Raw genomic sequence first — 53366 nt, 5'->3', positions numbered from 1 at the left:
TCCTGTTTTTTTATCAAGACAATAAAGTTTTAAGAACATTAATGTACCTGCATAACCAAATTCAGCATCACAATAACGTGTCACTAATAACTGTCTGGAATTCCAGACATAAAGAATTTGCCGTTTTCTATCTACTTTTAATACCACCCAAGGCATATAAAAAATAATTAGCCCCATTAATATCATTCCAATTAATGGCATAGAAAATAACGCAAACTCTTGATAAATAGCATTTTTTGTTCCTTGATAAAAATCACCAGAATAATATGCTTTTAGGTAATCCCAATAAGTGACTTTTTGGTTAAAATATGGCTTGTATGCATCATATATTTCTTTCCAACTATTGCTAACTACAGAATATTCTTTATCATAATCTTTCTCATATATTTTCACACTTTCTTCAAATCTTATTGTTCCATAATAAATTCGTTCACATTTATCATGTAATAAGTAAATAAAACTAAAAAAAAGTACAATAAAAATGGGAATAGCCATATTCTTGATAATATTTCTATTAGGAGAATCAATTTCACATTCATCTTCATTCAATTCATTTAAAAAATCAAAGTCTTTTAACTTAATATTGGAATTATAATTATCATTATCTCTCTTAAAAAAATTCATTTCTATTTTATGAGGATTATTTGTACCACTAAATAAACTTGCCATTATCTTTCCATAAAAATGATTAATTACTCAATAGCTACTAATACACAACCCTTTAAACAACTGCATTGCACTTTATGTCCTTCTAACGCGACAGGGATATTGTTTATTTTCATCATAGTATCCCCTTCTATTATTTTGCCTTTTTGCTGACAAGCAGGGCAATAGACTTCATCACCTAAACAGGCAATTTCATGTGTTTGCTTTGCTAATAAAGAACCGCTTAATACGGTTCCTTTTGTATTGTTGGTATCATTTTTTAATATAATTTTTCGTCCTTGAATTATGCTACATATTTTTTCTATTTTTAATTTTAAAAATTATTCTTTAATTAAGGAAAGTAATTTTTTATAATCTGGCTTTCCATCTCTATTTGATTTTTTTGTGCCATCTGGATAAGAATATATTGTACTTATGCCTTCAGTTCTACGCTCTGCTGGGTATTCAGAGTAAACGACTATATCGCTATGAATGATGGGTTTCCAGGTGATTTTCTGAGCATCGCGAGATTTATAATAAAGATAAAGCTCTTCGCCATATAACCATAAGCTAATGTTCTTATCATTTTTAAAAGGTGTATCAATCCAAGGAAAATAATCAGATATAATATCAAAATCACCTTTTTTATTAACAGGTTTCTTTCCTATTCGTTGAGGTTGATTATTATCAAAAATGATAATAACACCACTTCCTACTATCTTGTTAATATCTTTATAAAAATTATCATTATGTTTTAATGCCATTCTTAACGTGACATTACTTAATTGCCAATCACATTTCCCACCTCCTCTATAAGGGATTTCTGCACTATATAATGAGCTATTACCTTCTTTTCCTAACAAAACTATCTCACTATTAAAACCAGAAACAGTATATGTAGGCACTTCATTATTATTATATGTTTTTCGGCAAAGATTTGAACGGTACATAACCTTCATCGGTGAAAGTTCCGCAACATCGGGTACGTCGACGGTAATTTTTACTGTTCTACCATTTTCAGGAGGGGAGAATGTCCTGTCTATTTGGGGTGTTAATATATTACAACTAGTTAAAAATAGTACTGCAACGCCAAAGATAAAAATAGGATATTTATTGATTAAATATTTCATGTGTTTGTTCCTTAAATTGCATTAGCATATCCATTTCTTTAGGATTTGATTGCATTGGAATAAGAGAATTATTCATACTTTGTTGTAAATCTAAAAAATATAAATTACGCTGCCTATCTATTTCTAAAGTTCGCTTTTTATAAGGGTTAGGATTGATAATATCAACCTTTTTATCTAAAGCAATTTTAAATAATTCTCGTGATTGTAAACGTTGTGGTGTTTTAGCACTATCTACTAATTCTAAAAGTTGATCATGCAAGAAAGGTAAATAACCTCTTCCCATATAATGATCTGTTACACTGGTTCCACCATTACTTTCTGGATTTTTTTGTTCAGGGAAAAGATTATTTTTATCATTTTCATTTAAGTTACTCATAAATTCTTGTTGTAGATTCATTGAGTCATTCAGTGCCAATTTATCTATCTCAGGAACAATATAAAGCTTGGTACTATTATTTTTAGAATAACTGAATCGCCATGTATTTGTAGCAGTAGGTACCTTTTCTTCATAATTTTCAATTAAGTTATATGCTTCATAAAAAAGAATGGGATTACCATGATGTAAATAATATTCTCCATATTGAGTGATAGCTTTCTGTCCCAATAAATCAATAATTGATGTAATACCACCTATGATATTGCCCAAATACCCATAGATATTAAATAACCAATTATCTAGACTTGCCTCTGGTGGTACCCTAGGCACAATATCGTTATTATTAATATGGCGATAATGAGTAAACTTAGGTAACTGCTCAAGCGCAGAAATCGTAAATAATCTAGGAGCACCATAAGTATAAAGTAACGGTGTATTTTTATGTAATTCAGTGGCATGAGCTAAAGCTAATGCTCCCCCTAAACTGTGACCACAGATAAATAATCTTTTTCCTTTTGATTTTTTCTTCATTTCATCAAAATCACTAGGAAAGAAATTTTTCCCTAATTGATAAGCGTCTAAAAAACCTTTATGCATTTTGCCATTTAGATTAAATTCTGGAGCGTGGGTTTTAATATCTTTCGCTCGATAGGTAAAATCATCAACCCAATCAGTTCCCTCCTGAGATCCTCTCCAAGCAACAATGAATTGTTCTTTATTTTGAACATAAAACAGTTGGGTACTTCCTTCGGCTTTAGAACCATGCTTTATTTTATCTTCAGTATCTAAAAAAACCACTTTGTCATAACGTTCTTCAAAAGGCACATCGATAACAATAGCGGGGTATTGAGCATTAATTTCTTTCTCCCTGACGACAGGATAACGACTTAAATCCAAGCATTGTCGTTCAAAAAAACAACTTATTGAGTTAGCATTACCAATATTATTATCTTTATAGGAAAGTTGGCTTAAAATTCCTAAATTATAAGCATTAATCATAGAATATTGTTCAGTATGATGAAGAATCAAAGACCAAGCCCTAAATGGGCAAATTTCAATTACTGTTGTGGTATTAAACTTAGAAATCGGGATCCCTTGAAAAGCTTCATCTTTAGGAAAATGATAAAAAGGATATTCATCCTGATACCCTTTATTATCAATATCAATTTGATCTCTGCATAAAGCACCAATTGTTGTATAGCGGTAAGTATATTTTTTTGCCTCTGCTTCCGCTTTAATAATGGAATTATTTTCTCCTCTAAGTAGCCTTAATTTTCGTGTGCTCATTTCCTTTATTAAAGCTTGAGTATCTAACTTTAAGATAATAGGGAAACCAGCCAATCCCTCTTCCCTAATGATCCCATTCGCTTTTACTATTCCTTTTCTTGGTTTTTTCATCGGACCAAAAGCCTGATATAATTCATATTCGATATTCAATATGGGGTTATTAAGCTCATCCACAAGATGAATTTCAATCCATTTTTCCCCACAGGCAATACAATCCGTTTTATCCGTCATTTATAGTTCTTCCTTGTTAATTAATTTTATATTTAATAAATGATTTAATAAATTTTTATCAGTCAAATAAGCGATGTCTGTATTTTTTATACTTCTCATTAGAAACCCATTTGTAGATAATGTCCCTTATATTATTCTCTCTCGAAAAAAGTGAATAAGCGAGATCACCATTTTCCTCCCAAAAATCAAGAATAAGGTTCTCAACAACTAAATTAGTTGCATATAGTGAATTACGCCAAGCCTCTAGTAAATAGAAAGGAAGTATGTATTTTAATGGGAAATCGTGTTTTTTGCTTTTTAATATATCGTTAGGACATTCAAAAAATAAGCTCTCTTTATTAACTGGAATAAAGATATCATTAATGGGATACATTAATGATAGCCAATCTTCTTTTTTTAGGTTAGGTAAGAATATTTCAGCAATACGAGGATCAAAGATCCTTAAATGCACCAACTCATTATCTACTGTAACCATTTGATAATATTGCCAATGCTTAATTTGTTCTTTCCAATTTAAGTGACTGTGATATGCCCATCCCCAGTATTTATCTTCTAATGGGCATTCATCTAACTCTTTTGCTAAATGATAAAGGGATATTGATTTAATTTTAATTAACCAAGGACTTATTTCCGTTAAATGATCAAGTCCAGTACCTCGATATAAAGGAATAGCTTCATCTACCCAATTATGACTATAAAACCGTTTAATAGAATCAGATGTAGGTGATGTATTAATAAAGAAATATATATCTCCCTTTGAAATATTACTCACCCACTGTGTCCATGTTAAGGATGTCATTATTCTTCTTCCTTTGGTGGTTTTATGAATAAACTACCTGCTTCGTTCGCAGTTAAAGCACAATACTTCTTAATTGCATAAGGGGGTTGTTCAAAAGGTATAACGCCATCTGGAAGCTGAATAATTGGAGATTGTCCCGTACCTGGGCCACTAGAGCCGATATCTAAATTACCAGAAGTAAAAATTGCATTTGGTGTAAGACGAATAAAACTACTTCCTACTTTTAGGGTAATTTCTGTTCCGGCTTCAAGAATAATTTTTCCACCACTTTTAAAACTGGTTTCCATACCACTTTCGACAATTAATTCATCATCAATTTTGCTATGTTTTGCGCCTTTAATTCGTAATGAAACATCACCTTCAATTAAGGATTTTTGTGTTCCTTTCATAATAAGGTGATCGTCACCGGCAATTTCAGTAAAACGTTGGTTATCGATACGGTGCTTGAAATTATGCTGTGTATGCCAATGACTATCATGTTGCACATGAATATTTAAATCCCTCTGCGCATGTAAATACACTTCTTCGCGTCCGCCTGCATCCTCAAATCGCAGTTCATTAAATCCAGTGCCTTTATGCGTCTTGGTACGAAAGGTGGTTCGGGTTTTTTCTTTGGGTAAATCAAGTGGGGGAGCATTACGACCGTTATAGGTGCAACCGGTGATAATTGGTCTATCAATATCACCATTTAAATAAGAGACAATCACTTCTTGCCCAATACGGGGGATCGCCATAAAGCCAAAGCCATCACCATTCCAACCCTGTGCCACTCGCAACCAACACGAACCACTATGATCAGGCTTTCCGCGTCTATCCCAATGAAAATAAACTTTTACCGCGCCCTGTTCATTGGTGTAAATTTCCTCACCCTCTGGACCAACGACTGTCGCCAACTCATCACCATCTGCCAGCGGTTTATAATGAAAAGGCGGTCGCCATTCCTGCGTGCCGGGAATAAAAGTGACATTATTTGAAAGTTGAGTTCCCTCACCACCACCGTTATCCGCAGAGGGCTGTACGCCATGATGCGAAACACTGATCACCTGCCAACGCGAATTCATACGCACACTTGGGTGATTGGTTAAGGTAAACACTTTGCCCGGCATTAACGCAAAACAGTTAGTGCTTGCTGAGCCTGTTTGACGATAATTTTGAGATTGCTCATAGCGCAATTGATTTAGCGGCTGAGCTTCTGCCTCTTCTTGAAAACGGCCATAGCTTTCAAAAACAGGGTGTTGTTGATGGACGTCACCCGTTGTGTTTTGCGATAACGGGTAAGAAGGACGTATTGGGTTATAATCTTTGTCAATACGCACATCACTGCATAAACGTTCGGTATAGCGCCATGTGGTGGCAGTGGTATCCGTAATATCGGTTTCTGCTTGTGGGTTATACGTCAGCGTGATCCCCGCGGTCATCCCTAAATGATTGTCGCTATAAAACAGTTTTGGCCCTTCTTCAAACCAAAAATTGATCCCTTCTTCAAACGCTAAACGACACCAGAAGGCATAAGCGGATTCGCGCTTTTGCGTGATATAGCGGCGAGTTTGATGCAGTTCGGGTTGATAGAGCTGGTTGTCATATTTGATATGGGCTTCATCTAGCAATTGCTGAAGAATTTGAGGTACCGTTTTATGTTGGAAAATACGGCTATCTTGATTAAGCGTCATCACCCACATTTCAGGGCGAATAACAAATTGATACCACGTTTTAACGCCGTCGGTGTTGCCTTGTTCAGCACTCGCCAGTAAGCCTTGAACCGTGCGGATTGTTTTACCGTCACGACTGACAGTTAATGATGAAGCCACACCTAATTGGTTGGCAAAATCAATATCACGTTGCTCACTCACCGCGTGTATCGAAAGCGTGAAAAGCTCTGATAATCCTTCGTTTAAATCAAACTGAGTGACTTGAAAAGTGCTTTTAGGTAAATCGCCAATTTGGCAAGTAAACACTAACCCTGTATGAAGTAATCCCTTTCCTAGGGTGTCGAGTAATTCGCTGTATTTTTTAATGCGAGCTTGTTGTTCAGAGAATGTCATCCCTATTTCAAAAGGGCGAGATGATGCCGGATCATCTAATACCAAACGAGGTTTAGGGGTATTGTTAGCGTCATTCGTTGACATAAAAGCTCCCATTTAAATGTGACAAACACGCAATAAAAAAGACAAAAAATGCAGAGAACAATGAGCCCATGACAGAGCCCATAAATAAAGTGTGAAGAATTAACCTTCGAGTGGCGCACGCCAGTCGTCAGAGCCTGATGTCCCTGCAACGGTGTGTTCCCAATCAATTTTGCGATAAGAAAGAGACACTTCGATCAGTTGAGTGAAGTCAGACTTAGTCGGATCTTGGCAGTGTGGCATTTGGCAATCGATATTCACGATGGTGGCATCAGTTAATGTGGTGGTGAAGAAATGCTCTTGCTTCCCTTCAACCGAGGTGCGATACCATTTTAATGTGATTTTTGGCAACATTTCGCCCGAGGCTAATGCGTTATACAGCAGAGGAACCGCTTTGTTTAACGCCACCGTAAAACGGAAAGGTTTATGCGCACGTTGACCTGAAGGCTGACCTGATTGTGGATCAGTGGGCACAGTCACTACATGAGAGAATGCTTGCACCAGCATTTCATCTTCGTGGCCTTGAACATAAATATTTCCTACTGATTCAGCCGTAAATGCACCCGCAGTAATATTGCCTTGGGTTTTTCCTTCAATGGAGATATAGCATGGAGTTGGCATGGCAAGTCCTTAATTAACTATCAGTTATTGTTTCTCAACAAAACTATTATTGTTGATGTCCTTTTCAAAAAATCAGCCAGTGCGCACCGCGATTTGATTAGAGTAGCTTAAGTAATTTTAAGGGGAAGTAAAGGGGGTGACGGAAAAGAAGGACGTTGTATCCTCGTAGGATAAGTGACTTAGCGTAAAATAATTGTTCACACGTTATTTACTGCTTTCGTTTCTTAAAATAAGTGTATTTACTTATACAATTACCTTTCGTAAATGTCCGAAATCTCGCTAAAGCCAGTCAGTTCTAATGTACATGGATTTTTAATATGTAACAAAATGTGTATTTTGTTTCAGATTGTAACAATGTTGATTTATAAGGAAAAAATAGCCCTATTTTCAAAATAATAAGCAAACTACGATTTTTATTCTCAAAGGTCAAAAAATCCGCACCTAAAATTTAGCGTATCGCAGAAGATCTATTTAAATAGAGGAAAAAATATCACCCACAGAGTGATTTTATGAAATAAGCTCAGAAAGAATAAATAACGAAAAGAAGAGAAGAGAAGAGAAGATAAGAAAAGAGTAACCAATAAACTCTCACAAACAAAAGTCGTGAGCGAGCAAACAGTGCAACAAGGCAGACAGCGCACAGTAAGCGGAGCATACATTAGTATGTGAGCATTACGAGCACTGCTCTAACGCCGTGGCACTACTGCACAGCCACGACGCCAAAGAAGGATCAGATACTGAAAGAGGAACCGCAACCACACGTACTCTTAGCATTAGGATTCGTCACAATAAAACGCGACCCCTCCAATCCCTCAGTATAATCCACACAGCCGCCCACTAAATACTGCAAACTCATCGGATCAACCACTAAGGCAACGCCTTGTTTTTCTATGGTCATATCACCTTCATTCATTGCATCATCAAAGGTAAAACCATACTGGAATCCGCTACAACCGCCACCCGTGATATAAACACGTAAACGCAGATTTGGATTTTCTTCATCCGCAATCAAATCTTTTACTTTATTTGCAGCCGCGTCAGTAAATTGTAACGGCAGAGCCATATCATCACTCATTGTTCACTCCAGACTGGGTATTCCAGCAAAAAAACAGCCAGCAAAAATTTATATTTCTTGCTGATATAATGTGATGATTATCTAATACCTGCTCATAACCTTCAAGTTTGTTGTGGACAAAATACACTTTTTGCTACCTATCGCTTTTTACGATAAATCACGCACCCACAATAACAGTGATAAATCAAAATGTTGTTGTCGTGTATTTGGCTTCATCTGCGTGGTGCTTTAGAATACGCCTTAATCTTACGCTCACCCATCATTAGGAGTCTGACATGAGCAAGTCTGAAACGCTTTATAATCTCGCACAACAAGTGATCCCCGGCGGTGTCAACTCACCTGTTAGAGCATTTAACGGTGTAGGTGGAACCCCTCTTTTTATTGAACGTGCTAATGGTGCGTATATTTATGATGTTGATGGACGAGCTTACCTTGACTATGTCGGCTCATGGGGACCGATGGTTTTAGGTCACAACCACCCTTCCATTCGCCATGCTGTTACTGACGCGGTACAAAAAGGTCTAAGCTTTGGCGCACCAACGGCTGCTGAAGTTGAAATGGCAAACCTAGTCACTGAACTGGTACCTTCTATGGACATGGTTCGCATGGTGAACTCAGGTACAGAAGCGACAATGAGCGCTATTCGCCTTGCTCGTGGTTACACGGGTCGTGACAAAATCATTAAATTTGAAGGTTGCTACCATGGTCATGCAGATTGCCTATTAGTTAAAGCGGGCTCTGGCGCGCTAACGATGGGACAACCAAATTCACCAGGTGTACCCGCTGATTTTGTAAAACACACCTTAACCTGTACTTACAACGATTTAAATTCAGTACGCCAAGCATTTGAAAACTACCCAGAAGAAGTCGCTTGTATCATTGTTGAGCCTGTTGCGGGCAATATGAACTGCGTACCACCAAAAGCAGACTTCTTACCGGGCTTACGTGCATTATGTGATGAGTTTGGTGCATTGCTGATTATTGATGAAGTTATGACTGGCTTTCGCGTGGCATTAGGTGGCGCACAAGCTTATTACGATGTTGATCCTGATTTAACATGCTTAGGTAAAATCATTGGTGGCGGTATGCCAGTGGGTGCATTTGGTGGACATATGGAAGTGATGTCTAAACTCGCACCAATTGGTCCTGTTTATCAAGCAGGTACTTTATCAGGCAACCCAATTGCGATGGCGGCAGGTCTCGCGTGTTTACACGAAGTATCACAACCGGGTGTTCATCAAACATTAAATGAACTAACAACGATGCTGGCTGATGGTTTACTTGAGAAAGCACAACAAGCGGGCATCCCAATGGTTATCAATCATGTGGGCGGTATGTTTGGTCTGTTCTTTACAGATGCAAAAGAAGTCACTTGCTATCAAGATGTGATGAACTGCGATGTTGAACGCTTTAAACAATTCTTCCATTTAATGCTAGAAAAACGCATCTACCTTGCACCTTCTGCATTTGAAGCTGGCTTTATGTCTATTGCTCATACCAAAGAAGATATTCAACGCACTATTGAGGCAGCGGAATATGCTTTTGCTCAGATGAAGGGCTAATATTCGATTCATTTTTTAATAAAAATAAGATGCGAATAAACAAAAAACGGCACTTATGTGCCGTTTTTTATTTTAGCTAATCTATGTGATTACTTACTCAGAAAATAGATCTTGTAACCATTTTGGTGCGCCACTTTCATCAGTATCTTGCTGAATAGGTGTACACAATCCATCTGGATTTGCTGTCCATACAGGTAGTGTACGAACACCACCACCATAACAAGCAAAGTTACCTTGAGCATCAACAGACATCTCTGCGATATCTTCTGGCACTGGTGGATTTAATTTCAGCGGTGCTTGATTCTCTAAATAATTACGATACAGCAACAATGCCCCTGTTGAACCCGTTAAGTTTGTTGGGCCATTATTATCACGCCCCATCCATGCGATGGTGACTTCTTTGCCATCAATTCCCGCAAACCAGCTATCACGCAAATCGTTAGTGGTACCGGTTTTACCTGCAAGGTTGTAATTACCAAATTTTGGTTTTAATACGCGCCATGCTGTCCCTGAATTAACCACTTGTTGCATACCAAATAACGTCATATAAGCCGCTTGAGGCGAAACCGTCGTTTCAGCTTGAGGATAACTTTGGTAAAGCACAGTACCATCTTGAGTAATAACCGAACGTAATGACGATATTTTTGCTCTGTTACCTAAACTACCAATTGTTTGGAAAGTTTGAGCGACTTCCATTGGTGTTAAGTTTAACGCCCCAAGAAGCATCGCTGGTACTTTTTCCAGATTCTCCGCAGGTGCTCCCAAGTTAATCCATGTTTTGATCACATGGTCTAATCCCACTTCTAAACCAAGATTTACTGTAGGTATATTACGTGAGGTTGCTAACGCATCCACCAGCATTAATTTGCCTTTATAACCACGATCGTAGTTACGAGGTTGCCAAGGTTTGCCTCCTGGAATAGGCACAGAAATAGGTTCATCCGCAAGCCATGTATTTAAGCGAAAACGTTCTGGCTCACTTAATGCCGTTAAGTAGGTAGCAGGTTTAGCTAAAGAACCAATTGAACGACGAGCTGATAATGCACGGTTAAAGCCTGCATATTGTGGTTGAGATCCCCCCACTAAAGCTCGAACTTCACCACTTAAGCGATCCACAACAACCATCGCCCCTTCAAGATCGTCAATTTTACGAACTTTACGGATATCCGCGACACCCACTTCAACCGCTTTTTCAGCCGCATCTTGTGAGACTGGATCTAATGTGGTGAAAATTTTTGTACCTGATAAATCTTTTACTTTATCGCCTAAAGTTGTTTGTAACTCTTGGCGAACCAGTTGCATAAATGCAGGTTGAGGTGTTAACGCTTCACTGCGAGGTTTTACACCTAAAGGACGTGCACTTAATACGTTATAAAGCTCTTGGTCGATTATTTCTTGGGTTTGCAGTAGTTTTAATACCACATTACGACGCTCTAATGCTGCCTTTGGATTACGCCATGGATTATAAGCAGATGCACCTTTTACCATACCCACTAAAAGTGCTTGCTGATCAAGGCTTAATTCATCAACGGGGCGACCAAAATAGTAGAGGCTAGCTAAAGGAAAACCTCTAATTTGTTCATCACCACTTTGTCCTAAAAAGACTTCATTAAGATACAGCTCAAGAATGCGATCTTTGCTATAACTCGCATCCATAATAATTGCCATATAGGCTTCATTTAGCTTTCTTTTTAACGTTCTTTCGTTAGTCAAAAACAGGTTTTTCACTAGCTGTTGCGTTAAAGTACTACCGCCTTGAACCGCTTTACCTGCCGTAAAGTTTGCTAATACCGCACGGCCAATAGAATAAAAGCTGATACCGTCATGCTCATAGAAACGACGATCTTCTGTTGCAATTAATGTATCCACTAATAATTGTGGGAATTTATCTCTTGCTAAGAATAAACGTTGTTCACCATTGGCAGATTGCATCATGGTAATTAATTTAGGATCGAGACGGAAAAAACCAAACTGACGCTGATTTCCCATATTTGTAATGCTAACGAGAGAATTTTGCTCAAAAGTCAACTTAGCCAAAATTTGCTCTTCACGGCCATCAGGGAAATCAAAAGGTCGGCGCAACATCTCAATCGTGTTGCCTCTTACTACAAATTCGCCGGGACGTGTGATTTTGTTGACATTACGATATTGCATGCCTTCAAGTAAGCTCACCATCTCTTTTTGGCTATAATTCATGCCCGGTTCTAAGTTAACGGTACGTCCGTAAACAGCCGCTGGCAATTCCCAAACATTGCCATCAAGGCGCTCTTTGATTTGAGAATGTAAATAAACACCATAAATGCCCATTAAAACCGCAACTACAACCGCAATTTTGACAAATAACCAAAACCAAAAACGACCTCTTTTGGCTTGTTTTGCTGGTCTTTTCTTTCTACTCATGAACTGTATCTCTCATTAAAACCCCTTTATCACGGGATAAAGAAGCCTAACATTGTCGCTATTTTTCTGTGTGATCACACAAGAAAGCTCTCAAATATAAATAACACTAGGGTAAAACTTACATTTATTTATTGGCTATATTTTTTTACTCGCCGTGTAGGTGCAGTATTCGCGGGTGAATCAGGCCACAAATGTTTTGGATAACGCCCTTTCATCTCTTTTTGCACCTCTTTATAACTTCCAACCCAAAACGTTGCTAAGTCTTGTGTTTTTTGAATAGGTCGATGAGCTGGCGATAATAACTCCATTACAACGGGTAACTGGCCATTCGCTACAATAGGGCTTTGTTTCTCACCATAAACTTCTTGAATGCGGATAGCGATCACCGGTGGTAACTCTAAATCATATTGGATCGCCACTTTTGTACCAGTTGGCGCTAAATAATGCGTTGGAAATAAACTTTGTAGCAACTGATTTTCATGCCACGTTAATTGGTTTTTAATAATTGTATTAATATCAATTTGTTGTAATGCTTTTAATGTCTGAATTTCACCCAACTCGGGCAATAGCCATGTATCTAAAGTTTCAAGTAATACAGATCCATCTAAATCAGGTAATAAGGCTTCTGGACACCATTTTTTCGCTAAAGAAAGCCGTATAAAAAGCTGTTGAGTCTCTTCATTAAGTGCCAAAGCATTTAAACCATTATCTCTCAGCCAATTCAATAATGCTTGTTGCATTTGTTGTTTATTGGGTTTGTCTAATTGACGCTGGCTTAAGATTAGTCGCCCTAATTGACGTTGTTGCCAAGTGATTAACGTACCGCGTTTTTCATCCCATTCAACCGTGGTATTCTCTTCAATAAGTTCAGAAAAGGTCGTTGATATTTCATCGATATCAATCGGTAGTGCTAATAAAATACGCACATCGGCATAATGCGCATTTTGTAGTAATAATGGTGCTAAGATCCACGGTGTATCACTCATTGAGTGCGAATGTTCCATCATGGCACCTTGCCCATTTGCTAAACGAAAACGACCTTTATTATCACGATTTTTAGCAATCCTATCAGGAAATCCAACCGCTAATAATAAACCTAACAATTCAGGGCAAAACGTCCCTTTCCGGTGTTGAGAAAGCTGTTTTTCACGTCGTGTCCAGAAGGTGTTTTTTTGTTGAGCAATCCACTCCAGATTAATTTCTTGTCCTCGGGGCGGCTCTTCTAAGATTGCACATAAGCGTGCTGCCGTCGCAAGATGATTGTCACTTTGCTCACTTGCATAATCTAAGATCGCAGCGAGTCGAGGCTCTATGCCCCATTGAGCCATGCGCAAACCACGCGGTGTTAATCCATCATACTTATCAATGGCGCCTAAACGATACAATAAATCTTTAGCTGCATTCAATGCTTGTGACGAAGGTGTATCTAGCCAGTTCAACTGGTTAATATCGCGACATCCCCATTGCAATACGGAAAGCCATAATGAGGATAAATCGCTACTTAAAATTTCGGGTACTTGATGAGAGGCAATTCGTTGTGATTGTTCTTGGCTCATTAAATGCCAGCAAATTCCAGTTTCAAGGCGACCCGCACGCCCTGCTCTTTGTGTTTGTGATGATTGACTAATTCGCTGGCGTAGCAAGCTGGTGACACCACTTTTTAAATCAAACTGAGCGCGTTTCTCAATCGTACTATCCAATACAAGGCGAATACCTTCAATTGTTAAGCTGGTTTCTGCGATATTGGTCACAAGTACCACTTTTCGATAACCTCTTTCTGTAGGTTCAATCGCTTTTTGCTGCTCTGCTAATGACAACGCCCCATACAGTGGAAATAGCAGCACATGTTTATCCACTTTATCTTTTAGTATTTCAGTAACACGCATAATCTCTGCGCTACCCGGCAAGAATATCAACATGGAGCCAGTTTCTTGCGCCAATAACCGCAAAGCCATGGTGGCAATTTCTTGTTCAAAAGGTTGATGCGTATTGATAGGAGAATAAACTCTTTCGACTGGGTAACTGCGCCCTTGAGCGCTGATCATTGGTGCTTTAGGTAATAATGTCGTGAGTTTTTGATTATCTAAGGTTGCTGACATAATCAAAACACGCAAATCATCGCGTAATCCCATTTGAACATCGAGTAATAGAGCTAGAGCTAAATCAGCCTGTAAACTGCGTTCATGAAACTCATCTAATATCACAAGGCTTACGCCTGTCAGTTCTGGATCTTGCTGTAACATGCGGTTTAATACACCTTCTGTTACCACTTCAAGTCGAGTGTGCTGGCTCACCTTGCTTTCTGCTTTCATACGATAACCTATCGTATGACCCACATCTTCATTAAGCTGACTTGCTAAACGATAAGCAATGCTTTTAGCGGCAATTCGTCTTGGCTCTAATAAAATTATTTTGCCGTCAAAAAAATTTTGCTCAAGTAAATAGAGAGGAAGCGCTGTTGATTTACCTGCACCTGTTGGCGCATGAAGTAAGACTTGTGGGAATTGTTTTAACGCAGTAACGATATTTTCCGTTACCTCAAAGATTGGCAATAAATGCACACAGGCTCCATGACTCATTAACTTTCTCGGCTTGGCATTGTAGCATTAGCGCTTTATTAAAGATCGTATTTTCATCGGAGTTGTCATGAAATTTGAGCAACCGCTACAATCTGCCACTTTACTAAAACGGTATAAGCGTTTTTTAGCAGACGTTGTTACCCCAAATGGGGAAGAATTCACGCTTCATTGCGCCAACACAGGAGCAATGACAGGATGTGCGACTCCCGGTGATACGGTTTGGTATTCCACATCTTCAAATGCAAAAAGAAAATACCCCCACAGTTGGGAGCTTACACAGACTCAAACTGATGATTGGATTTGTGTAAATACATTAAGAGCGAACGGTATTGTTGCAGATGCCATTGAAGCGGGTGATATTCCAGAATTATCTGAATATGAAGAGATAAAACGAGAAGTCAAATATGGGAATGAGAATAGCCGTATTGACATTTTACTTAAATCAAATCATAAAGTTGACTGCTATATTGAAGTGAAGTCAGTCACATTGTTAGATAACGGAATGGGTTATTTTCCTGATGCAAAAACTCAACGCGGCCAGAAACATCTTCGAGAGTTGACGGCTATCGCAAAATTGGGTTTAAGGGCTGTCTTATTCTACGCAGTTCCCCATACTGGCATTACGGAAGTGACTGTTGCTAAAGAGATTGACCCTGACTATGCTTCATTGCTAAAAGAAGCGCATGACGCAGGGGTTGAAATCTTGTGTTATCGCATCAATATTAGTGAATACAATTTAACAATTGGACGGCAATTACCTTTTATTTCAAATGGTTAATTGATTTTCATGGCTTTAGTTAATCATTTTTTAACTAAAAAGGGACATTTACTTGCGTGCCTTCACACCATGAGAAAACTTATTAAAGGAATAATTGCTATCCTCGCGGGCATCTGCTATTTATAGCGCCCTATTTTTTCCCCTTCCTGTTTTGAAGGTGGGGATTATTCAGAAATGCGTATGTAGGAGAAGCATTATGCAAGAAGGGCAAAAGCGTAAAACATCGTCCATGAGCATTCTCGCTATTGCTGGCGTTGAGCCATATCAGGAAAAAGCGGGCGAAGAGTACATGAACGAAGCCCAATTAGCGCATTTTAAGCTAATACTTGAATCTTGGCGCAATCAGCTCAGGGATGAAGTCAACCGCACCGTTACTCATATGCAAGATGAGGCGGCAAACTTCCCCGATCCCGTTGACCGTGCTGCACAAGAAGAAGAATTCAGTCTTGAGCTGCGTAACCGTGATCGTGAACGTAAACTCATTAAGAAAATCGAGAAAACACTGAAAAAAGTTGAAGATGATGACTTCGGCTTCTGTGAATCTTGTGGCGTTGAAATCGGCATCCGCCGTTTAGAAGCTCGCCCTACCGCCGATTTATGTATCGACTGTAAAACATTAGCTGAAATCCGTGAAAAGCAGATGGCTGGCTAATTGATGAGCCAACGCCTCAACCTGATACGTTGAGGCGTTTATCTGAATCTTTCGATGCACGAGATTACAGACTATATTGGGCGTTTTGCGCCATCACCAACGGGTCAACTTCATTTTGGCTCATTGGTTACTGCACTTGGTAGTTATCTTCAAGCTCGCGCACACCACGGGCGTTGGCTCCTTCGCATCGATGATATTGACCCTCTTAGAGAACCCCCCGGCACGGCATCCTTAATTATTCGCACATTAGAGCGTTATGGATTGTTTTGGGATGGTGATATCCTTTATCAATCACAACGCCATGATGCTTATCATGAAATACTGTCTGCACTTTGGCGAGAAGGTGTCTGCTACCACTGCCAGTGTAGCCGCCATCGTTTACATGATTTGGGTGGTGTATATGATAATCATTGTCGTCACCACGCTCCATTAGCGAATAGCGATACACCTTTTGATAAAAACAGTGCATGGCGATTGATCCAGCAGCACCCTGTTTATCATTTTGAAGATATGATCCAAGGTACTTATTATTCTAAAAGTACATCTATCGTACTAGAAGATATGATTATTCACAGAAAAAATAACTTATTTGCGTATAATCTAGTGACGGTGATTGATGATAGTTATCAAGGTGTGACCGAAGTGGTGAGAGGTTCTGATCTACTTGATCCCACATTGCGACAAATCAGTTTACATAAACAACTGAATTTACCTATTCCGCGTTATGCTCATTTGCCTTTAGCAATAAATCATGACGGTAATAAATTATCGAAGCAAAATCACGCGCATGCGTTGCCAGATACTGATCCAAGACCCGTCATTATCGATGCTTTACAATTTCTTAATCAGCCGATTATTGCTGGCTGGCAGGATTATTCGTTAGCATCATTGTTAGAGATTGCGACTGCACAGTGGTCACCTTCTGAGATTTTAAAACAAAATCATCAGCAACAAGGATACGAATAAACCACACAAAGCATTCTCAAAAAATGTTCAGTAGGCTATGATTAGCCGCTTAATTTTTTTAATTATTAGAATTTATTATTCGAGGTGTCATATTTTTAATCGAGTAGCACATTTCTGCCGTAATCTGCTAGGGCGACAAACAACGTCATCAGACACACAACCGGTAGCAAGTGAAAGGCCAGTCACAACTGCATCTGACCGACCAATACAAGAAACACAGAAACCTGTGCGTCGGCGTCCTGCTATATCCGCAGACCGTCCCCGTAAGAAAAAGAGTAATAAAGAAAAGGCGAACGGGAGTGATTTGCCAATGACAGTGATCCCAAGAGATCAACACCCAATTTCACGTAAAGACATCAGTGACAATGCATTAAAAGTGCTTTATCGCCTAAATAATTCTGGTTTTCAGGCTTATTTAGTCGGTGGTGGTGTCCGTGACTTATTACTGGGAAAAAAACCAAAAGATTTTGATATTGCCACAAATGCAACCCCTGAGGATGTACGTCGATTATTCCGCAACAGTCGTTTAGTCGGTCGTCGTTTCCGCCTTGCACATATCATGTTTGGCCCTGAAGTGATTGAAGTGGCTACTTTCCGTGGCTCTCATGAAGATCATGAAATTTCAGACAACAACCAATCACAGCAAGCACAAAGCGGCATGTTACTGCGCGACAATATTTTTGGCTCCATTGAAGAAGATGCCATTCGTCGTGACTTTACATTAAACAGCCTTTATTACGGTGTTGATGATTTTGCTGTACGTGATTACGTTGGCGGTTTAGCGGATCTTAAAGCAGGCATTATTCGTTTAATTGGCGATCCTGAAACGCGTTATCGCGAAGATCCCGTTAGAATGTTAAGAGCCATTCGCTTTGCCAGCAAATTGGATATGCAAATTGCGCCTGAAACCGCAGAGCCAATTAGCAGACTCGCCCCTTTATTACGTAATATTCCATCGGCTCGCCTTTTTGAAGAGTCACTAAAATTATTACAAACAGGGCAAGGCTATAAAACATACAAACTCATGTGTCGCCATCAGTTGCTTGAGCCGTTGTTCCCGCTAATAGCATCAAAAATGACAGAACAACATGATACGCCGATGGAGAGAATGCTGGATCAAGTTCTCAAAAATACAGACTATCGTATTAATAAAGATATGCGTGTTAATCCGGCATTCTTATTTGCGGCAATGTTGTGGTATCCATTAATCGAACATGCAGAGAAATTAGTCCAAGAAAGTGGTCTTTCTTACTATGATTCTTTCGCTATGGCGATGAATGATATTTTAGATGAACAATGTCGTACGATTGCAATTCCAAAACGTATTACCACCATGATGCGTGATATCTGGCAATTACAGCAACGTTTACCTAAACGCCAAGGTCGTCGTGCAAATAAACTGCTTGAGCACCCTAAATTCCGTGCAGCGTTCGACTTACTGGAATTACGTGCCAATGTACAACGTAATCCAGAACTTGAAGCGTTAGCGAGTTGGTGGGCAGATTTCCAAGCCTCTAACAATACACAACAACGCTCAATGGTCTCAGAATTAGGTCAAGCACCGGTTCGTAGACGCCCTCGTCCACGTAAGCGTCCTCGCCACCCAAGTGCAAAGCCAGCATCAAGACAAGAGAACAATAATGAGTAAACAGACAAAACGTGTTTATATCATTTTAGGTAGCAATTTGAATTCACCTGAAGATCAGGTAAATTCAGCAATTAAAGCAATCAGTGAGATCCCACAAACCACACTGATTGCTCAATCTTCCTGGTATCGTACTCGCCCTATGGGGCCACAAGATCAACCAGATTTTCTTAATGTTGCCATTGCTGTCGATACAACTTTGGCGCCAGAAACCTTGCTTGATAACACTCAAGCGATTGAATTAGCACAAGGTCGAGTTAGAAAAGAAGGTAACCGCTGGGGCCCTAGAACGCTAGATCTCGATATCATGTTATTTGGTGATGACGTGATCCAAACTGAGCGTTTAACCGTGCCTCATTACGGACTAAAAGTCCGTGAATTTATGCTCTACCCATTAGCTGAATTAGCACCAGACCTTCGCTTTCCTGATGGTGAGTTATTAGCAGATAGATTAGCTTTAGTGCCTGAAAATGGCATGGAAAAGTGGTGATACCACGTAAATCCTCTATTAAAGCTAAAGGTTGATACTGTAAAAAATAAACACGGTATCAGCCTCTATCTCACGGCTACACATTCACTGTATTATAACCCCATCTTTATGACCTCCTCGCTATTTGAGTGATTGTCGCTTTATCCCTACCAATAACCAATTGATATATATAACTTTATCTTATTAATTGTTCTTTTTTATTGCTCACTTAATTACTTTTTCTTCGTTTTTAGCCCTTAAATGCTACAATCGAAAGCGGCTTTATATTGATGATTTAAAAATCTTCTTAATAAACAAATAATTATGTGAAGCATTTTATTTTATCTGCACACAAAAAACCAACAATGATGGAGTTTGTTATAATGAAACCCACAACGCTTTCAACACTAAATCGCTATAAGCAAGAAAAGAAAAAATTCGCTACGATCACCGCTTATGATGCAAGTTTTGCTCGCCTTTTCGCACAAGAGGGTATTCAGGCCATGCTTATTGGTGATTCATTGGGAATGACGCTACAAGGCCATAGCAGTACATTACCGGTTACGGTTGAACAAATCGCTTATCACACACGTTGTGTTAGAGCTGGTGCGCCGAACGCTTTTTTAATTGCTGATATGCCATTTATGTCTTATTCAACCCCAGAACAAGCTTGCCTTACTGCTGGTATTTTGATGCAAGCAGGTGCGAATATGGTAAAAATCGAAGGAGGAAGTTGGCTAATTCCTACTGTTAAAATGCTGACAGAACGTGCAGTTCCCGTCTGTGTTCATTTAGGATTAACACCTCAATCTGTTAACGTATTTGGTGGCTATAAAGTTCAAGGAAGAGAGAGCGATGCGGCAGAGCAATTAAAGCAAGATGCTATCGCCCTTGAAGAGGCTGGTGCGCAACTGACTGTATTAGAATGTGTTCCAGTGGCTCTCGCAAAAGCGATTACAGACGCGCTAACGATGCCAGTTATTGGTATCGGTGCTGGGAATGTTACTGATGGACAAATTCTTGTTATGCATGATTTATTAGGCCTGACACCTCAAGCACCTAAGTTCTCAAAAGATTTTTTACAAGAGGCCGGCTCACTAAAAGGAGCTGTTAGCCTTTATGTTCAGCAAGTAGAACAAGGCCTATTTCCACAAGAACAACATTCATTTAACTGATTTATCATTTCAATTTATAAACATCGTTTAAAGGAGTCACGCCGTGCTAATTATTGAAACTACGCTTATCTTACGCAGAGAAATCAAGCGATTAAAGCAAGAAGGTAAACGCATTGCATTGGTTCCAACAATGGGTAATCTTCATGAAGGCCACCTGAAATTAATTGAAGAAGCCCGTCTTCATGCAGATGTGGTTATCACATCTATTTTTGTTAACCCACTTCAATTTGATAGAGAAGCGGACTTAGCAAATTATCCTCGCACCTTACAAGAAGATTGCGAATTACTCCGCGATAAAAATGTCGATATTATTTTCGCTCCTTCAGCGAAAGAGATGTATCCACATGGCATGGAAAACCAAACAACGGTTGATGTGCCTGTACTTTCTACAGTATTGGAGGGTGCAAGCCGTCCTGGTCATTTCCGTGGTGTTACAACGGTTGTTAGTAAGCTCTTTAATCTTGTACAACCTGATATTGCGATGTTTGGTGAAAAAGATTTCCAACAACTGCAAATTATCAAGAAGATGGTAAGTGATTTATGTATGGATATCAGCATCGTTCCTGTTGCTATTGTACGTGACAAAAATGGGTTAGCGCTAAGTTCACGTAATCGCCTATTATCTGACAAAGAAAAACAGCAAGCCCCTGCACTTTATCAAGCAATGCAAGAAATTGCTGAACAATTAAAGTCAGGCAACCATGATGTTAATCAGCTACTTCAAAATGCAAAAAATACCTTAGAGCAACAAGGTTTTCGTGCTGATGAGTGTTTTATTTGTGATGCAGATACACTCACGCCATTAACGGAAGAAAGTCGCCACGCGGTTATTTTAATGGCTGTATGGCTAGGTAATACTCGCCTTATTGATAACCAGCAGGTTAATCTTATTTAATACTCATCATTAGAAAAATAGGAAACACAACAATGCTACGCACTATGTTACAAGGCAAACTTCATCGCGTAAAAGTGACACAAGCCGATCTTCATTATGAAGGCTCTTGCGCGATTGATCAGGATTTTATGGATGCCGCTGGTATTCTGGAAAATGAAGCGATTGATATTTATAACGTAGATAATGGTGAACGCTTTTCAACTTACGCAATTTGTGCGGAAAGAGGCTCACGAATTATTTCAGTCAATGGTGCAGCTGCGCGTAAAGCCGCCGTTGGCGATCGCTTAATTATTTGCTCTTATGTGCAAATTCCTGATAGTGATGCGCGTAGCCATAAACCCAATATTGCGTATTTTGAAGACAACAATGAAATGAAGCGCATAGCCAAAGCTGTACCGGTTCAAGTTGCTTAATTAATAAAATATTACCCATTTCCCATAGGCAGAGGTTCCCTGCTTATGGGAAACAAGAACAATAAACAACCTATTGTTATTATCTGCTTGTCACGATTCACCTTGTGAAAAACGAGATATAAGATTCAAAACCGGGTTTCTTCTCCGTTTTTCCTCGCTTATCTTCCTGTAGCTTGTTATAAATCAGATAAGTATTATCTGACTACTCTCTGACTAATAAAAAATTATGATAAAAGTTGCTTTAGTAGATGATCACATTGTTGTGCGCTCTGGTTTTGCACAACTCCTCATGCTAGAACCCGATATTCACATTGTGGGTGAGTATTCTAATGGGCAAGAAGCATGGCCTTATTTAGCGCATGATGATATTGATGTTGCCGTCATGGATCTCTCTATGCCGGGTGAAAGTGGTTTACAACTACAGAGCCGTTTAAAACAAAAACGTCCAGATTTTCGCACGATCATTTTAAGTATTTATGATACCCCAGCCTTTGTTCAAAGCGCACTTGATTCAGGTGCTCGTGGTTATTTAACAAAGCGTTGTGGCCCTGAAGAATTAGTGCAAGCAGTACGCGCTGTACATCAAGGTGGCTGTTATCTTTGCTCTGATGCTATGAAAGCATTACGACATACCCCTGAGAAAGAAGATGCTTTGCATACATTAACGCCCCGTGAAAGAGAAATTTTCAACCTTTTAGTCCAAGGCGTTAATGTCAAAACAATTGCTGTACAACTTAATCTTAGCCATAAAACTGTACACGTTCATCGTGCTAATGTACTGGGTAAATTAGACTGTGAAACAACCATCGATTTAGTCCACTTCGCCTTAAAAAATCAGTTGATCACAGGATCGCTGTAACATGAAAAGAGGACTGCGTTTTCTTCTTCAATCCCTCTTTTTATTACTCACCTACTCTTTACTTTGGCTATCACTTTGGGTGATTGGTTTCTATTTAAGTAAAAATGGGCAACAAGCTGCCCTTTTCTTACCTCAAGGTCTGCGATTAGCCTTGATTATTTTACTTTGGCGGCGCTTTTGGCTACCGATGTTATTCGCCGAATGGGGGCTTTATTACTGGCTAACGCAAGAGCAATTAATTACCCATGCTATTATTTATCTTTCTCCATTATTAAGCCTAATTATCGCCTTAGAAGTTCAACGTATTTGGTGGCGGTATCCACTCTACTGGCAACGCTTAACCTTGTTAATTGGCGCTGTTGGCTTTAATAGTCTGTTACAAGCCTTTATTCTTGGCTTTTTTATTAATACCACCAGCGGAATTTTTCTGACCTCAGTCACCGGTGGCATATTACTCGCACCTTTTGTTTTTTTACTTTATGAATATCTTCGTGAATTACAAAGTCGAGCGTTAATCTCTGATGGAACACCTGATCCTCCGTTAAGAACATCATTATTAATGTGGGGATTTCTATTTTGCCTTATTGGATTAAGCGCACAGTTTTTTTTAACACCAGAAATAGAGCGCTTATTAGTTATTCTCGTTTTTATTCCTAACGTCTTTATGGCCTACCGTTATGGTTGGCAAGGTGGCGTATTATCGGCATTACTCGGAAGTTTAATTATTACCTTTGCTCGCCAAGTAAACGGCGCATTTAATGACTTACGTGAATTAGAAATGTTCTTAACCACTCAAGCTATTATTGGTATTGGTTTAGGGATAGCAATAAGTCGCCAACAGCAATTAGCCCATAATTTACGTCATTATCGATTACGCCTAGAGCAAGAACTTCAAGCCAGACGTGAATTGATGGAGCAATTGGTTCATACCGAAGAAGATGTGAAAAAAGCGATTGCACGCGAGTTACATGATGAAATTGGACAAAATATTACCGCAATCCAAATTCAATCAATGCTAATGAAGAAAACAGCCAATAACGATAAAACGCGACAAACTGGTGAACAAATAGAACGTCTGGCATTACAAATTCATCAATCTACACGTCAACTACTCCGGCAATTGCGCCCCCCTGTTTTAGAAGAAATGTCTCTTGAAAAAGCCCTGCACCATTTAATCAACGAATTTGCCTTCAATGACAATGGCATCACCTGTAATTTTAATTATTCATTAGATAAAGAGCCTGAAAACGAAACTATAATTTTTACCCTTTATCGTTTGGTACAAGAGTTATTAAATAATATTAGTAAACATGCCAATGCAACCTATATTGAAGTTTCGTTAACCCAAAGCAAAAACCGTCTACGACTGATCATTAGCGATAATGGCATTGGTATGCTCCCCACATCATTATCAACACAACAAAGTAGCGGTTTTGGATTACGTGGCATTGAAGAACGCATTCGCGCTTTAGGCGGAGAATGGGAAGTGATAAATCATCATGGTACGAAAATAATTGTTAACTTACCCACAAATTCAAAAGAAAACAGTGAAAACTAAGAATAAGTCTTAGTCATCTACAACCTTATCTCATTCTTTTTCGCGACATTTTTTTTACATTTGCAACATCAAAGAGGATGTTATGTCAGGTAAAAATTCGGCATCAATAAATAAGACCTATAACTTTTGGCGCAAAAACTTAATGCTGTCGATGATTATCGGTTATGCCACTTTCTATCTCACACGTAAAAGCGTCAACTTTGTTATGCCCGTTATGCAGGTTGAATTGAATTTAGATAAAGGAGATATCGGTTGGATAGCCAGCCTTTTTTATCTCACTTACGGCTTATCTAAATTTGTTTCCGGTATTTTCCATGATAAATGGGGATACCGCTGGTTTATGGGTGTGGGATTAGTGATGACAGGCATTATGAATATTATTTTTGCCTATTGCCTTTCGTTTCCTGCACTGCTTTTGGTCTGGGCACTAAATGGTTTCTTTCAAGGATTTGGCTGGCCTCCTTGTGCAAGGTTATTAACACACTGGTATTCACGCAATGAACGTGGTTTCTGGTGGGGATTATGGAATATCTCAATCAACCTTGGCGGGATGAGTCTTCCTATTTTAACTGCGTGGCTAGCGACGCATTATAGTTGGCAAGTCGCACTGCTTGTTCCCGGTATTATCGGCATTATCATCGGATTGTGGCTGTGTGTGCGATTAAAAGGTACTCCTGCAGAAGAAGGGCTTCCTACTGTGGGTGTGTGGCGGCGAGATGTTTTTGAATTACGTCAAGAGCAGGCTTCTCCCCCTAAACCCATGCTAACTATTTTGAAAGAGAGCATTTTATTTAACCGAATGATTTGGTTGCTAGGATTTTCTTATATTTTGGTTTATCTCATACGTATGGCGATAAACGATTGGGGAAATATCTGGTTATCAGAAACACATGGCGCCAACTTATTGAGTGCTAATGCCATCCTCTCTTTATTTGAAGTGGGGGGGTTATTAGGGGCGCTATGTTCAGGTTGGGGCTCGGATCTCTTATTCCGAGGCCAACGAGCACCAATGATATTGCTGTTTTCACTCGGACTTTTTACCGCAGTGGCAGCGCTTTGGTTAATTCCAATTCATCATTATGCACTACTCGCAGCCTGTTTTTTTAGTATCGGTTTCTTCGTGTTCGGACCACAGATGTTAATCGGGCTTGCTGCAACAGAATATTGCCATAAAAACGCAGCAGGCACGGTAACTGGCTACTTGGGATTGTATGCTTACTTAGGGGCTGCAATGGCAGGTTGGCCATTAAGTCAGGTCATGGCGCATTATGGTTGGACTGGGATGTTTGCATTATTAACCAGTGCTGCGGCCTTAATGGGACTACTGCTAATGCCATTGTTGATTGCTGATGTCAGCAAACAAGAGCATTTAGTAGGCCCTCTTTCATTTTCCGATGACGACACATTTAAAAGGTTCTGAACATGAAATTGAAAACCCTCTCTACACTTGTTGCTGCAGGTCTGGCACTTTCTGCTGTTAGCTTATCAACCCACGCTGCAGGTCGCTTAGTGGTTTACTGTAGTGCGACAAATGCAATGTGTGAAGCTGAAACAAAAGCCTTTGCCGAAAAATATGATGTTAAAACAACTTTCGTTCGTAATGGTTCGGGAAGTACTTTAGCTAAAATTGAAGCTGAAAAACGTAACCCACAAGCTGATGTTTGGTATGGTGGAACGATGGACCCTCACTCTCAAGCAGGTGAAATGGATCTGTTAGAACCTTATGTTTCACCAAATCTTGATCAGATAATGCCACAGTTTCGTGATCCAGCTAAACGCAAAGGTAACTACTCTTCTGCAGTTTATGTCGGTATCTTAGGCTTCGGCGTGAATAAAGATCGTTTAAAAGAAAAAGGGATTGCTATTCCAACTTGTTGGAAAGATTTAATCAAACCTGAGTATAAAGGTGAAATTCAAATCGCCGATCCACAAAGTTCAGGAACTGCTTATACCGCACTGGCAACCTTTGACCAGTTATGGGGCACTGAACAAGCCTTTGATTATCTGAAGAAAATCAATACTAATATCTCTCAATACACCAAATCAGGTATTGCCCCAGCGCGAAATGCAGCTCGTGGTGAAGCCGCCATTGGTATTGGTTTCTTACATGATTACTCATTAGAAGTTGAAAATGGTGCACCGCTTGAATTGATTTCACCTTGTGAAGGTACAGGCTATGAAATCGGAGGTGTCAGTATCATCAAAAATGCCCGTAATATGGATAATGCTAAATTATTCGTAGATTGGACACTCTCAAAAGAAGCGCAAGAAATTAGTTGGAAAGAAGGTAAATCTTACCAAATCCTAACGAATACCTCTGCAGAGTCTTCACCAATGGCACTGAAATTATCAGACTTAAAACTCATCAACTACGACATGGATAAATATGGCGATAGTGAAGTGCGTAAAGAGTTGATTAATAAGTGGGTAACCGAAGTAAAAATGGGTAAATAGCTCATTAACAGAGCGAGATAATCTCTCGCTCTCTTTTTCACATAATAATAAATACATTTACTCTCGGGGGATTTATGTCTCACACACTCGCTTTACCTGAAAAAAAGAGGCGGGATCCCATATTTTTATGGATCCTAATTGCTTGGATGGCTTTTGCGTTACTGCCGTCATGGAGCCTTGATTACGGTCTTTTAGATTCTACAGCAGATGAATTAATCACCTCTTACGGTTGGAGTAGTATCAATATCAGTTGGCTCTGGTTTGTATTACCAAGTTTACTGCTCTTTCGTTCATTAAACGAACCTAAGCGTGAGGTTCGTTCTCGCCACTATTTTGATGCAAGTTTTGCCTTACTTTGTGCTGTTATTACGATAGTTAGTGCAACGCTTGAAGGACGAGGTTTAGGTTACTCTGCGATCATCCTCTTTATTTCTCTGGGAATGATCATGAAAACCGCCTTAACACGCTTGGAATGGCTTGGTGGTGATAGCTTTGTTATTGGTTCTTTGATAGCCGTTGTTGCACTGATTGGCGCTTTTATTATCTTTCCTAGTATCGCTATTTTTATTCCGATGTTTAAAGATAGCGCAGGCAATTTCGCTCCATTTGAATTTATTGCTATCTTAAGCCAAGCTCATATTGTACAAGTGATGCTCAACTCCATAATGCTCTCTATTGCTGTGGGGATAGGTTGTACTTTCTTTGGTTTAATTCTAGCAATTTATACATCTCGTATTGCGGTGCGATCAGCCATTATTGGTCGAGTCTTTTCTATCTTACCTATCGTAACACCTCCTTTTGTTGTCGGTTTAGGGGTCACACTTATGATGGGGCGCTCTGGTTATGTGACAGAGTTTCTTGCCACTTATGCAGGGCTTGAAAATACCAACTGGTTATACGGCTTTACAGGGATTTGGTTGGCCCAAGTTCTCGCCTTTACCCCAATGTCGTTTATGATTTTAGACGGTGCCATTAAAACCATTCATCCTTCATTAGAAGAAGCGTCTTACACCTTAAGAGCCAACCGTTATCAAACCTTCTTTAACGTCTTTATGCCGTTACTTAAGCCCGCGTTAGCCAATGCATTTTTAATTGTGATTGTGCAATCTCTTGCTGACTTCAGTAACCCATTGGTTTTAGGGGGTAACTTTGACGTTATCGCCACACAGATTTATTTCTATATCACAGGTTCTCAATTAGATTATCAATCAGCCAGTACATTAGGTGCGTCACTGTTAGTTTTCTCACTATTAGTGTTCTGCGTACAGTATATGTGGATTGGTAAACGCTCTTACGTCACCGTATCAGGAAAATCCTATCGTGGTGATGTTCAACCTTTGCCATCGTCTTTGATTGCATTTGTAACAACTGTTCTTGGCATTTGGGTTGTGTTTAATATCTTCTTATATGGCAGTATTTTCTACGGTAGCTTTACCGTTAACTGGGGTGTTGATTACACCTTAACCCTTGATAACTTTATCAAGTTATTTGGTCAAGGAATGAGTGACGGTGCATGGCCTTCATTGTTGGATACCTTGTTATATGCAGGTATTGCTGCGCCTATTACAGCCATTCTTGGATTGTTAATCGCCTATATCGTCGTGCGCCAAGACTTTAAAGGTAAGAAAAGTATTGAGTTCACAACAATGCTTTGTTTCGCTGTACCAGGGACTGTTGCGGGTGTCTCTTATATTCTTGCGTTTAACGACTCACCGTTCTATTTAACGGGCACTGCGGCGATTGTGATTATCTCTATGACAATGCGTAATGTGCCAGTAGGGATACGTGCAGGTATTGCGGGATTAGGCCAAATTGATAAATCGCTTGATGAAGCCTCTTTAAGCTTAAGAGCAAATTCAATGAGAACGATTTTCTATGTGCTATTACCGTTATTGCGCCCAGCTATTTTGTCTGCGCTGATTTATAGCTTTGTGCGTGCAATTACCACAGTCAGTGCCATTGTTTTCCTTGTTACACCAGATACACGTGTTGCAACTGCTTATATTTTAAACCGTGTTGAAGATGGTGAATACGGTGTCGCAATTGCCTACGGCTCGATTTTAATCATCGTCATGTTGGCAATTATTTTCTTATTTGACTATTTGATTGGCGAAGCCCGTGTTTCACGCTCTAAAGCCAAAAATGCACAGTAATACGGAGTATAAATCATGACACAACAACATTTCGTTGAACTGAAAAATGTTATTAAGCGTTTTGGCTCTAACACAGTTATTGAAGATCTCAGCTTGTCTATTCCACAAGGAAAAATGGTTTCATTATTAGGACCTTCTGGCTGTGGTAAAACAACCGTTTTACGTTTAGTTGCTGGGTTAGAAAAACCGACAGAAGGTAAGATCTTTATTGATGGTGAAGATGTCACTGAACGCTCAATTCAACAACGTGATATCTGTATGGTGTTTCAGTCTTATGCCCTTTTCCCTCATATGTCATTAGGGGAAAACATTGGTTATGGCTTAAAAATGCTTGGGCGCCCTAAAGCAGAAATAAAACAACGAGTGACTGAAGCCTTAGAGCTGGTGGATTTAGCCGGCTTTGAAGATCGTTTTGTTGACCAAATTTCAGGCGGCCAACAACAACGAGTTGCATTAGCTCGCGCCTTAATTTTAAAACCGAAAGTACTGCTTTTTGATGAACCTCTGAGTAACCTTGATGCTAATTTACGTCGTAGCATGAGAGAGAAAATTCGTGAATTACAACAACAGTTTAATATCACTTCTCTTTACGTAACCCATGATCAAAGTGAAGCATTTGCGGTTTCTGATATGGTATTGGTGATGAATAAAGGCAAGATAATGCAATTAGGCTCACCACAAACTCTTTATCGCCAACCGGCTTCTGAATTTATGGCCAGCTTTATGGGAGATGCAAACTTATTCCCAGCAACATTAGGCCCTGATTATGTTGATATCTTCCAATATCGTCTACCAAAGCCAGATACATTTAACACCACTAAAACAGACGTTAGAGTTGGAGTTAGACCAGAGGCTATCACCTTATCTCAACAAGGCGATGCCTGCCAGCAATGTAAAATCGTGCATGTGGCTTATATGGGGCCTCAGTATGAAGTAACCGTCGAATGGCAAAATCAGACTTTGCTATTACAAGTCAATGCCACACAGCTTCAACCAAATGTCGGTGATAGTTATTACCTCCAAATTCATCCTTATGGCATGTTTATTTTAGAATAAACATAATATTGAATAGCATAAAAATAAGCGAGGCACCCAATGGGTGCCTCTTTTTTTATGATTATAATACTACGACATTTTCCCCTGGTGTGACATCCTGGTGTGAATGTTTGATGTAACACTTGGTTTAATCCATTGTTACTATATTATTGTTTTATATAATAATTATTGGATACTCGCACTACTCCCTTTTATTTTATATGGAACGATAAAAAACAAACCTTATCGTCCCGGATCTACGCTCTATTTTCCTTGAGCGAGATATTTTTGCATTTCATCTGCTGGAACCATACCACCACCTGTAGCCCATACTAAATGCGTTGCATTTTGCATTTTTTGACTGTCTAGTGATAAACCTTGCAGATAATCTTTAGCTTGAGTGACATGTACAGCTCCTGCCATTCCTGCTAATGCCGAAGGTTCTAACTTAATTCCTTCTTCTTTATTTAACAGACTTAGCAAGTCATAAAGCTCTTGATCATCAATAGTGTAATAACCATCAATTAAGCGCTCCATTGCACGCCCCACGAAGCCTGATGCGCGACCAACAGCCAGACCATCAGCAGCAGTCACGTTGTCGATACCAATTTCTTGTACTGAAATACCTTCATGTAACTGGGTATAAACCCCCAATAACATACAAGGTGAATGTGTTGGCTCAGCAAATAAACAGTGCACAGCATCACCAAATGCCAGCTTTAGCCCAAACGCAACACCACCAGGACCACCACCAACACCACAAGGCAGATAAACAAACAGAGGATGTTCACTATCAACACGAACACCTTGTTCTTTAAATTGACGTTTCAAACGTAATCCGGCAACGGCATAACCCAAGAATAAGGTTTTTGAGTTTTCATCATCAATAAAGAAACAGTTAGGATCTTTTTCTGCTTGTTTACGACCTTCTTCTACAGCAATACTGTAATCTTGTTCATATTCAACAACATTAACGCCATGGGAACGTAATTTGTCTTTTTTCCACTGACGTGCATCAGCAGACATATGAACGCTTACACTAAAGCCTAATTTCGCACTCATGATCCCAATAGACATACCTAAGTTGCCTGTTGAACCAACTGCGATACTGTATTGGCTAAAGAATTTACGGAATTCATCAGAGAATAATTTTTCATAATTATCATCTGTACTCAGTAATCCTGCGTTTATTGCCAATTTCTCCGCGTGCGTTAATACTTCATAAATTCCACCTCGCGCTTTAATTGAACCTGAAATCGGTAAATGGCTATCCTTTTTCAAACGCAACTGACCGCTAATGGTTGTGTTATAACGCTTTTCAAGAGCAACTTTCATCTTAGGAATATCAACCACTTCTGATTCGATAATTCCTTGAGTAACCGCTGTTTCTGGAAATGCTTTAGCTAAATAAGGTGCAAAACGTTGTAACCGTGCTTGTGCATCAATTACGTCATCTTGCGTTAAACCAACATATGGAAGTCCCTGGTCAGTGGTGGTCACTTTTGGGTTAAACCAAACCACTTCTTTTAAGTCCACTAAGTCACGAACTAGTGGAAAATTACTTATTAGTTTATTTATATCTATATGGCTCATAGTCGTTCTCTTTTATATGACAAAAGAAAGCATAAATGTACCGCCTAATGCGACAAAGGAGGCAATAAAGGTCGCGACACTGTAAAAACGAAAAGTTTCACTTAAAGTTGCATTACAATACTGTTTCACTAACCAAAACAGTGAGTCTGTGACGATGGTACAACCAATAGCACCTGAACCAATCGCTAAGGTAATAATTTCAGGGCTAATGTCTGGGTATAAAGGCATTAATGGTGCAACAATTGCAGTAGCCCCCATCATTGCAACCGTTGCAGAACCAACAGCAGCATGAAGAATAATGGCGACCAACCAAGCCAATAAAATAGGATGCATGTCCAAGTTAGAAAGAATTAATGCTAAAGATTCACTTAAACCACTGCCTTTTAGGATGCCATTAAAAGCACCACCAGCACCAATGATTAATAAGATATTGGCAATAGAGCTAAAACTATCTTCTGTTTTCTTCAATAAGATATTCATGCCCATATTACGGCGAATACCTAAAACATAATAAGCGACAAAAGCAGCAATAAACATCGCAGTAATTGGGTTACCAATAAACTGTAATGCAGTATAAAGCGAAGTACCTTTTGTCATATTTAATTCTGCAGCTGTTTTTATCAGCATCAGAACAATTGGCAATAATACTGTAAAAAGAGTAGCGCCGAGTGAAGGTAAATCTTTTTCTTCACGAACTTCCATATCTGAAAATTCTTCAGGTACGGTTTTAAACGGCAAACGCTCACCTAATACTTTTAAGAATAACGGGCCACCGACTAATGAAGCAGCTAAACCAACAGCAAGACCTGCAACAATCACGGTTCCCATATCTGCGCCCAATTCATTAGTAACAAACAGTGCGGCTGGATGAGGAGGAACAATGCAATGAACAGCCATTAATGCTGTACATAAAGGGATGGCTAATTTTAATAATGATGTATTTGTTTTTTTCGCAATAGAGAAAGCAAGTGGAATAAGCAATACCACACCAACTTCAACAAAAAGTGTAATACCACAAATAAGACCAACTAATACCATAATAACGTCTGGAGATAACCAACGACACTTTTGCAATGTAATACCGATGCGTTCTGCGGCACCTGATATTTCCATCATTTTACCAAGAATAGTACCTAAACCGATAATTGCTGCTAAAAATCCGAGTGTACCGCCAATACCATTTTCAATCGCATTCACCATTTCTAAAGGGTTCATCTTCATTGCAGTACCGACAAAGAAGCTGGCCAACAGTAAGGCTAGAAACGGGTGAAACTTAAGTTTTATTATAGTAAAAACAATGAGCAAGATACTAATTATAAGAGTACCTAGTACCCATAATGTTGAATCCATATATCCATCCCAAATCTTTTATTTATTGTTAAACATATTGAATATTAATCATTCGGCACTTACAAATGATGAAAATTTACACTAAGATGAATTCAATTAACTCAAATAAGTGATCTCAAGCACAAATAATCACATTTTGATGAGTGATAGCATGGTATTTCATCTTAACATTACCTTGATTGTTAACTAACGTTACTATCAACAATAAAATGAGAATAAAAGAATGTTTGAATCTTCTAGCGTGATTTTAAGAAATAAACGATTATCCAGTTATCAATTAGCCAGACTTCACACTTTTGAAGCAACCGGTCGTCACCTTTCATTTGCTTTAGCAGCAGAGGAGCTGTCATTAACTCCCAGTGCTATTAGCCATCGTATTAATACACTAGAAGAAGAATTAGGTATTAAGCTATTTGACCGCTTTCATCGCCGAATTGAACTAACAGAAGAAGGTGAACGCATTTATTGGGCACTTAAAAAAACGTTAGAAGACATTAACCAAGAAATTTTAGATATCCATAACCAAGAAATATCTGGTGTGCTTACCGTTTATTCACGTCCTTCCATTGCTCAATGTTGGTTAGTTCCTCGTATTTCAGATTTTACTGAACGTTACCCATCCATTGAATTAAATCTGCTCACAGGAAATGATGATATTAATTTTCGAGGCTATGGTATTGATCTCGCAATCTATTTTGATGATAAACAACTACAAAATCTTTATTGCGAAGACTTAATTTCAGAATCGATTATTCCGGTATGCAGTCCTGAATACGCCAAAAAACATGAGCTTATAAACAATATTCATCATCTCTCTAATTGCACATTGCTACATGATAGACAAGCATGGAGTAACAACTCTGATTTTGATGAATGGCGAGCTTGGAGCGAATATATGGGGCTTTCACTTTTCCCTAATCGCAGTAATATCTGTTTTGACCGTTCTGATCTTGCTGTGATTGCTGCCGTTAATCACTCGGGTGTCGCAATGGGAAGAAAGCGTTTAGTGCAGAAACAGCTGGCCAATAAAGAATTAATTATCCCTTTTGATAATAGCGAACTTTTTTGTGCTCAGCGTTATTACCTTGTCACTCGAAATGAAAAGAATAATGCCAAAGTACAGCTTTTCATTCAGTGGTTGAAAAAACAGATCAAGGAAAGCATGTAATTTCTTAAGGAGAACCCAATGAAAGAGATGACATTTTCAACACAACAGATAGTCGCTATTGCAGAATATGCTGGTTTAACCATCTTAAATAAAGAACAACTCACTGAGAATAAACGTTATATCTTAGTTGACTTATTGGATGTGAAAACAGATGAAGGGCTTTATTACGGTGCTGCAGTACTAGATTTTAGTGACGTTTATCGCAAAGCACGTATTTTAGAATTTGGCAACGAAGGCTATCAACGAGCTCAAACTCGAGAAAAACAAATCCAAGACTATAAAAATAATCGAAAAGCCCAAGAGCCAGATACCTATCAGCCCCCTATTCATCGTTATAGTCACTACACCGATTTTCAAATAAACCTAACGGCTATCTATCGTCGTTATGGTTATGAAATCGAATTTGATACAGAAACCGAAAAAGTTTGGAGCTCTTTAGATCCCGATGGCGCACTATTTGATTTACTCAAAAATGCTGATGATACACTCTCTTTATTAGAAGATTGCGAAATGTCATGCACTTATCACAAAGAGAACAAAGTGTGGTCTGTCACTTCAGTAGAAAATGACACGGTTGAACACACATCACTCAATCGAGCTATTGCTGAGTGTTTTTTATTAATGACAGATCATTATGCTGATGATTGGCCTAACATCGAAAACATTCTTTATTAAAGAATTACAAATAAAATCATTAGTTATCAATATATTACAGCTAATTATTTAATCTTTATTGCTAATAAGCAACATCTAACTCAAACACCGAAAAGCATCATACTCACGATAATAGTTAATTTCTTCAATGATCCACTGTAAGGTTTTTTGTTCAACTTGTTGAGTTTGATAAAATAATGCCAAATCACAAATCACCATCCAGCCACGTAAATTTTTATCTTCAACAGCTTTTGGCATTTCCATTTTTTCGTCATCAAGATAAATCTCATCATCCGGTAATTCTTGGATGTAATCCCAAGGAATATAATAAAAAACGGCCTGTTCTGGATGACTATTCCACATTGAAATCTCAGTATATATCCATTCATTTGACTCAAGTGTTGAAAGTGATGCCAATAACTCATCAAGGGTTAAGAATGTTTTCATCATTTTTATTATTCACCTCAACATCGACTGCTATTTAAAACAAACCCGCCAATAAAGCGGGCTATTATTAATACCAAGGTATTGTTGTCTTATTTTACTAAAAAGTGTTTATCTTCAATCACGATCAACGGTTCTATATCACTCTCTTTTTTAATTACCAGCGTAGGATCAGAACGTAAGCAACAACCGCCGTAATGACCACCAACTGTAAATGTGCAAACTTGAATATAACGATTTGCTACTTTTGGTAAACACCATAATTCCTGATAAATATTTTCTTGGTGATCAAATTGACCGTGGGTTTTATCTAACACATTTTCTTTATGATCAACTAGACCAATGTTACTGCCACAACGACCTGCTATCGGTTTAACTGCATAACCACTTTGTGCAAGATGAGGAGTCACTTTAAAATCCGTATCTAGTAAATAAGGATTATCAGGGAACAGTTGCCATAAAACTGGTAAAATTGCTTTATTACTAGGAATAAGTGTCCAAAGAGGCTCAAAAACCGTAATTTCAGGACGCAAAAGTACATCGACTAAACGTACTTCACCTTCAGGATGTCCTGTACGTATAGGAATAAGTGCTTGTTGTTCACTCTCTTCTCTGAGTTGATCTAAAGCCGTTTCCCAAGCCCATGTTTTCCAGACACATTCAACAACACGTTTATCTGCATCAATTAATTGACCACGATTATTCCAATGAAGTTCATCTAATCCACGTAGAATTTTGCTCTCATAACCGGCTTGGGTCAGTGATTGTTGCATAAAGAGTGCATGGTAATCTTCTTCACTATCATCATCTTGAAGAATATGCACAAAAGGTTTCGCATCACTGTGTTTCCAAGCATCAGCTAATGCATCAAGTAAGCGCTCACCAGGATTAAAACCTTCTTTAATTCCACTTTGTTGCGCCCATTTTTCAATAATTAAGCCTGCTTCTGTGTGGCAAGAGGCGGAGTCCGCATTATATTCATATACTTTGACACCACGTTCATCCATACAAAAATCTAATCGTCCCGTGATCATTTGATGGCGCCTGTTTTGCCATGACAAACGAATACGAGGCCATAACACGTCAGGGATATCGAACAAACGTAATAAATTATCGTCTTTTAATACTTTTTCGGTCGCATGCAAATACATCAAATGCATCTCATTGCTTGCTCGAATAAGTTCTTGTTCGGCGCTTTCTGAAATGGTGAAGTATTCGTAGCTGTTTTGATTGATGATATGACCGTGTTGCGCTAGAACATAGGCTTTTTCTAGAGGTGAGTTTTCATCTAACCATTTCCCATCGAATTGACCTTTATTTTCAAGTTTTTCAGCATGAATATTTAACAGTTTAGGTGTGATTTTAGGCTGAGGAAGACTATAAGCATTAGGTTCCGTTTGGATCATCCAACCTAAAAGCGTTGTGTTATCAAAAGTATCTTGAACAAAGTAGCCGTTATCACTGATGAGAAGCGGTAATTCTCGTGTCCATTGCTGGCCTGCGGGTAATCTAGTATGGATAACGTTTTGTTCTGCAATACGGATTTTATCTTCAAGCACTTCAGTGATCACAGCAACATGACCGGTCACTTTAAACTCACCACCTTCTTGCCAAATCAGTAAGGCACCAACCGCTGGTGCCTGCTTACCACCATTAGCAAATGCTTGGAGAGGTAATATATCGTCATCAATGGTTTTACGTAAAAAACGTAATGAGAAAATCTCATAAGCCATTCCTACATCAGTAAATACAGCGCCGTAATGCAGATAAAGGAAACGACGAGCAAACTCAACACACTGCCACTTGTGCCCCATATATTCATTGCCAATATAGCTACGGAATGAATCATTAGCGGCATAGTCTTCTTTATCGATACTACTGTAATCTGAAGAGTAAATCGCGACACCGCCAGGCGCATAACCTAGCAATGTTCCAAATGGTTCATGACGAATGATATCTTTTACATTCATAATCTCGACCTTGACGATAAATAGATAATTACCAGTAATACTCATAATCTACCTAAGTATTATAGATAACAATCTTAACGCCATAGAGTATTGGAAGTGAATGTAATTTTATTAATTTCAATAAAGTAAAAAGAGGTACGTAGCTTTAGTGCTATTTAAGAAGGAAAATTTGGTTCAAATAAAAAAAAACTCAAAAATAGCCCATCATAAAAAATATAAAAGGTATTTTCGAGTATAAACACAGTCAAAGAGGGCTTTATCATTTTTGTTATAGCCTCATTATTTACTCTTTATTAATCATAAATGCGAGTGCAAATAATGGATAAAATGGTGTTTAGGCAATATATAGCACTGTTTATCAAATTTTTCTCGATTATCCTGCTAGAAAAAAGAAGGATATCAAAATAGTTTAATAAAAATTAATATCATCTTATAGCCTGCCGGGTATAAATAATTCATCCCATTAACCGATAACACTATAGAATGGATTTTACTCATTCAAGCCGGAGTGCTTGTTTACTTTGAAGATCCATCTCAGAAACTTGATATTCGAATTATTGAATATTATTGGTGGTTGATAGGAAGAATGAGGTCACTAATGTCAAAGATTTATCCCATTTCTCAAATTATTGGGCATAAAATTCGTAAACAACGCCAGCAACTTCGCTTATCAGCAAAGGTTGTCGCTGAACGAGTGGGTATTAGCCAACAACAATTTTCACGATATGAGAATGGGCTATGTAAAATTGATGTTGATATGCTCTTTCATATTGCTCAAGAGCTAAAAGTGACACCTGCATTTTTTTTACCCCCTAATGAAGAGCAAGTTTCTGCTATCGCGCTGACACAGTCCAAACAATTTTGGAGTGCTCAAAGCCAAATTTAATATTCTTGGTATGGAAATCTTCTGTTTATCATCTTATTAAGATAAATAAGGTTTCCATTTATCACTCTTAATTTGATGTTCCTCATAGGCATTATCACTTAGAATTATCAATTCTATTTACCCTTTCTCTTTAAACCAACAAATTTTTTTCTTTTATAAAAGAAAATGTTAATACATTTTTCACTGTTTCTTTCGTAAACTTAAGCGATATTTTTCGTATAGATTATCTCCTATTTCTAATACAAATTGTGTTAACCTAATTAAGAATAATAACAATTATCATTTGAAATAAGGGTTAAACATGAAATATCGCTATGCACTCTCTCTTACTGCATTATCATTTCTCTCAACCTCGGCTTTTGCTCTAGAGTACCCTGTAGGCCATCCTATTATTAAAAATGGCATGGAAATTCAGGGGGTTTACCTTCAACCTATCACTATGGATACCGAAGAAGGTCATCATGCGATGAACCATCTTGCAGCTGATAAAGCCGATATCCATTTAGAAGCCGATATCCATGCTACAGAAGATAATCCTAATGGCTTCGCGGAAGGTGACTGGATACCTTACCTCACTGTTGAATACACCGTGACAAAATCAGATGCGCCAGCGAAAAAACAACAAGGCGTTTTTATGGCAATGGTGGCTAATGATGGCCCTCACTATGGCGAGAATCTGAAACTCGATGGTAATGGTCAATATAATGTCACTTATAAGATTTACCCACCTTCATACAATAAAGATATTACATTTGGTCGCCATATCGACAAAGAAACGGGTGTTGCGCCTTGGTTTGAACCCTTTGAAGTTTCATGGGATTTCACCTATAGCGGCACAGGTCGTAAAGGTAGTTATTAATTAGCTTGATAACGGATAAGCCCAACAATATTGGGTTTATCCTTTTTCTCTTTTTTAAGTGAAACGCTGATGATGAAACATCTCTATAAATATACGTTATTACTGCTATTAATGATAACAAGCTCTGTTTTTGCTGCAGAGAAATACACCGTTGAATTAGAAATGAAAGATGGTGAACTTATTCCTCAAGTGCTCGAAGTACCTGCCAAAACCCCCATTAGAATAAAAATCCGTAATACAGGCACCAGCCCTGTTGAATTTGAAAGTACACAGTTACGTAAAGAAAAAGTATTAGCGCCTGGCGCAAATTCTGTCGTTGTGATAGCACCACTAAAACCGGGTCGTTACACCTTCTTTGATGATTTTCATCTTTCTCACCCTCAAGGTGAAATTGTTGCAACTGAAAAGGCAGAGTAAATATGGGACAAGTTCTGTTTGTTGTTTGGAGAGAAAGTTTTGAAGCATTACTGGTAATTGGCATTATTTATGCTTGGATAAAGCGCTCTCCAGCGCCAAAACAAGGTATGAAATACTTGTGGAGTGGCGTTATATTTGGACTATTTCTTGCTGTTATCTTGGCTCTGAGCATTTATGGTGTATTTAGTTCACTCGAAGATATGTGGCAATCTCTATTTATGATCGCAATGGAGATCCTCGCCTGTATACTTATTGTTCAAATGGTTTATTGGATGAATGGGCAAGGAAAGTCATTAAAAACCAACATAGAAAATGAACTCACACAAAAAACACAACAACAAAGTGCATGGGGTATTTTACTGATTATTGCCATTGCAATTGCCAGAGAAGGTAGTGAAGTCGTTGTCTTCCTCTCTAGCCATATTATGGCTCTCAATGCACAAACAGCACCGCCTTTCTTTATCGAAGTCTTTATTGGCTTACTTGTCGCAGCATTCACTCTATGGTTATTTTTACTGACGTCAAAAGTTATTTCATGGCGTTATTTCTTTACTGTAACGGGATTTTTACTGCTATTCCTTGCCGTTTCTTTGCTCTTAAAAGCCGTAGAAGAAATTGCAAATCTACTCATTGAAATAGATTTTGAATTCCCTGATTTCTTGATATATCCGCTTTGGGATATCAGCCATATTCTGGATGACTCAAGTGTCTTTGGTAATTTCTTAGTCTCATTCTTCGCTTATCGCTCTCAACCCATTGGTTTAAGTGTGGTGACATTTATTATCTATTGGGTGATTGTTGCACTGTTATTTAAGCGAGGTACTCAGCATGCGAAATAACACAAAATTTAAAAGTAAAAATATTGCTATTTTTTTCTTTATTTTGCTGTTTTCTCTGCCTATTTATGCTGAAAAAATCATTCAAGGAATTATTCAGGATAGCGAGAATATCATCGTTGCAAAAGGGGATATTCCTACCCCTGAAAAATTTAAAACGGATATTTTAAAGTACCGAGAAAAGGCCGTTGAGCAATTAACCCAAGTTGAAAAAGCACTCAATAAATTAATCATTAATAGCGAAAAAAATCAGCTTATTAATGCTCAAAATGCATATCAACAAGCACATTATCACTATGAAGTTATTCGCCCTATTATTGCACTGTTTGGATCAAGCGAACGTTTATTAAATAACCGAGCTGATTTCTTTCTTGAAAGAGAAAACTCACCTCGTTTTTCAGGGTTTCATTTAGTTGAATATCAACTCTTTAAATTAAAAGATACGCAAAAAGCGACAGAGTCCGCAAAAGTGCTATTAAGAGGCATTAGTGATCTAAAAAAACGTTTAGCTATTGAAGATATCCCCATTCCTAAATTAGTCCAATCGGCGGGTGATAGCTTGGAGTTTATTTTAACGGACAAATTAGCAGGGATTGAAAACCGATATTCAAATAGCGATCTAGGTGATAGTTATGCAAATTTATCTGGATCACGCTTAATTGTGGAGATCTTATCCGAGCATATTCCCCCTACTGAATATCAATCTCTGATCAAGCAATATAATGATATTGGTGCTCTGCTTTTAAAATATCAGCGTGATGAAGGTTTATTCCAACCTTTAAATGCGCTTCCTGAAACAGAAAAAAGCTGGCTTTTCTCTCAAGTAACACAATTAGCAGAGCAAGTGGCGAATTTACGTAGCACGCTCGATATTGATGTTTACTATCACTATAAAGAAGCACGTGATGAAAAATAAAACTCTCTTTAAACCGTTATTAAAAAGCCCTGTTAACCTTGATAAACGTACAACGTTAAAATGGTTAGGTGGGAGCTTATTACTCGCCAGTATAGGGGCTAATGCACAACCAAAACAAAGTGCTTCATCTGTGCCTCGTTATCAACGTGCAATTGCTTATTTAGGCAAATACCAAGCAGGTGTTATTACTCCAGAACAAAAACACGCCTCATTTATTGCTCTTAATCTAACTGTCAATACTGTTGATGAAGTGAAAAAAATATTCGCAACTCTGACACAACGAATTGCGTTTTTAACACAACCTCGTGAACTAGAGCAGAGAGCAAACCCACATCTTCCTCCTGCTGAATCTGGTATTCTGGGCACTCAATTACACCCAGATGAATTAACCGTCACTGTCGCATTAGGTGATAGCTTTTTTGATAATCGTTTTGGTTTCCAACCTAAAAAACCCAAACGCTTAGAATCTATGAAGCCCTTTCCTAATGACCGATTAGATCCAAAATGGTGTGGTGGCGATGTTCTACTCCAGTTTTGTGCTAATAGCCAAGAAAGCATCATTTATGCGTTAAGAGATATTTTAAAATATCTTTCTGGTCAAGTTTATGCTGTGTGGAAAATTGATGGTTTTCTTCCTGCTCGCGATATTGATAATCACCAAACACCGATTAACCTTTTTGGCTTTAAAGATGGTTCAGGCAACGCGCCTTCATCTGATAATAGCCTGATGGACTCGCTAGTCTGGATCACGCAAGAACAAAAAGAGCCACAATGGTGTTTAGGTGGAAGCTATCAAGCAGTGCGTCTAATTCGGTTTGCATTGGAATTTTGGGATAGAACACCTCTTGAAGATCAAGAGAATAACTTTGGTCGTCATCGATCAACAGGTGCCCCAATAGGTATGAAGCAAGAGATGGACGATCCACAGTTTGAAAAAGATCCTCATGGCGACCGAGTGCTGTTTGATTCTCATATGCGAAGAGCTGAACCAAGAAATCCAGAGCGTTACAGTGCAAAACTACGCCGACGCAGTTACAGCTATTCATTAGGTTTAACACCTTCAGGTCAACTAGATATGGGGCTGATTTTTATCTCGTTTCAAAATAACCTTAAAAAAGGCTTTATTGATACCCAAAAACGCTTAGACGGTGAACCCTTAGAGCGCTATATCAAGCCTTTTGGCGGTGGATACTACTTTGTATTACCCGGAATTTCACACCAAGGTGATACCCTTGCAAAAGGGCTATTTGATTAATTCTTCTCTGCATATTAGGCACTTTGGCAGGCAAAGCAAAGTGCCTAATAGCATGATTTTATTTAACTAATGTGAAAAAGATGTCATTTTTGCTTTTAATGCATTACCAAGTTCTATTTGCCTCTCAGGCTCAATAAAACCCATTGTTAATACCGCAGCGACCATATTTCCTTTTTTACTAAACACTGGGCATGAAATGGATTGTGCACCAGGAATACCTTCAGCTGGTTCATGGCGAATAGCAAAACCTTGTTGGCGAATAGTATTCTTCTGTTTTTCTGATAAACCTGCATCTATCTCTAAATCACTAAAAACAGCAAAAATAGAGCCAGCAGCACTAATTTTATAAGGCACTGGTGTATCAGGTAAAAAATCAATATCCACATGTTTAAAACTACGATTATACCGTGTTAGAAAAAGCTGGTTACCTTGTGCAATCACCAATCCTGTGGACATATTATGTTCATCTCTAAATTCACATAATAATTGATTAATTTCATCTACAAAGGATTGTGGCTTTGGTGTCGCCTGCGCTAAAAAGAGAATTTTACTCCCCAAGCAATACTGACTTCCGCCACTCTCTTGGTACAACATTTCAGAGCGACAAAGTGAAACTAAATACTTATGTAAGCGACTTTTTGAAAGCGAACAGGCTTTTGCAATATCTGACGATCGGGCGATACCTCCATTCGATGCAATAAATTCGAGAATGGTAATAGCGATATCAACCGAGTTAACTCCTTGAGAATTCTGCATTTATTTTTCCTACACCTATTCGTTATTTACTTTATTTTATGACGATATCCCATTATTCTTTTTTTGTCATTTTTACTAGTTTATTTCACTAAAACCTTATTTTAAATGTGACTTTTTAGCCATTTTCTGTCGATTATTTTCTTTGTCTATTTTTAGATGATCTACCTCAAGGTTAACCATATATGAATTGAGTTTATATATAGTTAACTTTTCTTGTGCGTGAGAATGTCTATGTCTAAAAATCAAAAGTGGGAATTAAATAGAAGAACGTTGTTAAAAGGAATGGGTGCCATTGGCGTGGCAGCTCTTTCTCCTAACGCGTTCAGTCTAGTTAATGAAAATAAACCCATATTTAACCAGAAACCACGGATAAAATTATCCGAATATAAAACCTTTCGTTCAACCTGTGCGATGGAATGTTTGCACTGTAACCTAACAGCTTTTACACATAAGGGGCAACTTATCAAAGTTGAAGCCACTGAAGGCTTTAATGTGAAATGCTGTTTACGAGGTATGAGTCGAACTAAGTGGGTATACCATAAAGATCGTTTAACCACACCTTTATTGCGTGTGGGTGAAAAAGGAAAAGCGGAGTTCAAACCTATTAGTTGGAATGAAGCGCTCGATCTCATTGAAAAGAATATTAGAGAAACCATTGATAAGTTTGGTAATGAGGGATTATTTATCTCCACTCATGCAGGCAATATGGACTCAATTAAAAATGATATGGGTAAAGCCTTTTTCGATTACTTAGGCGGTTCAACAAAACAAGCTGGCTCTCTTTGTTGCTCAGCGGTAACCGCGGCAATGATCCCAATGGTGGGTCTACGCTATGCCGATACTCGAGATACAGTAAAGGATAGTCGCTATATTCTTTGTTGGGGAAATAACCCCGCAGTTACTATGCAAGCGTATTTTAAAAACTACAACCAAGCTCGCCGAAATGGCGCCAGAATGGTGGTTATTGATCCTCGCTTCAATGAAACTGCAGCTAAAGCCGATGAGTGGATCCCTATCGTTCCCGGTACTGATACGGCACTTGCGTTAGGTATGATCAAAATTATCATTGAAGAAAATCTCACTGATAAGCCTTTTTTGCGTGCGCATACAGGCGCCGTTTACCTTGTTAACTCACAACAAAAACTATTACGCCAATCTGATGATGATAAAGATAGTTATCTAGTTTTTGATACTTTAAGCCAGCAACTGGTTCACCATGAGACTCCGAATATTGTTCCTGCGTTAACTCATGATGAACTACCTGCTAATGCTGATTATGTGACTGTCTTTGAGCAAATTTATCAACAAGCACAACCTTGGACTGTCGAAAAAACCAGCCAAGAAACGGATATCCCGAAAGAAACTATTATTCGTTTAGCGCGTGATTATGCCACCACCAAACCTGCTATGATTGTGCAAAATATGTCCGGCGCTCAACGCACTGAATTTGGTGCTTATGTTGCTGCTAGCCAATTTTATCTTGCATTATTAACTGGCAATATCGGTAAAAAAGGCGCTGGAATTTGTGATGCTGGTGGTGCTCGACAAATGGCGAAATTTAGTCCAATTATTCCACCAGCACCTAATGCAAAACCCATCAAACCTATCCCTGTTGCAAAAGTAGGTGATTGGATTGTCAATGAAAGGCCACACCCAATTAATTTCTGGTGGATCATGACCATGGGTGTGATGACGCAACTTCCTAATACTAATATGGTGCGTAATGCACTGAAAAAAGTACCTTTTGTGGTTGTCGCTGATAACTTGATGTCATCCACTGCTCTTTATGCCGATCTTGTACTCCCTGTTACCACTATTTTTGAAGATACCAGTTTAATGGCAGGTGTTCGTAGTCAATATGTACAATTAATGGAAAAAGCGGTTGAGCCACCAGGAGAAGCAAAACCTGATTATTGGATCTTTGCTCGTCTCGCTGAACGTTTTGGCTTTGGTGACGTGTTTAACCAACCTATTGAACACTATATTGATGCTTGTCTTAAAGGCTCCGGCATTACGCGTGAAATGTTAGAAAAAGGCCCAGTGCGTCCAGTTGAAGGCGACTGGATCCCCTTTAAAGATGGCATTTTCCGTACTTCAACGAAAAAAGCACACTTTTTTATTGAAGAGTGGCAGGATAAAAACTTCTCTCCTGTTGTCACCTATTATCCCGTAAAAGAATCGACAAAAGGCTCACCTGAACTTGCTAAAAAATACCCACTAATGGCAGTGCAACGCAAACTCGCTCGTAGTGTTCACTCTAGCCATGGTATGAATGAGTGGATCTTAGAAGTACAGCGTAATCAACCTAATATTCTTATCCATCCTAATGATGCCTTAGCCAGAGGAATCAAAGACGGTGAATGGGCTATTGCATTTAATGATCGAGGAGAGCACCGTGCGATTGCCGTTGTGACCACGCATATTAAGCAAGGAGTTGTTTCATTAGATAATGGATGGTGGGAACAACAAGGCGGAAGCAGTAGCCATGTCACCAATGATCACGTTGAACCTTTAGGTAATGGTCATTGCTGTAATAGCACCTTAGTTAACGTAAGACGGGAGGCATGATCATGGCGAAGAAACAGTATGGTTTTCTAATAAATACCAAAGATTGTTATGGTTGCCGAACTTGCTCGATGGCCTGTAAGTCTGAAAACGCCACACCTCCAGGTGTATTGTGGCGCCGAGTTCGTGAATTCAACGAAGACCAACCCAATGCACAAGCTTTCATTACCATGTCTTGTAACCATTGTGACGATCCACAGTGTCTAAAAGTTTGCCCTGCTGACACTTATACTAAACGTGAAGACGGCATTGTTGTGCAAGATCATGACAAATGTATCGGTTGTCAAATGTGCATCATGGCGTGTCCTTATAACGCTCCGGTTTACGATCCAGTAGAAGGAAAAACCAGTAAATGCAATATGTGTGCGGATAGACTTGATGAAGGCCTAAAACCCCGTTGTGTTGAATCTTGCCCTACTGGCGCTATTGAGTTTGGTGAAATTGAAGATCTGCGTAAAAAACACACGACAAATTGGGCTTTATTAGAAAAACGCTATGGTGTACCAGATCACACCATTAGTAATCCTAATATTGTCATTATTGGTATGGAGGATTAATCATGCATGATTATCAACTGCCGTTAGTCCTGTTTACGGTTATGAGTCAATGGGGGATAGGTGCTGTTTTGGCACTTTCACTGTATCAATGGCAAAACCAAACCCAAAACGGTGCGATGTTAAGCACCAAAGCATTACGAACAACCATTGCACTAATTTGGCTGATTGAAGTTGTAGGTTCATCAATGTCGATGGGGCACTTAGGTGATCCGCTAGGTGCTTATCGTTCTGTATTAGGTATTGCGCATTCTTGGTTAAGTCGCGAAGCGATTGCCTTTGTGATGCTAAATGGCTTAATTTCATTATGGGCGCTAGCCAGTTGGCTACAACCTCATGCTATTCGCCGTAATAGTCTGTTTGGGTTGTTTTGTGGCGTTATTGGTTTACCTGTTATTTTGATTACAGCACAAATCTATTACCAAATGCAGGCTCATCCTCTTTGGCATACACCAGCAACACAAATTAGTTTTATTGGCACAGCGTTATTGCTTGGTTTTGGCTCGATGATCCCTTGGTTACGCTTACAAGGTAAAACCATTAGTAATTCATTAAAAATAGGAACGTTAATCGGTGCATTATTAGTTTTCGTCGGCTTGGTTATGAGAACACAAGTGCTCGGTGCTGATGTTGCAAGCCTATTATTATGGTGGCAAGTGATTGCTAGTCTGATTATGGGTATCTGCATTATTACGTTGTCTCACAGCACGTCATTTACCAAAACTTCACTCTCTCTCATCGCTATTTTGATGTTATTTAGTGGTGAAATCACAGGAAGAATGCTGTTTTACGGCAATGTAATGGCGCAAGCACCTTGGTTCTAAATGTTTTACCTCTGAGTTAAATAGTCTCGTTAACACAATTATTTAACTCAGATTCATCCCCTATGTTTCACTTGATATTTTTATTTACCCTAGCATTACCTTTAATTTTGCCCCGAATTTATTCGGGGTATTTTTTTATCTCAACCAATATCATTAATTTTACTTTATTCATGTTCTTTTTGTTTTTGATGAAATAATCATCTAGCTATATTTATCAATAATAGGCAAAATTAACATTAAAGATTTAACACAATTTCCTGTTTACAATTAGAAAAGAGAGCACTTCACCATGACTGGATTAATTATTACCATCGCGTTATTGGGCCTTATTTTTTATTATTACAACCGTATTATTTCTATGCGTGAAGCTGTTATCTCAAGTGAAACCGAAATTTCAGTACAATTAGATCGTCGTGGTAAAGTCTTTGATAGCTTATTAGCCACAGTAAAAAAATATCTCAGCCATGAATCTGACGTATTTACTAAAATTACTGAATTAAGAACACAGACTCAAAGTGCCAATGGCAAAGAAGCCAAAGCAGCTGAAGACGAATTATCAAAAATTGTTTCAAGTGGTGCAATTAATGTTGCGGTTGAAAATTACCCTGAATTAAAATCCGACACCATTATGGCAAATTTACAAGAAGAGATTGTTTCAACAGAAAATAAACTCTCTTTTGCAAAACGCGGTTATAACCGTACTTTAGAACAATATCGCGCTTTTATTGCTTCTATTCCTGCGGTGTTTATTGTCAAGATTTTCCCAAGCTTAGTGATTGATAAAGAATACTGGCGTCTTGATGAAGGAACCATTAAAGCAGAAGAAGCGCGTCGCATTAATTTCGATTAATCTTTAGAGTAATAAAAAGATACTTATTCCTTCTTGATTGATAAAAACAGCACTTAGCGGTGCTGTTTGGAGTCACTAATGGATTTCAGAAATGTTCTACGAAAAAATGCTATTCGAACGCGTTTTGTTATAGCAACTTATTTACTTTTAATGCTGCTGATTGGTTTGCTGGTGGATACCGCTATTGGCGCAAATCCCTATTTAGATCTCACTGATAATATGTTGGCATTTCTGACTTTCCAATCTATCCCCATTGCGTCACTCATTATTTTAGCCATCTCGATTTTATTGCTTCTTTTTATTCATTTTAAAGGGCACAAAATCATGCTGACAGGAATGAATGCCAAATTAATTAGCCCAGATGAAACATTAAATGCACAAGAACGCCAACTGCTCAATATTGTGGAAGAACTGAGTTTAAGTGCCACGCTGGGCTATATTCCTAAGCTCTATATTCTTGATACACCTGAAGCTAATGCCTTTGCAGCCGGCTGGTCTGAGAAAAATGCCTTTATTGGTGTAACCACTGGCTTATTAAACCGCCTTAATCGCCAAGAAGTGCAAGCAGTATTAGCCCATGAAACAGGTCATATTATTCATGGTGATTCACGACTGACGTTATATGTTGGCATCTTAGCCAACGTTATTCTGACAGTAACAAATATCTTTGGTAGTCGCTTGTATATTGCCTCTGGTAATCGAGGCGGTAAAAGTAATGATGCTGCTAGCAAAGCGCGATTAATTTTAATTGTGTTAAACCTTGTTTTACCGATTATTACGCAAGTGCTCTATTTCTATTTATCCCGCACTCGTGAATATATGGCGGATGCGGCGGCGGTTGATTTAACTCAAGATAATCAAGCGATGATTAATGCATTAAAGAAAATTTCAGCACAGCATGATACTGAAAATTTTGAAGATGGTTCAACGGGACGTGCTTATCGTAAAGCAGCCTTTATTTTCAATAAAGGAGACTCATTTTTCTCAACACATCCATCCATTGAAAATAGAATTGCAGTACTTGAAGGTAAAAAGACTTTTTGATCTGTATGATACAATGCAGTAAAAAGAAAAAAGCGTTTATACCGGTTTATTAAAACGGTTAAAACGCTTTTTTAATGCTTATTTCTTAACAACAATCCGATTAACGATGTTTTTCACCGTGATGGAAAATAGCTGTGCGTAAACGCTCTTGTTGCTCATAACGTAGTGGAAATTCAATCGTTTTATCTTTACCTAATTCCACTAAAAGTTCATTCATGGTTTCAATACTGGTTGTCGCAATAGCATCATCAACCTGTTTAACCACCTCATCATAATGAGACATCTTTTATCCCCTTGCTTCATAAAATTCTTAATCGCTATCATATTACAAGTAAGGGGATTTCTGTATTTTTAGTCACATAAAGTATGATTAAATTGAGTTAAGCGGTTTATTCTTTGTCTCTTTCCCCAATAACATCACTGCCAATATCCCAATAACAATTGAAAAACTGAAAATAAGAAATATGGAGCTTATTTCAAATTGATATTGGACTAAATATCCCACCATTAAAGGTCCCAATATTCCACCAATACGCCCTATTGCTGTTGCTGTTCCTGCACCTGTTGCTCGTATTCCATCTGGGTATTGTTCTGGCGTATAAGCATATAAAGCGCCCCAAGCCCCTAAATTAAAGAATGACAGTAACATGCCAAAAATAAGTAGCGTTGTCGTGGTATCAGCCACACTAAAATAATAGGCACTAATGGCGGTTCCTGCTAAATAAGTAACTAACACAAATTTTCGCCCATAACGCTCAATTAACCACGCAGCGGTAAAATAACCAGGTAGTTGTGCTAATGTCATAATAAGCACATATTGAAAGCTTTTTATTAAACTAAAACCTTTTAACATCGCCACACTTGGTAGCCATAAAAAAATGCCGTAATAAGAGAAAACGACACAGAACCATAAGATCCACAACATTAGCGTTGAACGACGATATTGAGGTGACCAAATTAATGCCATTGATTGGCGAATAGATAAACGTGTTTTTTTCTGTGAAACATGAGATGGCGTTGGTTCAGGTAATTTTGAACGTAAATAAAGAGCATATACTGCAGGTAATGCACTTAATAACATAGCCATACGCCAGCCATAATCAGGAATAATAAAATAAGCAATCAAAGCTGCAATTAACCAACCGACAGCCCAAAAACTCTCTAATAAAACAACAATTCGGCCTCGCTCATGAGTTTCAACACTTTCACTGACAAGTGTTGAAGCAACAGGTAATTCGCCACCTAATCCCATTCCAATAAAGAAACGTAAAACAAGAACCACCATCAAAGAACTTGCTAATGCAGTTAATCCGCAGCCTAAACTAAACAGCAGCAAAGTAAAAATAAAGACGGGTTTACGTCCTTTTCTATCTGCAATAATGCCAAATACAAAAGCACCAACAGCCATTCCAATTGAGTTTACACTACCAATCCAGCCTAATTGTGATGCAGTTAATCCCCAATCTTCTTTTAATGCGGTGAGCAAAAAAGCAAGTAGCCCGACATCCATTGCATCAAAAGTCCAGCCCATACCAGCGATACATAAAAGCTTGTTACGAGAGATTGCCTCAGGCGCTTTGCCTGTTTGGCTTGCCGTTGTCATTACATTTCCTTTCTATCCCCTATCAAAGTGTTTAGTATACTAAACAAGAAAAATCATTTTGTTAATAGCAAAGCGTCAATTTAAAGAAAAATTAACATTCATGCTAAAAAAACAGTTAAAAAAAATCGGTATCTCTAAATAAGATACCGATTTCAACTTTTATAACTTTCTATTTTACTTTTTTGATTAGCTTCTTAAACCTCTGCCTTTTTCAATCAAGTACCATGCAATAACATAAAACACGGCGATGAAAAGACACAAGACACTAATCGTTACGGTTAAAGAGACATCCGTAATACCCAGAAAACCGTAGCGGAAGCCACTAATCATATAAACGATTGGGTTAAGCTTGGATACGCCTTGCCAAAATTCAGGTAAAAGTGAAAGTGAATAAAACACACCACCTAAATAGGTTAATGGCGTTAAAACAAACGTTGGAATAATGCTGATATCATCAAAAGTTTTCGCAAAAATTGCATTTAACAACCCTGCAAGTGAAAACACAATGGAAGTCATCAGTAATGTCACCACGACCATTGTCCAAGAATGCATTTCTAAAGGCACAAAGAACAGCGAAACTAAAGTCACTAAGATACCGACACAAACACCTCGAGCCACACCACCACCAACAAAACCGGCAATAACAACATGTGTTGGCACAGGTGAAACTAATAACTCTTCGATACTACGCTGAAACTTGGCACCAAAAAATGAAGAAGAAACATTAGCATAAGAGTTTGTTATTACTGCCATCATAATCAGGCCAGGAACAATAAACTGCATATAATCAACACCGCCCATATCGCCAATTCGTTTACCAATTAGGTTACCGAAAATAACGAAATAGAGAGACATAGTTATTACAGGTGGAATTAATGTTTGTACCCAAATACGACCAAAACGGGTAACTTCTTTAATCCAAATTGTTTTGAGGGCTACCCAATACAGCTGAATCATTCCCTCTCTCCTTCTACTGTATGCTCTTCATTAACTAAATGAACAAATAATTCTTCAAGGCGATTGGCTTTATTTCTCATACTTAACACTTGAATACCTTGTGTATTAAGCTGGGCAAAAACACTATTTAAACCTTGTTCTCTTTTAACATCGACTTCTAATGTTGAAGTATCCATTAAACGATATTGATAATTCTGTAATTCAGGTAATGGACTTTTTGGTGCTAAATCTAAAATAAAGGTTTCAGACTCTAGTTTACTTAATAAGCCTTTCATACTGGTATTTTCGACCAATTCGCCACGCTGAATAATACCAATATTCCTACACAACATTTCTGCTTCTTCTAAATAGTGTGTCGTTAAAATAATGGTGGTGCCTTCGGCGTTTAATTGCTTTAAAAACGTCCACATTGAGCGACGTAATTCAATATCAACACCAGCTGTTGGTTCATCAAGAATAAGTAATTTCGGCTGATGCATTAATGCACGAGCAATCATTAGACGGCGCTTCATTCCCCCAGATAAAAAACGGGCTCTATCATCACGTTTTTCCCATAAATCTAACTGAGTTAAATAAGTTTCAGCACGTTCTAAAGCTAACTTACGAGGAACACCATAATAACCAGCTTGATTGAGGACAATTTGTAATACGGTTTCAAAAGGGTTGAAATTGAATTCTTGTGGCACTAATCCTAGTTGGCGCTTGGCATTAACCATATCGGTATCTGTGTCATAGCCAAAGACTTTAACTTTGCCACTACTCTTATTAACTAAAGAGCTGATAATACCAATAGTGGTCGATTTTCCTGCACCATTAGGGCCTAATAAAGCATAAAAATCTCCCGCTTCCACGGTGAGATTAATTCCTTTTAGCGCTTTTACGCCATTGTGATAAGTTTTCGTTAACTCCGTTAACTCCAATGCATACGTCATAAGTGGGAATTACCTTTTATCAACTGCATTATTCAGCATTGACTGAGCTGAAATCAGAAAATAGCTATTCAACTAAGCCTTACTAACGCTACGTATTGCTCACACGCCTCGAATTAGAAAATAAGCTTAGTTCAATAGGATCAAAATGGAATAAGGATATTCTAGAGAAAATAAGGTTGTAAATAAACCGTTTTAGGTCTCATGACACAAATGAATAAATAAATTTATTTTAACTATTACAGATAATAAGAATAAAACTTGATGTAAGAAAAAATCAGAGATGAAGATGCGATATACTGTTATTTCTTGCTTATATTCCTAATGTATTAATCAATTCATCCCTTGATGCAATCATTTAGCCTAACTGATAGCAATAAAATTATTGCCCTTGTTCCTCAATCTTACTGATTGATATTATCTCGTCATTTATTATCTCAATCAATGCTGACTATTGATTTTTATCATCCCCGCATTGACTTGTATTAAAAAGCAAAAAAACACATACATAAGATTTATTTATAATATATTTTAATAAATCTATTTCTGAATAGTACAATGGTAGCCTTAACAATCAGTTATCTTTTTACACATTTGATTTACATCAAAGAATGTATTGATAAATTCATTAAACAAATGCTATAAAAAGATCTATCTTATTTGAAAGCGAAAAAATACAGACAATTATCTGTCACTTGGCTTTAAAAAGCCCTCTGATTAATTCAAAAGTAATGGTATAAAAATACCCTTTCTTAGTGGATCTCTCGCATCCAACAATAACACAGTGCTATTTCGTGTTGGCGTACTGTCAGCGCAAATGGTGAGAAACCGAATTTACAGGCAGTCACGTCATGATGAGAAAAATTGAAGAGCTGTTAGCCAATAACAAGCAATGGTCAGAATCTGTTACTGAAGAAAATCCTCAGTTTTTTAAAGATCTCTGTAAAGGCCAAAAACCCCATTTTTTATGGATTGGTTGCTCTGACAGCCGCGTTCCAGCAGAAAAATTGATCAATGCTGCACCTGGCGACCTATTTGTTCACCGTAATGTAGCGA

The 53366-nt window shown here is 38.4% G+C and carries 48 protein-coding genes (1 of these 48 running past the window's edge); 29 read left to right on the top strand and 19 right to left on the bottom strand.

Going from position 1 to position 53366, the window contains the following annotated elements:
- The 8 genes from GWI68_RS04855 to erpA form a co-directional block, all read right to left on the bottom strand.
- On the bottom strand, positions 1 to 669 hold a 669-nt coding region (locus GWI68_RS04855; RefSeq protein WP_166539545.1), incomplete at its 3' end, for a hypothetical protein.
- A gap of 23 nt (positions 670 to 692) precedes the next feature.
- Positions 693 to 962, bottom strand: a complete 270-nt coding sequence (locus GWI68_RS04850; RefSeq protein WP_166539551.1) for a PAAR domain-containing protein — start codon at positions 960 to 962, stop codon at positions 693 to 695.
- Positions 963 to 986: 24 nt separating this feature from the next.
- The gene (locus GWI68_RS04845; protein WP_166539544.1) at positions 987 to 1775 is read right to left on the bottom strand and encodes a hypothetical protein; all 789 of its coding nucleotides are present in this window, start codon (positions 1773 to 1775) and stop codon (positions 987 to 989) included.
- Positions 1756 to 3669 carry a lipase family protein gene (locus tag GWI68_RS04840; protein WP_166539543.1) on the bottom strand — a complete coding sequence of 638 codons (1914 nt, stop codon included), beginning with the start codon at positions 3667 to 3669 and terminating at the stop codon, positions 1756 to 1758. The genes GWI68_RS04845 and GWI68_RS04840 overlap by 20 nt, the downstream gene beginning before the upstream one ends.
- Before the next feature lie 58 nt (positions 3670 to 3727).
- The gene (locus GWI68_RS04835; RefSeq protein WP_166539542.1) at positions 3728 to 4468 is read right to left on the bottom strand and encodes a DUF4123 domain-containing protein; all 741 of its coding nucleotides are present in this window, start codon (positions 4466 to 4468) and stop codon (positions 3728 to 3730) included.
- A complete protein-coding gene (gene tssI, locus GWI68_RS04830; RefSeq protein ID WP_166539541.1) occupies positions 4468 to 6594 on the bottom strand; it encodes a type VI secretion system tip protein TssI/VgrG in 2127 nt (708 codons plus the stop codon). Before tssI ends, GWI68_RS04835 begins: the two co-directional genes overlap by 1 nt.
- Before the next feature lie 99 nt (positions 6595 to 6693).
- A complete protein-coding gene (locus GWI68_RS04825; protein WP_036933014.1) occupies positions 6694 to 7212 on the bottom strand; it encodes an Hcp family type VI secretion system effector in 519 nt (172 codons plus the stop codon).
- A gap of 730 nt (positions 7213 to 7942) precedes the next feature.
- Positions 7943 to 8287: an iron-sulfur cluster insertion protein ErpA gene (erpA, locus tag GWI68_RS04820; RefSeq protein ID WP_006534944.1), complete on the bottom strand. Its 345-nt coding sequence runs from the start codon at positions 8285 to 8287 to the stop codon at positions 7943 to 7945.
- 275 nt (positions 8288 to 8562) lie between these two features.
- On the opposite strand from erpA, the gene hemL reads away from it, so the two are divergent.
- On the top strand, positions 8563 to 9849 hold the full coding sequence (gene hemL, locus GWI68_RS04815; RefSeq protein ID WP_166539540.1) for a glutamate-1-semialdehyde 2,1-aminomutase: 1287 nt from the start codon (positions 8563 to 8565) through the stop codon (positions 9847 to 9849).
- Between the two features lie 93 nt (positions 9850 to 9942).
- On the opposite strand, the gene mrcB is transcribed toward hemL, so the two are convergent.
- Positions 9943 to 12249 carry a bifunctional glycosyl transferase/transpeptidase gene (gene mrcB, locus GWI68_RS04810; RefSeq protein ID WP_166539539.1) on the bottom strand — a complete coding sequence of 769 codons (2307 nt, stop codon included), beginning with the start codon at positions 12247 to 12249 and terminating at the stop codon, positions 9943 to 9945.
- A 128-nt stretch (positions 12250 to 12377) separates the two neighbouring features.
- Positions 12378 to 14810, bottom strand: coding sequence for an ATP-dependent helicase HrpB (hrpB, locus tag GWI68_RS04805; RefSeq protein WP_166539538.1), 2433 nt, complete (start codon positions 14808 to 14810; stop codon positions 12378 to 12380).
- 85 nt (positions 14811 to 14895) lie between these two features.
- On the opposite strand from hrpB, the gene sfsA reads away from it, so the two are divergent.
- The 14 genes from sfsA (at position 14896) to fbpC (ending at position 29901) form a co-directional block, all read left to right on the top strand.
- Complete coding sequence (gene sfsA, locus GWI68_RS04800; RefSeq protein WP_166539537.1) at positions 14896 to 15606, top strand: DNA/RNA nuclease SfsA; 711 nt, start codon at positions 14896 to 14898, stop codon at positions 15604 to 15606.
- Positions 15607 to 15802: 196 nt separating this feature from the next.
- Entirely contained in the window at positions 15803 to 16258 is a 456-nt protein-coding gene (gene dksA / locus GWI68_RS04795) for an RNA polymerase-binding protein DksA (RefSeq protein WP_023580786.1), read from the top strand.
- A gap of 54 nt (positions 16259 to 16312) precedes the next feature.
- On the top strand, positions 16313 to 17224 hold the full coding sequence (gluQRS, locus tag GWI68_RS04790) for a tRNA glutamyl-Q(34) synthetase GluQRS (protein ID WP_109407922.1): 912 nt from the start codon (positions 16313 to 16315) through the stop codon (positions 17222 to 17224).
- A 37-nt stretch (positions 17225 to 17261) separates the two neighbouring features.
- Positions 17262 to 18872, top strand: coding sequence for a polynucleotide adenylyltransferase PcnB (pcnB, locus tag GWI68_RS04785; protein ID WP_166539536.1), 1611 nt, complete (start codon positions 17262 to 17264; stop codon positions 18870 to 18872).
- The gene (gene folK, locus GWI68_RS04780) at positions 18865 to 19359 is read left to right on the top strand and encodes a 2-amino-4-hydroxy-6-hydroxymethyldihydropteridine diphosphokinase (protein ID WP_166539535.1); all 495 of its coding nucleotides are present in this window, start codon (positions 18865 to 18867) and stop codon (positions 19357 to 19359) included. The genes pcnB and folK overlap by 8 nt, the downstream gene beginning before the upstream one ends.
- 362 nt (positions 19360 to 19721) lie before the next feature.
- On the top strand, positions 19722 to 20513 hold the full coding sequence (gene panB / locus GWI68_RS04775; RefSeq protein WP_109407924.1) for a 3-methyl-2-oxobutanoate hydroxymethyltransferase: 792 nt from the start codon (positions 19722 to 19724) through the stop codon (positions 20511 to 20513).
- Between the two features lie 43 nt (positions 20514 to 20556).
- Positions 20557 to 21408 (top strand): pantoate--beta-alanine ligase, encoded by an 852-nt coding sequence (panC, locus tag GWI68_RS04770; RefSeq protein ID WP_166539534.1) that lies wholly within the window; start codon positions 20557 to 20559, stop codon positions 21406 to 21408.
- 32 nt (positions 21409 to 21440) lie between these two features.
- Positions 21441 to 21821, top strand: a complete 381-nt coding sequence (gene panD, locus GWI68_RS04765) for an aspartate 1-decarboxylase (RefSeq protein WP_036932765.1) — start codon at positions 21441 to 21443, stop codon at positions 21819 to 21821.
- A 226-nt stretch (positions 21822 to 22047) separates the two neighbouring features.
- The gene (locus tag GWI68_RS04760) at positions 22048 to 22680 is read left to right on the top strand and encodes a response regulator transcription factor (protein ID WP_166539533.1); all 633 of its coding nucleotides are present in this window, start codon (positions 22048 to 22050) and stop codon (positions 22678 to 22680) included.
- 1 nt (position 22681) lies between these two features.
- Positions 22682 to 24238, top strand: coding sequence for an MASE1 domain-containing protein (locus tag GWI68_RS04755; RefSeq protein ID WP_166539532.1), 1557 nt, complete (start codon positions 22682 to 22684; stop codon positions 24236 to 24238).
- Between the two features lie 67 nt (positions 24239 to 24305).
- Positions 24306 to 25658, top strand: a complete 1353-nt coding sequence (gene uhpC, locus GWI68_RS04750) for an MFS transporter family glucose-6-phosphate receptor UhpC (RefSeq protein WP_347877517.1) — start codon at positions 24306 to 24308, stop codon at positions 25656 to 25658.
- A 2-nt stretch (positions 25659 to 25660) separates the two neighbouring features.
- Positions 25661 to 26692 (top strand): ABC transporter substrate-binding protein, encoded by a 1032-nt coding sequence (locus GWI68_RS04745; protein WP_109392034.1) that lies wholly within the window; start codon positions 25661 to 25663, stop codon positions 26690 to 26692.
- A 74-nt stretch (positions 26693 to 26766) separates the two neighbouring features.
- Entirely contained in the window at positions 26767 to 28845 is a 2079-nt protein-coding gene (locus GWI68_RS04740; RefSeq protein WP_166539530.1) for an iron ABC transporter permease, read from the top strand.
- 15 nt (positions 28846 to 28860) lie between these two features.
- The gene (gene fbpC, locus GWI68_RS04735; protein ID WP_166539529.1) at positions 28861 to 29901 is read left to right on the top strand and encodes a ferric ABC transporter ATP-binding protein; all 1041 of its coding nucleotides are present in this window, start codon (positions 28861 to 28863) and stop codon (positions 29899 to 29901) included.
- Positions 29902 to 30144: 243 nt separating this feature from the next.
- On the opposite strand, the gene GWI68_RS04730 is transcribed toward fbpC, so the two are convergent.
- Entirely contained in the window at positions 30145 to 31473 is a 1329-nt protein-coding gene (locus GWI68_RS04730) for a D-serine ammonia-lyase (protein ID WP_166539528.1), read from the bottom strand.
- Between the two features lie 12 nt (positions 31474 to 31485).
- Positions 31486 to 32823 (bottom strand): D-serine transporter DsdX, encoded by a 1338-nt coding sequence (dsdX, locus tag GWI68_RS04725; RefSeq protein ID WP_109407932.1) that lies wholly within the window; start codon positions 32821 to 32823, stop codon positions 31486 to 31488.
- Positions 32824 to 33046: 223 nt separating this feature from the next.
- On the opposite strand from dsdX, the gene dsdC reads away from it, so the two are divergent.
- Positions 33047 to 33991 (top strand): DNA-binding transcriptional regulator DsdC, encoded by a 945-nt coding sequence (gene dsdC, locus GWI68_RS04720; RefSeq protein WP_109407933.1) that lies wholly within the window; start codon positions 33047 to 33049, stop codon positions 33989 to 33991.
- 18 nt (positions 33992 to 34009) lie between these two features.
- Positions 34010 to 34666, top strand: a complete 657-nt coding sequence (locus tag GWI68_RS04715; RefSeq protein ID WP_166539527.1) for a hypothetical protein — start codon at positions 34010 to 34012, stop codon at positions 34664 to 34666.
- 75 nt (positions 34667 to 34741) lie between these two features.
- Here GWI68_RS04715 and GWI68_RS04710 read toward each other — a convergent pair whose 3' ends face one another.
- Complete coding sequence (locus GWI68_RS04710; RefSeq protein ID WP_166539526.1) at positions 34742 to 35095, bottom strand: hypothetical protein; 354 nt, start codon at positions 35093 to 35095, stop codon at positions 34742 to 34744.
- 86 nt (positions 35096 to 35181) lie between these two features.
- A complete protein-coding gene (gene gss, locus GWI68_RS04705; protein WP_166539525.1) occupies positions 35182 to 37059 on the bottom strand; it encodes a bifunctional glutathionylspermidine amidase/synthase in 1878 nt (625 codons plus the stop codon).
- A gap of 598 nt (positions 37060 to 37657) precedes the next feature.
- Between gss and GWI68_RS04700 the strand changes: the two genes are divergently transcribed.
- From GWI68_RS04700 to efeB, 6 genes are all read left to right on the top strand, one after another.
- Positions 37658 to 37945, top strand: coding sequence for a helix-turn-helix transcriptional regulator (locus GWI68_RS04700; protein ID WP_036932801.1), 288 nt, complete (start codon positions 37658 to 37660; stop codon positions 37943 to 37945).
- Positions 37946 to 38246: 301 nt separating this feature from the next.
- Positions 38247 to 38804 (top strand): iron transporter, encoded by a 558-nt coding sequence (locus GWI68_RS04695; RefSeq protein ID WP_109407936.1) that lies wholly within the window; start codon positions 38247 to 38249, stop codon positions 38802 to 38804.
- A gap of 69 nt (positions 38805 to 38873) precedes the next feature.
- Entirely contained in the window at positions 38874 to 39221 is a 348-nt protein-coding gene (locus GWI68_RS04690; protein WP_109407937.1) for a cupredoxin domain-containing protein, read from the top strand.
- A 2-nt stretch (positions 39222 to 39223) separates the two neighbouring features.
- Positions 39224 to 40060, top strand: coding sequence for an FTR1 family protein (locus tag GWI68_RS04685; protein ID WP_166539524.1), 837 nt, complete (start codon positions 39224 to 39226; stop codon positions 40058 to 40060).
- A complete protein-coding gene (locus GWI68_RS04680) occupies positions 40050 to 40973 on the top strand; it encodes an EfeM/EfeO family lipoprotein (RefSeq protein WP_166539523.1) in 924 nt (307 codons plus the stop codon). The genes GWI68_RS04685 and GWI68_RS04680 overlap by 11 nt, the downstream gene beginning before the upstream one ends.
- A complete protein-coding gene (efeB, locus tag GWI68_RS04675; RefSeq protein ID WP_166539522.1) occupies positions 40963 to 42228 on the top strand; it encodes an iron uptake transporter deferrochelatase/peroxidase subunit in 1266 nt (421 codons plus the stop codon). Before GWI68_RS04680 ends, efeB begins: the two co-directional genes overlap by 11 nt.
- A 66-nt stretch (positions 42229 to 42294) precedes the next feature.
- Here efeB and GWI68_RS04670 read toward each other — a convergent pair whose 3' ends face one another.
- Entirely contained in the window at positions 42295 to 42984 is a 690-nt protein-coding gene (locus tag GWI68_RS04670; protein ID WP_166539521.1) for a helix-turn-helix domain-containing protein, read from the bottom strand.
- A 231-nt stretch (positions 42985 to 43215) separates the two neighbouring features.
- Between GWI68_RS04670 and GWI68_RS04665 the strand changes: the two genes are divergently transcribed.
- The 5 genes from GWI68_RS04665 to htpX all read left to right on the top strand — a co-directional run bounded on the left by GWI68_RS04665 (position 43216) and on the right by htpX (position 48821).
- On the top strand, positions 43216 to 45552 hold the full coding sequence (locus GWI68_RS04665) for a molybdopterin-dependent oxidoreductase (RefSeq protein WP_166539520.1): 2337 nt from the start codon (positions 43216 to 43218) through the stop codon (positions 45550 to 45552).
- Between the two features lie 2 nt (positions 45553 to 45554).
- Positions 45555 to 46106 (top strand): 4Fe-4S dicluster domain-containing protein, encoded by a 552-nt coding sequence (locus GWI68_RS04660; RefSeq protein WP_166539519.1) that lies wholly within the window; start codon positions 45555 to 45557, stop codon positions 46104 to 46106.
- Between the two features lie 2 nt (positions 46107 to 46108).
- Complete coding sequence (locus GWI68_RS04655; protein ID WP_166539518.1) at positions 46109 to 46927, top strand: DmsC/YnfH family molybdoenzyme membrane anchor subunit; 819 nt, start codon at positions 46109 to 46111, stop codon at positions 46925 to 46927.
- A 289-nt stretch (positions 46928 to 47216) separates the two neighbouring features.
- Complete coding sequence (locus GWI68_RS04650; RefSeq protein ID WP_109407944.1) at positions 47217 to 47777, top strand: LemA family protein; 561 nt, start codon at positions 47217 to 47219, stop codon at positions 47775 to 47777.
- A 78-nt stretch (positions 47778 to 47855) separates the two neighbouring features.
- Positions 47856 to 48821, top strand: coding sequence for a zinc metalloprotease HtpX (htpX, locus tag GWI68_RS04645; RefSeq protein ID WP_109407945.1), 966 nt, complete (start codon positions 47856 to 47858; stop codon positions 48819 to 48821).
- A gap of 100 nt (positions 48822 to 48921) precedes the next feature.
- Here the strand turns inward: htpX and GWI68_RS04640 are convergent, their stop codons facing one another.
- From GWI68_RS04640 to GWI68_RS04625, 4 genes are all read right to left on the bottom strand, one after another.
- A complete protein-coding gene (locus GWI68_RS04640) occupies positions 48922 to 49104 on the bottom strand; it encodes a DUF2526 family protein (protein ID WP_109407946.1) in 183 nt (60 codons plus the stop codon).
- Between the two features lie 87 nt (positions 49105 to 49191).
- On the bottom strand, positions 49192 to 50424 hold the full coding sequence (locus GWI68_RS04635; RefSeq protein WP_166539517.1) for an MFS transporter: 1233 nt from the start codon (positions 50422 to 50424) through the stop codon (positions 49192 to 49194).
- Positions 50425 to 50610: 186 nt separating this feature from the next.
- A complete protein-coding gene (locus GWI68_RS04630) occupies positions 50611 to 51381 on the bottom strand; it encodes an ABC transporter permease (RefSeq protein ID WP_109407947.1) in 771 nt (256 codons plus the stop codon).
- Positions 51378 to 52313, bottom strand: a complete 936-nt coding sequence (locus GWI68_RS04625; protein WP_109407948.1) for an ABC transporter ATP-binding protein — start codon at positions 52311 to 52313, stop codon at positions 51378 to 51380. The genes GWI68_RS04630 and GWI68_RS04625 overlap by 4 nt, the downstream gene beginning before the upstream one ends.
- A gap of 848 nt (positions 52314 to 53161) precedes the next feature.
- On the opposite strand from GWI68_RS04625, the gene can reads away from it, so the two are divergent.
- Positions 53162 to 53366, top strand: partial view of a carbonate dehydratase gene (gene can / locus GWI68_RS04620; protein WP_072070989.1) — the 5' end (the start) only. 449 nt of this gene lie beyond the right edge of the window; the window shows 205 of its 654 coding nt (coding positions 1-205); its start codon is at positions 53162 to 53164; its stop codon lies off the right edge, out of view.

Origin of the sequence: Proteus sp. G2669 (genome assembly GCF_009915245.1) — a bacterium.
Classification (GTDB): Bacteria; Pseudomonadota; Gammaproteobacteria; order Enterobacterales; family Enterobacteriaceae; genus Proteus.
This window is presented reverse-complemented; position numbering and strand designations above follow the sequence as displayed.

Excerpts from the sequence above, each read along its gene's own strand:
- pcnB (WP_166539536.1), top strand. The coding sequence starts at position 17,262 with ATGATTAGCCGCTTAATTTTTTTAATTATTAGAATTTATTATTCGAGG.
- GWI68_RS04700 (WP_036932801.1), top strand. The coding sequence starts at position 37,658 with ATGTCAAAGATTTATCCCATTTCTCAAATTATTGGGCATAAAATTCGT.
- GWI68_RS04670 (WP_166539521.1), bottom strand. The coding sequence starts at position 42,984 with ATGCAGAATTCTCAAGGAGTTAACTCGGTTGATATCGCTATTACCATT.
- htpX (WP_109407945.1), top strand. The coding sequence starts at position 47,856 with ATGGATTTCAGAAATGTTCTACGAAAAAATGCTATTCGAACGCGTTTT.
- GWI68_RS04730 (WP_166539528.1), bottom strand. The coding sequence starts at position 31,473 with ATGAGCCATATAGATATAAATAAACTAATAAGTAATTTTCCACTAGTT.
- tssI (WP_166539541.1), bottom strand. The coding sequence starts at position 6,594 with ATGTCAACGAATGACGCTAACAATACCCCTAAACCTCGTTTGGTATTA.
- GWI68_RS04650 (WP_109407944.1), top strand. The coding sequence starts at position 47,217 with ATGACTGGATTAATTATTACCATCGCGTTATTGGGCCTTATTTTTTAT.
- erpA (WP_006534944.1), bottom strand. The coding sequence starts at position 8,287 with ATGAGTGATGATATGGCTCTGCCGTTACAATTTACTGACGCGGCTGCA.
- gss (WP_166539525.1), bottom strand. The coding sequence starts at position 37,059 with ATGAATGTAAAAGATATCATTCGTCATGAACCATTTGGAACATTGCTA.
- hemL (WP_166539540.1), top strand. The coding sequence starts at position 8,563 with ATGAGCAAGTCTGAAACGCTTTATAATCTCGCACAACAAGTGATCCCC.
- GWI68_RS04660 (WP_166539519.1), top strand. The coding sequence starts at position 45,555 with ATGGCGAAGAAACAGTATGGTTTTCTAATAAATACCAAAGATTGTTAT.
- GWI68_RS04715 (WP_166539527.1), top strand. The coding sequence starts at position 34,010 with ATGAAAGAGATGACATTTTCAACACAACAGATAGTCGCTATTGCAGAA.
- dksA (WP_023580786.1), top strand. The coding sequence starts at position 15,803 with ATGCAAGAAGGGCAAAAGCGTAAAACATCGTCCATGAGCATTCTCGCT.
- mrcB (WP_166539539.1), bottom strand. The coding sequence starts at position 12,249 with ATGAGTAGAAAGAAAAGACCAGCAAAACAAGCCAAAAGAGGTCGTTTT.
- GWI68_RS04680 (WP_166539523.1), top strand. The coding sequence starts at position 40,050 with ATGCGAAATAACACAAAATTTAAAAGTAAAAATATTGCTATTTTTTTC.
- GWI68_RS04745 (WP_109392034.1), top strand. The coding sequence starts at position 25,661 with ATGAAATTGAAAACCCTCTCTACACTTGTTGCTGCAGGTCTGGCACTT.
- GWI68_RS04755 (WP_166539532.1), top strand. The coding sequence starts at position 22,682 with ATGAAAAGAGGACTGCGTTTTCTTCTTCAATCCCTCTTTTTATTACTC.
- GWI68_RS04655 (WP_166539518.1), top strand. The coding sequence starts at position 46,109 with ATGCATGATTATCAACTGCCGTTAGTCCTGTTTACGGTTATGAGTCAA.
- sfsA (WP_166539537.1), top strand. The coding sequence starts at position 14,896 with ATGAAATTTGAGCAACCGCTACAATCTGCCACTTTACTAAAACGGTAT.
- GWI68_RS04625 (WP_109407948.1), bottom strand. The coding sequence starts at position 52,313 with ATGACGTATGCATTGGAGTTAACGGAGTTAACGAAAACTTATCACAAT.
- GWI68_RS04685 (WP_166539524.1), top strand. The coding sequence starts at position 39,224 with ATGGGACAAGTTCTGTTTGTTGTTTGGAGAGAAAGTTTTGAAGCATTA.
- GWI68_RS04835 (WP_166539542.1), bottom strand. The coding sequence starts at position 4,468 with ATGACATCCTTAACATGGACACAGTGGGTGAGTAATATTTCAAAGGGA.
- efeB (WP_166539522.1), top strand. The coding sequence starts at position 40,963 with ATGAAAAATAAAACTCTCTTTAAACCGTTATTAAAAAGCCCTGTTAAC.
- GWI68_RS04690 (WP_109407937.1), top strand. The coding sequence starts at position 38,874 with ATGATGAAACATCTCTATAAATATACGTTATTACTGCTATTAATGATA.
- GWI68_RS04740 (WP_166539530.1), top strand. The coding sequence starts at position 26,767 with ATGTCTCACACACTCGCTTTACCTGAAAAAAAGAGGCGGGATCCCATA.
- GWI68_RS04845 (WP_166539544.1), bottom strand. The coding sequence starts at position 1,775 with ATGAAATATTTAATCAATAAATATCCTATTTTTATCTTTGGCGTTGCA.
- dsdX (WP_109407932.1), bottom strand. The coding sequence starts at position 32,823 with ATGGATTCAACATTATGGGTACTAGGTACTCTTATAATTAGTATCTTG.
- GWI68_RS04665 (WP_166539520.1), top strand. The coding sequence starts at position 43,216 with ATGTCTAAAAATCAAAAGTGGGAATTAAATAGAAGAACGTTGTTAAAA.
- gluQRS (WP_109407922.1), top strand. The coding sequence starts at position 16,313 with ATGCACGAGATTACAGACTATATTGGGCGTTTTGCGCCATCACCAACG.
- GWI68_RS04640 (WP_109407946.1), bottom strand. The coding sequence starts at position 49,104 with ATGTCTCATTATGATGAGGTGGTTAAACAGGTTGATGATGCTATTGCG.
- panB (WP_109407924.1), top strand. The coding sequence starts at position 19,722 with ATGAAACCCACAACGCTTTCAACACTAAATCGCTATAAGCAAGAAAAG.
- panD (WP_036932765.1), top strand. The coding sequence starts at position 21,441 with ATGCTACGCACTATGTTACAAGGCAAACTTCATCGCGTAAAAGTGACA.
- folK (WP_166539535.1), top strand. The coding sequence starts at position 18,865 with ATGAGTAAACAGACAAAACGTGTTTATATCATTTTAGGTAGCAATTTG.
- GWI68_RS04840 (WP_166539543.1), bottom strand. The coding sequence starts at position 3,669 with ATGACGGATAAAACGGATTGTATTGCCTGTGGGGAAAAATGGATTGAA.
- GWI68_RS04825 (WP_036933014.1), bottom strand. The coding sequence starts at position 7,212 with ATGCCAACTCCATGCTATATCTCCATTGAAGGAAAAACCCAAGGCAAT.
- dsdC (WP_109407933.1), top strand. The coding sequence starts at position 33,047 with ATGTTTGAATCTTCTAGCGTGATTTTAAGAAATAAACGATTATCCAGT.
- GWI68_RS04635 (WP_166539517.1), bottom strand. The coding sequence starts at position 50,424 with ATGACAACGGCAAGCCAAACAGGCAAAGCGCCTGAGGCAATCTCTCGT.
- GWI68_RS04760 (WP_166539533.1), top strand. The coding sequence starts at position 22,048 with ATGATAAAAGTTGCTTTAGTAGATGATCACATTGTTGTGCGCTCTGGT.
- GWI68_RS04710 (WP_166539526.1), bottom strand. The coding sequence starts at position 35,095 with ATGATGAAAACATTCTTAACCCTTGATGAGTTATTGGCATCACTTTCA.
- GWI68_RS04695 (WP_109407936.1), top strand. The coding sequence starts at position 38,247 with ATGAAATATCGCTATGCACTCTCTCTTACTGCATTATCATTTCTCTCA.
- fbpC (WP_166539529.1), top strand. The coding sequence starts at position 28,861 with ATGACACAACAACATTTCGTTGAACTGAAAAATGTTATTAAGCGTTTT.
- GWI68_RS04630 (WP_109407947.1), bottom strand. The coding sequence starts at position 51,381 with ATGATTCAGCTGTATTGGGTAGCCCTCAAAACAATTTGGATTAAAGAA.